The organism is Achromobacter sp. 18P8.1.1, from assembly GCF_057799415.1.
In genome coordinates, this window is the sequence record NZ_JBYOKH010000034.1 from 1 (window position 1) to 57,671 (window position 57,671).

At 66.9% G+C, this 57,671-nt stretch carries 47 protein-coding genes (1 of these 47 running past the window's edge); 19 read left to right on the forward strand and 28 right to left on the reverse strand.

Annotated elements, in window-relative coordinates; translation table 11 throughout:
- Positions 1 to 791 precede the first annotated feature (791 nt).
- The 10 genes from AC27VE_RS20285 to AC27VE_RS20330 all read right to left on the reverse strand — a co-directional run bounded on the left by AC27VE_RS20285 (position 792) and on the right by AC27VE_RS20330 (position 12,129).
- The gene (locus AC27VE_RS20285; protein WP_488704814.1) at positions 792 to 3,368 is read right to left on the reverse strand and encodes a sensor domain-containing protein; all 2,577 of its coding nucleotides are present in this window, start codon (positions 3,366 to 3,368) and stop codon (positions 792 to 794) included.
- Between the two features lie 39 nt (positions 3,369 to 3,407).
- Positions 3,408 to 4,205 carry a biofilm regulation diguanylate cyclase SiaD gene (gene siaD / locus AC27VE_RS20290; protein ID WP_488704815.1) on the reverse strand — a complete coding sequence of 266 codons (798 nt, stop codon included), beginning with the start codon at positions 4,203 to 4,205 and terminating at the stop codon, positions 3,408 to 3,410.
- The gene (gene siaC / locus AC27VE_RS20295; RefSeq protein WP_006228045.1) at positions 4,202 to 4,579 is read right to left on the reverse strand and encodes a biofilm regulation phosphoprotein SiaC; all 378 of its coding nucleotides are present in this window, start codon (positions 4,577 to 4,579) and stop codon (positions 4,202 to 4,204) included. The genes siaD and siaC overlap by 4 nt, the downstream gene beginning before the upstream one ends.
- A gap of 40 nt (positions 4,580 to 4,619) precedes the next feature.
- Positions 4,620 to 5,159: a biofilm regulation protein kinase SiaB gene (siaB, locus tag AC27VE_RS20300; protein ID WP_006228044.1), complete on the reverse strand. Its 540-nt coding sequence runs from the start codon at positions 5,157 to 5,159 to the stop codon at positions 4,620 to 4,622.
- A gap of 22 nt (positions 5,160 to 5,181) precedes the next feature.
- On the reverse strand, positions 5,182 to 7,170 hold the full coding sequence (siaA, locus tag AC27VE_RS20305; RefSeq protein ID WP_427960211.1) for a biofilm regulation protein phosphatase SiaA: 1,989 nt from the start codon (positions 7,168 to 7,170) through the stop codon (positions 5,182 to 5,184).
- A 230-nt stretch (positions 7,171 to 7,400) separates the two neighbouring features.
- Positions 7,401 to 8,105 (reverse strand): ABC transporter ATP-binding protein, encoded by a 705-nt coding sequence (locus AC27VE_RS20310; RefSeq protein ID WP_006228042.1) that lies wholly within the window; start codon positions 8,103 to 8,105, stop codon positions 7,401 to 7,403.
- The gene (locus tag AC27VE_RS20315; protein ID WP_006228040.1) at positions 8,105 to 8,881 is read right to left on the reverse strand and encodes an ABC transporter ATP-binding protein; all 777 of its coding nucleotides are present in this window, start codon (positions 8,879 to 8,881) and stop codon (positions 8,105 to 8,107) included. The genes AC27VE_RS20310 and AC27VE_RS20315 overlap by 1 nt, the downstream gene beginning before the upstream one ends.
- On the reverse strand, positions 8,878 to 9,840 hold the full coding sequence (locus AC27VE_RS20320; protein WP_006228039.1) for a branched-chain amino acid ABC transporter permease: 963 nt from the start codon (positions 9,838 to 9,840) through the stop codon (positions 8,878 to 8,880). The genes AC27VE_RS20315 and AC27VE_RS20320 overlap by 4 nt, the downstream gene beginning before the upstream one ends.
- A 2-nt stretch (positions 9,841 to 9,842) precedes the next feature.
- Positions 9,843 to 10,763: a branched-chain amino acid ABC transporter permease gene (locus AC27VE_RS20325; RefSeq protein ID WP_006228038.1), complete on the reverse strand. Its 921-nt coding sequence runs from the start codon at positions 10,761 to 10,763 to the stop codon at positions 9,843 to 9,845.
- 202 nt (positions 10,764 to 10,965) lie between these two features.
- Positions 10,966 to 12,129: an ABC transporter substrate-binding protein gene (locus tag AC27VE_RS20330; RefSeq protein WP_006228037.1), complete on the reverse strand. Its 1,164-nt coding sequence runs from the start codon at positions 12,127 to 12,129 to the stop codon at positions 10,966 to 10,968.
- A gap of 282 nt (positions 12,130 to 12,411) precedes the next feature.
- Between AC27VE_RS20330 and AC27VE_RS20335 the strand changes: the two genes are divergently transcribed.
- From AC27VE_RS20335 to AC27VE_RS20360, 6 genes are all read left to right on the forward strand, one after another.
- Complete coding sequence (locus AC27VE_RS20335; protein WP_315140624.1) at positions 12,412 to 13,332, forward strand: alpha/beta hydrolase; 921 nt, start codon at positions 12,412 to 12,414, stop codon at positions 13,330 to 13,332.
- Positions 13,325 to 13,819, forward strand: a complete 495-nt coding sequence (locus tag AC27VE_RS20340) for a MarR family winged helix-turn-helix transcriptional regulator (RefSeq protein WP_006228035.1) — start codon at positions 13,325 to 13,327, stop codon at positions 13,817 to 13,819. The genes AC27VE_RS20335 and AC27VE_RS20340 overlap by 8 nt, the downstream gene beginning before the upstream one ends.
- Before the next feature lie 54 nt (positions 13,820 to 13,873).
- The gene (locus AC27VE_RS20345) at positions 13,874 to 14,914 is read left to right on the forward strand and encodes a hypothetical protein (RefSeq protein ID WP_488704816.1); all 1,041 of its coding nucleotides are present in this window, start codon (positions 13,874 to 13,876) and stop codon (positions 14,912 to 14,914) included.
- A gap of 110 nt (positions 14,915 to 15,024) precedes the next feature.
- Complete coding sequence (gene argJ, locus AC27VE_RS20350; RefSeq protein ID WP_088591403.1) at positions 15,025 to 16,251, forward strand: bifunctional glutamate N-acetyltransferase/amino-acid acetyltransferase ArgJ; 1,227 nt, start codon at positions 15,025 to 15,027, stop codon at positions 16,249 to 16,251.
- 6 nt (positions 16,252 to 16,257) lie between these two features.
- Complete coding sequence (locus AC27VE_RS20355) at positions 16,258 to 17,124, forward strand: ATP-binding protein (RefSeq protein ID WP_488704817.1); 867 nt, start codon at positions 16,258 to 16,260, stop codon at positions 17,122 to 17,124.
- The gene (locus AC27VE_RS20360) at positions 17,117 to 18,079 is read left to right on the forward strand and encodes a Nudix family hydrolase (protein ID WP_488704818.1); all 963 of its coding nucleotides are present in this window, start codon (positions 17,117 to 17,119) and stop codon (positions 18,077 to 18,079) included. The genes AC27VE_RS20355 and AC27VE_RS20360 overlap by 8 nt, the downstream gene beginning before the upstream one ends.
- 57 nt (positions 18,080 to 18,136) lie before the next feature.
- Here the strand turns inward: AC27VE_RS20360 and AC27VE_RS20365 are convergent, their stop codons facing one another.
- The 5 genes from AC27VE_RS20365 to AC27VE_RS20385 form a co-directional block, all read right to left on the reverse strand.
- Positions 18,137 to 18,877, reverse strand: coding sequence for a branched-chain amino acid ABC transporter ATP-binding protein (locus AC27VE_RS20365; protein ID WP_006228030.1), 741 nt, complete (start codon positions 18,875 to 18,877; stop codon positions 18,137 to 18,139).
- Between the two features lies 1 nt (position 18,878).
- Entirely contained in the window at positions 18,879 to 19,586 is a 708-nt protein-coding gene (locus AC27VE_RS20370) for an ABC transporter ATP-binding protein (RefSeq protein WP_006228029.1), read from the reverse strand.
- Positions 19,587 to 19,606: 20 nt separating this feature from the next.
- Positions 19,607 to 20,488: a branched-chain amino acid ABC transporter permease gene (locus AC27VE_RS20375; protein ID WP_088591399.1), complete on the reverse strand. Its 882-nt coding sequence runs from the start codon at positions 20,486 to 20,488 to the stop codon at positions 19,607 to 19,609.
- Between the two features lie 9 nt (positions 20,489 to 20,497).
- Positions 20,498 to 21,490, reverse strand: coding sequence for a branched-chain amino acid ABC transporter permease (locus AC27VE_RS20380; protein WP_006228027.1), 993 nt, complete (start codon positions 21,488 to 21,490; stop codon positions 20,498 to 20,500).
- 89 nt (positions 21,491 to 21,579) lie between these two features.
- On the reverse strand, positions 21,580 to 22,464 hold the full coding sequence (locus tag AC27VE_RS20385; protein ID WP_315140695.1) for a LysR family transcriptional regulator: 885 nt from the start codon (positions 22,462 to 22,464) through the stop codon (positions 21,580 to 21,582).
- 160 nt (positions 22,465 to 22,624) lie between these two features.
- Between AC27VE_RS20385 and AC27VE_RS20390 the strand changes: the two genes are divergently transcribed.
- The 10 genes from AC27VE_RS20390 to AC27VE_RS20435 all read left to right on the forward strand — a co-directional run bounded on the left by AC27VE_RS20390 (position 22,625) and on the right by AC27VE_RS20435 (position 34,376).
- Entirely contained in the window at positions 22,625 to 23,857 is a 1,233-nt protein-coding gene (locus AC27VE_RS20390; protein WP_006228025.1) for an amino acid ABC transporter substrate-binding protein, read from the forward strand.
- A 62-nt stretch (positions 23,858 to 23,919) separates the two neighbouring features.
- A complete protein-coding gene (locus AC27VE_RS20395) occupies positions 23,920 to 25,338 on the forward strand; it encodes an amidase (protein ID WP_488704819.1) in 1,419 nt (472 codons plus the stop codon).
- 218 nt (positions 25,339 to 25,556) lie between these two features.
- Positions 25,557 to 26,978 (forward strand): ABC transporter substrate-binding protein, encoded by a 1,422-nt coding sequence (locus AC27VE_RS20400; protein WP_427960237.1) that lies wholly within the window; start codon positions 25,557 to 25,559, stop codon positions 26,976 to 26,978.
- A gap of 1 nt (position 26,979) precedes the next feature.
- Positions 26,980 to 28,101 carry an ABC transporter ATP-binding protein gene (locus AC27VE_RS20405; protein WP_427960240.1) on the forward strand — a complete coding sequence of 374 codons (1,122 nt, stop codon included), beginning with the start codon at positions 26,980 to 26,982 and terminating at the stop codon, positions 28,099 to 28,101.
- Entirely contained in the window at positions 28,098 to 29,042 is a 945-nt protein-coding gene (locus AC27VE_RS20410) for a carbohydrate ABC transporter permease (RefSeq protein WP_488704820.1), read from the forward strand. The genes AC27VE_RS20405 and AC27VE_RS20410 overlap by 4 nt, the downstream gene beginning before the upstream one ends.
- The gene (locus AC27VE_RS20415) at positions 29,032 to 29,931 is read left to right on the forward strand and encodes a carbohydrate ABC transporter permease (RefSeq protein WP_488704821.1); all 900 of its coding nucleotides are present in this window, start codon (positions 29,032 to 29,034) and stop codon (positions 29,929 to 29,931) included. Before AC27VE_RS20410 ends, AC27VE_RS20415 begins: the two co-directional genes overlap by 11 nt.
- 28 nt (positions 29,932 to 29,959) lie before the next feature.
- Complete coding sequence (locus tag AC27VE_RS20420; protein WP_488704822.1) at positions 29,960 to 30,871, forward strand: DUF6963 family protein; 912 nt, start codon at positions 29,960 to 29,962, stop codon at positions 30,869 to 30,871.
- A 4-nt stretch (positions 30,872 to 30,875) separates the two neighbouring features.
- Positions 30,876 to 31,535, forward strand: coding sequence for a TetR/AcrR family transcriptional regulator (locus AC27VE_RS20425; protein WP_006228018.1), 660 nt, complete (start codon positions 30,876 to 30,878; stop codon positions 31,533 to 31,535).
- A gap of 10 nt (positions 31,536 to 31,545) precedes the next feature.
- On the forward strand, positions 31,546 to 33,045 hold the full coding sequence (locus tag AC27VE_RS20430) for an N-acyl-D-amino-acid deacylase family protein (protein ID WP_488704823.1): 1,500 nt from the start codon (positions 31,546 to 31,548) through the stop codon (positions 33,043 to 33,045).
- 80 nt (positions 33,046 to 33,125) lie between these two features.
- Positions 33,126 to 34,376, forward strand: a complete 1,251-nt coding sequence (locus AC27VE_RS20435; RefSeq protein ID WP_488704824.1) for a D-amino acid dehydrogenase — start codon at positions 33,126 to 33,128, stop codon at positions 34,374 to 34,376.
- A 27-nt stretch (positions 34,377 to 34,403) separates the two neighbouring features.
- On the opposite strand, the gene AC27VE_RS20440 is transcribed toward AC27VE_RS20435, so the two are convergent.
- The 8 genes from AC27VE_RS20440 to AC27VE_RS20475 form a co-directional block, all read right to left on the reverse strand.
- Entirely contained in the window at positions 34,404 to 35,408 is a 1,005-nt protein-coding gene (locus AC27VE_RS20440) for a Bug family tripartite tricarboxylate transporter substrate binding protein (protein ID WP_427960252.1), read from the reverse strand.
- Positions 35,409 to 35,561: 153 nt separating this feature from the next.
- Complete coding sequence (locus AC27VE_RS20445) at positions 35,562 to 37,022, reverse strand: efflux transporter outer membrane subunit (RefSeq protein ID WP_488704825.1); 1,461 nt, start codon at positions 37,020 to 37,022, stop codon at positions 35,562 to 35,564.
- A complete protein-coding gene (locus tag AC27VE_RS20450) occupies positions 37,019 to 40,132 on the reverse strand; it encodes a multidrug efflux RND transporter permease subunit (RefSeq protein ID WP_280029922.1) in 3,114 nt (1,037 codons plus the stop codon). Before AC27VE_RS20450 ends, AC27VE_RS20445 begins: the two co-directional genes overlap by 4 nt.
- Positions 40,129 to 43,227 (reverse strand): MdtB/MuxB family multidrug efflux RND transporter permease subunit, encoded by a 3,099-nt coding sequence (locus AC27VE_RS20455; protein ID WP_006228012.1) that lies wholly within the window; start codon positions 43,225 to 43,227, stop codon positions 40,129 to 40,131. The genes AC27VE_RS20450 and AC27VE_RS20455 overlap by 4 nt, the downstream gene beginning before the upstream one ends.
- 12 nt (positions 43,228 to 43,239) lie before the next feature.
- Positions 43,240 to 44,517, reverse strand: a complete 1,278-nt coding sequence (locus AC27VE_RS20460; protein WP_035214302.1) for an MdtA/MuxA family multidrug efflux RND transporter periplasmic adaptor subunit — start codon at positions 44,515 to 44,517, stop codon at positions 43,240 to 43,242.
- A gap of 234 nt (positions 44,518 to 44,751) precedes the next feature.
- A complete protein-coding gene (gene zapD, locus AC27VE_RS20465; RefSeq protein ID WP_315140673.1) occupies positions 44,752 to 45,504 on the reverse strand; it encodes a cell division protein ZapD in 753 nt (250 codons plus the stop codon).
- A 71-nt stretch (positions 45,505 to 45,575) separates the two neighbouring features.
- Positions 45,576 to 46,202: a dephospho-CoA kinase gene (gene coaE / locus AC27VE_RS20470; RefSeq protein ID WP_088591385.1), complete on the reverse strand. Its 627-nt coding sequence runs from the start codon at positions 46,200 to 46,202 to the stop codon at positions 45,576 to 45,578.
- Positions 46,203 to 46,212: 10 nt separating this feature from the next.
- The gene (locus AC27VE_RS20475) at positions 46,213 to 47,070 is read right to left on the reverse strand and encodes a prepilin peptidase (RefSeq protein ID WP_006228008.1); all 858 of its coding nucleotides are present in this window, start codon (positions 47,068 to 47,070) and stop codon (positions 46,213 to 46,215) included.
- A gap of 193 nt (positions 47,071 to 47,263) precedes the next feature.
- Here AC27VE_RS20475 and AC27VE_RS20480 point away from each other — a divergent pair, with 193 nt between their 5' ends.
- Positions 47,264 to 48,028, forward strand: coding sequence for a copper resistance protein NlpE N-terminal domain-containing protein (locus AC27VE_RS20480; protein WP_488704826.1), 765 nt, complete (start codon positions 47,264 to 47,266; stop codon positions 48,026 to 48,028).
- A gap of 217 nt (positions 48,029 to 48,245) precedes the next feature.
- Here the strand turns inward: AC27VE_RS20480 and AC27VE_RS20485 are convergent, their stop codons facing one another.
- The 4 genes from AC27VE_RS20485 to AC27VE_RS20500 all read right to left on the reverse strand — a co-directional run bounded on the left by AC27VE_RS20485 (position 48,246) and on the right by AC27VE_RS20500 (position 50,733).
- A complete protein-coding gene (locus AC27VE_RS20485; protein WP_488704827.1) occupies positions 48,246 to 48,620 on the reverse strand; it encodes a response regulator transcription factor in 375 nt (124 codons plus the stop codon).
- A 126-nt stretch (positions 48,621 to 48,746) separates the two neighbouring features.
- Positions 48,747 to 49,601 (reverse strand): pantoate--beta-alanine ligase, encoded by an 855-nt coding sequence (panC, locus tag AC27VE_RS20490; RefSeq protein ID WP_088591381.1) that lies wholly within the window; start codon positions 49,599 to 49,601, stop codon positions 48,747 to 48,749.
- Positions 49,602 to 49,637: 36 nt separating this feature from the next.
- Entirely contained in the window at positions 49,638 to 50,528 is an 891-nt protein-coding gene (locus AC27VE_RS20495) for a segregation and condensation protein A (RefSeq protein ID WP_006228004.1), read from the reverse strand.
- A gap of 16 nt (positions 50,529 to 50,544) precedes the next feature.
- Positions 50,545 to 50,733 carry a DUF3460 family protein gene (locus tag AC27VE_RS20500; protein ID WP_488704828.1) on the reverse strand — a complete coding sequence of 63 codons (189 nt, stop codon included), beginning with the start codon at positions 50,731 to 50,733 and terminating at the stop codon, positions 50,545 to 50,547.
- A gap of 98 nt (positions 50,734 to 50,831) precedes the next feature.
- On the opposite strand from AC27VE_RS20500, the gene AC27VE_RS20505 reads away from it, so the two are divergent.
- Both AC27VE_RS20505 and glpK read left to right on the forward strand, forming a co-directional pair.
- Positions 50,832 to 52,286, forward strand: coding sequence for a DHA2 family efflux MFS transporter permease subunit (locus AC27VE_RS20505; RefSeq protein ID WP_088591380.1), 1,455 nt, complete (start codon positions 50,832 to 50,834; stop codon positions 52,284 to 52,286).
- On the forward strand, positions 52,273 to 53,799 hold the full coding sequence (glpK, locus tag AC27VE_RS20510; protein ID WP_488704829.1) for a glycerol kinase GlpK: 1,527 nt from the start codon (positions 52,273 to 52,275) through the stop codon (positions 53,797 to 53,799). The genes AC27VE_RS20505 and glpK overlap by 14 nt, the downstream gene beginning before the upstream one ends.
- A 1,386-nt stretch (positions 53,800 to 55,185) precedes the next feature.
- Here the strand turns inward: glpK and AC27VE_RS20515 are convergent.
- On the reverse strand, positions 55,186 to 57,671 hold the 3' portion of the coding sequence (locus tag AC27VE_RS20515; protein WP_488704830.1) for an indolepyruvate ferredoxin oxidoreductase family protein. 1,123 nt of this gene lie beyond the right edge of the window; 2,486 of the gene's 3,609 nt are visible here — the last part of the coding sequence; its start codon lies beyond the right edge, outside the window; it ends in the stop codon at positions 55,186 to 55,188.

Below are 57,671 nucleotides of genomic sequence, written 5' to 3' on the forward strand. Positions count from 1 at the left end.
TCCCTTCGGATTCCCTCGGGCGCATCAAGGTTGCGCGCCGTCACGCCGACAGCGCCGACGAGCTACGGAAGTCTTGGGTCGAGGCGCCGTTACGCCGCTGTTTACTGACGGGTGCTGCAGGGCCCGCCGAATTGCCGCCGCCCGGGCGGCGCCAATCGGCATACGCGTCTGGTGTCGTTGGGGTGGTGGTCGCTTGCGCGCGGGTGGGGAGGAGCGACGGGTGGCGTTCGTCATTCGTAGGATGGGTGGAGCGCGGCACATCCGACATTCGGATGATGACGCCTGTCGCGCGTAACCCATCGGGGTGGCATGCATGGATGATGGGTTACGTGCGGCATACGTTCGCGTGCCTATGCCGACCGGTACGCACTCCACCCATCCTACGGAGCACGGACAGACACATACGGGCCAAGCACCTCAAAACCCAAACCGCATCCTCACGACGCAAGACGACGCGTAAGCTCCCCGAGGCCGCCCGCGCGGCCGGCCGGGAGCGGGCCCCGCAAGATCCTCCACCACCCAAACACCGGTGGACAGAACCCTAAGCAAACCACCCTCCCCAGCTGACGCGAAATTTCAACTGACAGAGCGCGGGGCGTTGGTGGCCTGCGGGGCGCGGGGCGTCGATAAGCCCGAGGGAATCTGAAGGCAGTTGCCGCAGGCAACAACGAAGATGACAACGGGGAAGTCCGGAGCGAAGGCTCCGGACCGCAATCGTTGACCCGCGCCCCGCAGGCCACCGACGCCCCGGGCGTCTTAAGAACCGACGCCCGCGACAACACAAAACGCCGTCAAGCTCTCCCCCGAAGCCACTCCTCCAATTCCTTAGCCGGCAACGGCGGCGAAAACAGAAACCCCTGTCCCGCCGCACACCCCTGCTCGATCAAGAACCGCCGCTGCTCCTCATTCTCGACGCCTTCGGCTACCACCGGCAGGCTCAAGCTCTCTCCGATCCGAATGACGGCGCTCGTCAACGCCCGCGCCGCATCATCGCTTTCCAAACCCTGGACAAAGCTGCGATCCAGCTTCAATTCGTCCACGATCAGGCGCCGCAAATGCCCCAGGCTGGAATACCCCGTCCCGAAGTCGTCCATCGACAAACGCACGCCCAGGCGATGCAGTTCGGCAATGGTCCGCAACGTGCCGGCGGTAGCGTCCAGGACCACGCCTTCGGTTATCTCCAGCATCAGGTCGGCAGGCGCCAGGCCGAATTCGGCCAGCGTGGCTGCAATCATCCTGGGCAGGTTCAGGTTGTGGAAATTCGTGGCCGACAGGTTCACCGAAACCGACGGCACCTTCAATCCGTTGTTGCGCCACGTCGCCAACTGCGAGCACGCCTCGCGCAGCGCCCAGTCGCCCAGGTCGCCGATCAGCCCGCACTCTTCGGCCAGCGGCACGAAACGCACCGGCGAAATATCGCCGAGCGTCGGGTGGCGCCAGCGGGCCAGCGCTTCCACCCCGTACAGGCTGCCGTTCTTCAGGCCGACCTGCGGCTGGTAGTGCAGGCGCAGCGCCTTGGCTTCCAGCGCGTCGCGCAACGCGGCTTCCAGCGCCAGGCGTTCTTGCGCCTGGCGGTTCATTTCCGCGCTGAAGAAAGAGATCCGGTTACGGCCCGCCGTCTTGGCCTGGTACATCGCCATGTCGGCATGGCGCAGCAACGTATCCATGTCGCGGCCGTTTTCCGGGAATACGCTGATGCCGATGCTGACCGACGGGTTCAGGGTGATGCCGCCCACCGAGAACGGCTGGGCCAACGCCACCAGGATGTGTTCGGCGGCGGCCGTCAGCCGGCCGTGCTCGAAGTCCGGCATCATCATCACGAACTCGTCGCCGGACAGCCTGCCCACGATGTCGGTCGCCCGCGCCAGGCGGCGCAAGCGCTGGGCCACGTCGCGCAGCAAGGCGTCGCCGATGGGATGACCCAGGGTGTCGTTGACCTGCTTGAAGCGGTCCAGGTCCAGGAACAGCACCGCCACGCGCTTGCGTTCGGGTTCGGCGCGCGCCAGGGCCTGCTCGGCTTGGGCCAGCAGCAGGTTGCGGTTCGGCAGGCCCGTCAGCTCGTCGTAGAACGCCAGTTGGCGGATGCGGGCACGGGCTTCTTCGCGTTCCAGCGCCAGCGCGCACAGGTAGACGCACACATCCACCAGGCGATGGTGGAAGTCGTCGGGCAGGCGGCGTTCGCGGAAGTAGAAGCCGAACGTGCCGATCACCCGCCCGTCGCTGGATTTGATGGGCGAGGACCAGCAGGCCTTGATGTCGTCGGGCAGCGGCAGGTGGCGGTAGTCGTCCCACAGCGGGTCGGTGGCGATATCGGGCACGATGACGGGGCGGCCCAAAAACGCGGAAGTGCCGCAGGCGCCCGATTGCGGGCCGATCTTCACGCCGTCCAGCGCATCGCTATAGGCGGGCGGCATGCTCGGGGCCGCCAGCGGGCGCAGGTGGCCGGTGTCATCCACGCGCAGCACGGTGGCGGCCACTTCGGGCGCCAGGCGCTCGACTTCGCGGCACACCATATTCATGACCTCGACCACCGAGGCCTCGTTCACCATTGCCTGCAGCACGCGGCGCTGCAGCACTTCATGCACCTTGGTGGGGGTGATGTCGGTCAGCACGTCCACGATGTTGACGAGCGTGCCCCGGTCGTCGAAGACCGAGTTGGCCATGACCGACACCCATAGCGGCTTGCCGCAGCGGTCGTAGACCAGCACATCCTTGTGGTAGCCCTCGCGGCAGGCGATGCGGCGGTCCAGCTCTTCGCGGGTGCCGCCGTCGGGCCGGCCGCCGGCCAGCAGTTCGCCCAGTTCCTGTTGCACGGCATCGCCCCGGCCGAAGCCCAGCATGCGCTGGAAGCCGTCATTCACATAGACGATGCGGCCATCGCTGCCGGACACGGCAACGGCGTTGCCGGTTTCGTTGATGCCCAGCAGCAGCAGGCGGATCTCTTCCTGGCGCTCGGCATCGGCAATCGACTTGCGCGAGATGACCGAAATGCGCACGACCTCGCCATCATCGTCCTTCAACGGCAGATAAGTGGCCTCGATCCATAACGACCCGCCGTCCTTCTTGCGGTAGCGGCAGGTGCCCGAAAAATGGTCGCCCTGGAGCAGCCGGGCCCAGATGCGTTCTCCGCTGGCGATGCCCTTGCCTTCGTCCATGCTGTCGCACAGCATGTCGTGGCGCAGCGCCAGGGCCTCCTCCAGGGTGTACCCCGCGGCAGCCAGGAAATTGGCGTTGGCGTTCGACAGCGAGCCGCTCGCATCGAAATCGAACAGCAGCAGCGCCCGATCCATCGACGTCAGGTAATTGCCCGCATGCCACGCGGCGCCCTGGGGGCCCGCGCTCGAAACGCCTACATGAGTATCAAGCATAAGGGGCTCCATGCCGGAATACAGCTGTTCCGGTTTCATTCAGCGCTTTGGAAAACCAAGCGCGACGCGGTCTCGTCCGTCCTGCTTGGCCAGGTACAGCGCCTGGTCCGCACGACTGAGCGTTTCCGAGAAGGTCTCTCCCAACTGGTGATGCGCCATGCCGATACTGACCGTCAACCGCAATACCTCGTCGCCCGCCGCCACCGCCAGCCCGCGCACCGCGCCGACGAGCCGGTCCATGACGCCCTGGGCGGCTTCGGGCGGCGTGTGGGGCAGCAGCACCAGGAATTCCTCGCCGCCCCAACGTCCGCACAAATCGTATTCGCGCAGGCTCTCGCGCATCACACCAGCCAACTCGACCAGCGCGCGGTCGCCCGTCTCGTGCCCGTAGCGGTCGTTGACCGCCTTGAAATGGTCCACGTCCAGCATGGCGACGACAAAGCTTTCGCCGCTGCGCGAGGCGCGCTCGACTTCCTGCTTGATCATTTCCATCAGGGCGCGACGGTTCAGCAGGCTGGTCAGCGGATCGCGGCTGGAGGTTTCTTCCAGCGCCGCGTTCAGGTCGCGCATCATGTTCTGGTAATGGTCGGAAATCCGCGCGATACGGGTCAATCGGCGCAATTGCCGGTCGAACTGGTCGCACAGGCCCAGTTCGCGCTCGTGCGCCATGGACTGGTAGGCATCCGACAACTGGGTCACGCGTTCGATACGCGCCATCTGCTCGGCCGTATGCCGCCACAGCGCCTCGAGCGCTTCGCGCAGCGGATGGCCTTCATAGGCGGGGTCCGCCAGCAGTTCGTTGATGCGTCGATCCAGCTCGGCGGCGCCCGGTTTCATTCGCGGCCAACCACCGAGAACGGAAAAGTGCAGTCTTCCTTGAATTCCTCGGCCAGTTCACCGACGCGCTCATTGCGCTTGTCGTAGAACCAGGTCACGCTGACCTGACGGCCCTTGCCGTGGGCCGCTTCGAGGACGTCGAAGATGTCCATGACGGACTTGATGCTGCTGGTGTTCAGATACAGCAGTTCCAGTTCCAGGCTCAGCGGGGCGGTCGTGCCCAGCAGATACGCCTCGACCCACTCGATCACGGGGCCGAACAGTTCGAAGGAATTCTCGGGATAGGAGTCGCCGCGCATCGCCAGCACGCCGGCGGCGGCATCGGCGGTGATGGCGGGCGTGGACTGCGTCCCGGGAATGTTCAGATCTTTCATCAAATACTCCGAAAATAATTCTTGAATGCCTGCGGAGCCCTCAGATCACTACGCTCAGGCTGAAGAACGCCTGTCCTTCCTGCGCAGCGGGCGTCAGGCTGGCCTCCAGCGGGGCGCCGGCGCGCCGGGCGATATCGATCAGCCCCAGACCCGCGCCCGAGGCCACGCCTTGGGTGCGCGGCTTGTGCAGCTGCGTCTTGTATTCGGCCTTCAGGGCCGCCTTGTCCAGCGCGGCCAGTTCCTGGATCCGGGCGACCAGCGCATGGCCGTCATCGGACTTGACCAGATTGCCCGCCGACACCACGTAGCGGCTTTCATCGCGGCGGCCGATCACGACGGTGGCCGAGGCCTCGGCGTCTCCGTTGGCGGCAGCGTACTGGCGGATGTTCTGGATCATCTCGATGTACACCGAGAACACGTCCATTGCTTCGGCCGGGCGCACATGTTCGGCGTTCAGGTAATTCTTGAGCGCGTTGCCGATTTCCTCGATCAGGCTGCGGGAGATCGGCCCGTTGAAGCACAGCAGGGTGCGGTTCTGATTGAACCGTTCGCCCAGCGCGTAGAGATCGGAGGCATTCATAGCGGTACCGCCCTGATAACGTTTATTCGAAACGGAAAGACAGCAAGGTGATGTCGTCACGCTGGGGACGGCCACCCTGGTATTCGGCCAGCGCTTGCGTAAAGGCGGCGGCCTGTTCAGTTAACGGCTGCCGCGCGTGTCTCTTGAGCATATCCGCGAAACGCGTGTTGCCGAACCCGAATCCGTGCTCGCCGCCCGCCTGGTCCAGGAAGCCGTCGGTGGCCAGGTAATAGGTCCAGCCCGGCTCCATCTGCAGCTCGATATTCTCGTAGACCCCGGCGCGTTTGTCGCCCAGCGCACGCCGGCCGCCGGGGATCTCGCGCAAGGTATCGCCATCGCTGGCGTACAGGCTGATCTTCGCGCCCGCATACCGCAGCCGTCCGGTCTGGCGGTCAATATATACCAGGCCTGCATCGGTATTGGTGGCCAGCGCCCGGGGCAATTGCGCATCCGCAAGCATGGCGCGGATGGCGGCGTCGGTGCGGGTCAACACGCCTGCGGGATCGCCGGGTCCGACCTCGGTGATCGCCAGGTCGATGGCGGCGCGCGCCAGCATGGTCATCAGCGCACCCGGCACGCCGTGGCCCGCGCAGTCCATGATGCCCAAGAGGCAATTGACGCCGTCCGAGCGGAAGACATAGAAGTCGCCGCCCACCACGTCGCGCGGCTTCCACAGCACGAAGTGGTGCGCGCCCAGGGACTGCGTCAGTTGGCGGTCCGGCAGGATGGCGCGCTGGATCAGGCTGGCGTAGTCGATGGAGTCGCCGATCTTCTTATGCGCGGCGGCCATGGCGCGGTTGGCGTCTTCCAGTTCGGAGGTGCGTTCGCGCACCTTCGTTTCCAGTTCGGCCGTGTGCTGGCGGACCTTGTCGGCCATGACGCCGAAGGCGCGGCTCAGGTCGCCGATCTCGTCTTGGCCGCCCGGGGGCAGGCGCACGTCGTAGCTGCCGTCCGCGATGGCGCGGGCTGACTGCTGCAGGCGGCGCAAGGGGCGCAGCATCAAACGTTCGATGGCGTAGCCGAAGCACAGCAGCATGGCGGCAAACAGCACCGCCAGGCCGATGGCCGCCGGCCAGAGCCAGCCGGTGTCCAGCACGCGGGCCGCCCCAAGGTCTACGACCGTCAGCACATGCCAGTGCAGCTCGGGCATGTAGGCCACGGACATCAGCTGGCGCGTCCCGTCCATCTTCACCCAGGCGGACTGCACCGACTGCGGATCGGCCTGGGCCGCGTGCATGGCCGAGCGCAGCTCGTCCCGCCCCGGGCCGTCGTCCAGCAGATTGAACACCCTGCCCCGGCCGTCGGCCGCGCCGCTCGCGCCCGAGTTGTAGGCGATGAGGGTCGCGTCCATGTGCGCCTGGATGGCGCCTTCTTCGTCCACGATGATGGGCGTGACGCCGGGCTGGCCGCTGTTGACGAAGTCGCGCAGGAAGCCACCCACGTCCAGGCCGGCGCCGGTCAGGCCGACGACCTTGTCGCCATCGCGCACCTGCACGTTGATCCAGACCTTGGTGGTCTTGAGCTTTAAGTCGGGATTGACGTTGATGTTGTATTTGGCCGGCGACTTCAGCGTGGCGTAGAACCAGCCGTCGTCCGCCGCGCCGGGGCTGAGCGTGTAGCGCGGCGCTTCGGACAGCGGCTGATCGTCGTTGAAGTAGTAGTGCCCGCTGGCGGCGCTGGCGATGAAGTAGGCGCGGCCCAGCAGATCGCGGCGGTAGCCGTCGGCTTCGCGGAAGAAGAGCTCGCGGGCGGCCGGATCGCTTTCATTGCGCAGCCAACGGCGGGTGACTTCACTGTCGGCCAGGCGTTGCGACAGGGCCAGCTCGCGCGACACCGGCGCCAGGATGCGTTGCCGGTTCAGTTGCGTGAAGTTGTCGGCGAATGCACGCCCGAAGTGGTCCCTGACCCCATCCAGCACCAGCCAGCCGATCACGGCGGCGGACGCCAAGGCGATCACGCATGCCAACAGCAGCGCCATCAATGATTTTTTGCGCAAACCCCATTTCGCCATGCGAAGTCTTCCTGACAGCTTGATAAGACGTGACGTGCGTACCCGCCCTGAAGGCACGATAGGGGTCAGGCGCGCTAAGTGTAGAGAACAGCGGGGTCAAATGAAACAGGCGCAAACGTCTGGATGCGTTCCAGACACCTTAAGTTTCAGCTCAGCAATGTAAATACGGGTTTATTGCGTTTTATATCGTATTTTTTACGAGTGACCCCGCGGGCGATGCAGCTTTATTACTACACGCCCAGATAGCGTTCCCATAGGCCGCGGTCGGCATCCAGCGCCCGCGAGTCACCCGTCCACACGACTTTGCCGCGCTCCAGGATGACATGCTGGTCCGCCAGGCTCAGCAACCTTTCGACATATTTGTCGATGACGAGGATGGTCTGCCCCGCCTGGCGCAGGCGCGCCAGGCAGTTCCAGATCTCTTCGCGGATCTTGGGCGCCAGGCCTTCGGTGGCCTCGTCCAGGATCAGCAGCCGGGGATTGGTCACCAGCGCCCGGCCGATGGCCAGCATCTGCTGTTCGCCCCCCGAGAGCTGGTTGCCCATGTTGCGGGCACGTTCGGCCAGCCGGGGGAACAGTTCGAAGACGCGTTCGGGCGTCCAGGGTTCGCCGATATCGGGGTTGCGCGCGGCGACGAAGGCGGTCAGGTGCTCGCGCACCGTCAGGTTGGGAAAGCACTGCCGCCCTTCGGGGACGATGGCTACGCCGACGCGGGCAATGCGGTCCGGGCTCCAGCCGCTGATGTCCTGCCCCGCGAAATGGATCTTGCCGCCGCGCAGCGGCAATTGCCCGAACAGGGTGCGCAGCAGCGTGGTCTTGCCCATGCCGTTGCGGCCCAGCAAGGTCACGACCTGCCCCGCGCCGATCTGCAGGTCCACGCCGAACAGGACCTGGCTGGCGCCGTAGCCGCTCTGGGCCGATTCGATGGTGAGCATCATGCGGTCTCCTCGTCGCCCAGGTAGGCTTGCCGCACTTCCGGGTTGGCGCGGATCTCGTCGGGGGTGCCGGTCGCGATAACGCGGCCATACACCAGCACCGACAGGCGGTCGGCCAGGCGGAACACCGCCTGCATATCGTGTTCGACCAGCAGCATGGCGGCCCGGCCCCGCAGGGTTTCGATCAATTCGGTCAGTCGGACGGTTTCGTCCGGCCCCATGCCCGCCATGGGCTCGTCCAGCAGCAGGACGCTGGGCCGGGCGGCCAGCGCCAGCGCGAACTCCACCTTGCGCTGCTCGCCGTGCGGCAAGGTGCCCGCCGGGCGGTCCAGCAGGCTGGCGTCGATGGCGCATTCCCGGGCCAGTTCGCGCGCCTGTTCATATAGCGCGGATTCGGCCGCGCGCGGTTTCCAGAATCGGAAGCTGCTGCCCGCGTGCGCCTGCACCGCCAGCACCAGGTTGTCCAGCACGCTGGACTGCTTGAAGATATTGGTGATCTGGTAGGACCGCGACAGCCCGGCCGACACGCGTTGATGCGCATTCATGCCAGTGACGTCGCGCCCGCCCACGGTCAGCGTGCCGGAATCGGCCGCCAGCGTGCCGGACAGCAGGTGGATCAGCGTGGACTTGCCGGCGCCGTTGGGGCCGATCAAGGCGTGGATCTCGCCCGGATTCAAGGACAGCGACACATTGTCGGTGGCGACCAGCGCGCCGAAACGACGGACCAGCCCGGTCGCCTGCAACGCAGGCGCGGTGGCGTTGATAGACGGATTCATGATCCCACCTTGCCGGATTGGGCCGCGGCGCGTCCGCCGAACAACGGGCCGAACAGGCCCACCAGGCCGCGCGGCGCGCCGAACACCACGCACAGCAGCAGCACGCCCAGAGGCAGGTGCCAGTATTCGGTCCACAGGCGCAGCACTTCTTCCAGCGTCAGCATCACGACCGCGCCGGCAACACCGCCCCAGCGCAGGCCGATGCCACCCACCAGCACCATGATCAGCAAGTTGGCCGACTGCGTCCAATGCATCAGGCTGGGCGAGATGAACAGGTTGTGGTTGGCCAGCAGGGCGCCAGCCAGGCCGGCCGCCGCCCCGCTCAAGGTAAAGGCCGCCAGCTTGATGCGGTAGACCGGGTAGCCCATGGATTCCATGCGCGACTCGTTCTCGCGGATGCCTTGCAGGGCCGTGCCGAAGCGCGAGGACACCACGCGGCTGAACCCCCACATGAGCAGCGCGAACAACACCAGCACCAGGTAATAGAAGCTGACGTCATGGGACAGGTCGATGCCCGGCAGCGTGGAATAGCCCGGCAGGTTCAACCCGTCTTCGCCGCCGTATTGGCGCAGCGAGATAAAGATGTAGAACAGCATCTGCGCGAACGCCAGCGTAATCATGATGAAGTACACGCCGCGGGTGCGCAGCGAAATCGCCCCGGTGATGGCCGCCAGCACGCCTGCCAGCAGCATCGCCACCGGCCAGACAATCAGCGCCGACGTGATGCCCGACATCGCCAGGATGCCGACGGCGTAGGCGCCCGCGCCGAAGAACGCGGCATGCCCCAGCGCCACCATGCCGCCATAGCCCAGGATCAGGTTGAGACTGGTCGCGGCCAGCGCGTAGATCAGCACGCGCCGCACGAATGAAATGTAGAAGTCCAGGCCAAGCGCCGGCGCCACCAGCGGAAACACCGCCAGCGCCGCCAGAAGGACCACGGTCCAGATGGTGGTTCTCATCGTCAACCCCGCGCCGGAAACAGGCCGGAGGGCCGGAACACCAGCACAGCCGCCATCAATACGTAAATGGCGATGGCGGCCAACGTCGGACCGACGCTGGAGGCCACGGCCGGAGAAAAGACCTGGCGCAGCAGCATGGGCAGGAAGGCCCGCCCTGCCGTGTCCACCATGCCCACCAGCAGCGCGCCGACAAAGGCGCCGCGGATCGAGCCGATCCCGCCGATCACGATGCACACCAGCACCAGGATCAGGATTTCTTCTCCCATGCCCACCTGCACCGACGTGATCGGCCCCAGCAGGGCGCCGGCGACGGCTGCCAGCATGGCGCCCAGCACGAAGACCCCCAGGAACAGCAGCGGCACGCGCACGCCCATCAGCGTGGCCATCTGGCGGTTGGAGGCGCCGGCCCGCACCAGCACGCCCGCACGGGTGCGCGTCACGAACCAGTACAGGCCCGCGGCGGCGGCCACGCCGAACACGATGATCATCAGGCGGTAGGCGGGATAGAGCAGGTCCGGCAACAGGCGCACCGGGCCGGACAGCACGGCCGGCATGTTGAGCATGACGGGCGCCGGGCCCCAGATCATCTTGACGAGATCATTGGCGATCAGGATGACGGCGTAGGTGCCCAGCACCTGGGCCAGGTGATCGCGCAGCGCCAGGCGGCGGATCAGCGTCAGTTCCAGCGCCACGCCAACCACGCCGGTCGCCACGGCAGCCACCAGGACGGCGGCGGTGAATGAACCGGTGCGCTGCATGGTTTCAGCGGCAACATAGGCGCCGGCCATGTAGAGCGAGCCGTGAGCCAGATTCATGATGTCCATGATGCCGAACACCAGGGTCAGCCCGGCCGCGATCAAAAACAACATCAACCCAAACTGAAGACCGTTCAGCAATTGCTCGACGATCAGCGTAAACGTCATGAACACTACCCCCTGCCGCAAATCGCCGATGGCGTCGCTCGCGGCCAAATCACCAAACCACCTGGTTATGCCTCACGCGGCCCACCCTGCGCAGCCCACGAAACGTGCCCGCCCGAGCGGGGTCGCGCGGAGCCGGCTTCGCCGGTCCGCAGCGACGCCCCCTAGAGGGGGAAGCGCGCAGCGCGTCGGGGGTGGGCCCTACTTACAGCTTGCAGTCGCCTACGTAGACGTCCTGGTACTTGTCGAACACCTTGCCCACCAGCTTGTTGGTGATGCGGCCGCTGCCGTCCTTGTCGACGACGCGCAGGTAGTAGGCCTGGATCGGGTAGTGGTTCTTGCCGTAGGTGAAGCTGCCGCGCACCGACGGGTAGTCGGCTTTTTCCAGCGCGCGGATGACGGCCTCGCGGTCGGAGGCCTTGCCGCCGGCCTGCTTGACCGCGGCATCCATGGCCATGATGACGTCATAGGCCTGGGCGGCGTACACGGACGGGTAGCGGCCGTTGTATTCCTTGCGGAAGGCGTCCACGAAGATCTTGTTCTGCGGCACGTCCAGGTCATGCGCCCATTGCGCCGTGTTGTACATGCCCAGCATGGGGTCGCCCACGGCCTGGATCACGTCTTCGTCGGCCGAGAAACCCGGGCCGATCAGCTTGACGCTTTGCGACAGGCCGGCCGACACGAACTGCTTGACGAAGTTGATGCCCATGCCGCCCGGCAGGAAGATATAGACGGCGTCCGGCTTGGCGGCGCGAATCTGCGCGATCTCGGCGGCGTAGTCGATCTGGCCCAGCTTGGTGTAGACCTCGTCGCCCGGGGCGGTCTTGTAGCCGCGCTTGAAGCCGGTCAGCGCGTCTTTGCCCGCCGGGTAGTCCGGAGCCATGATGAACATCTTCTTGAAGCCACGGTCCGCCGCGACCTTGCCGGCCGCTTCGTGGAAGGCGTCGTTCTGGTAGGACGTGCCGAACCAGTAGTTGTTGCACTGGGCGCCGGCGAACTGGCTGGGGCCGGGGTTGTTCGACAGGTAGGGCACCTTGGCCGCGAACAGCGCGGGGCCAACCGCCAGCGCCACGTTCGAGCCGATGGGGCCGGTGAAGAAATCGATCTTGTCGCGCTGGATGTAGCGGGTGACGAGTTGGCGGGCCTGGTCGGGGTTGCCGCCCATGTCGGTCTGCACGAACTCGGCGGGCTGTCCGCCCAGCTTGCTGCCCAGTTGCTTGATGGCCAGGTTGAAGCCGTCGCGGGCTTCGGCGCCCAGCGCCGAGAATGGGCCGGAGATGTCGTTGGCGATGCCGACCTTGACGGTGTCTGCCATGGCCACGGCCGGCACCAGCGCGGCGACGGCGATAAGGGAAGTGATCAAACGCATGGTGGTGTGCTCCGTGCGCGAGCCCGCGCAGAGGGTGTTCTTATAGAGGGTGCGATTCGAATGACTTCTGTGCCTGGCCTGCCGGCGCCATTGCGCCGCCGTCAAACTGGCTTGCAAAGATATTGCTTGCTACGCCACGATCCCGTTGTGAGAGCATAGGGAAAACTGGCGTGGTTCATAGTTTAGGTTTAAAGTATTCTCCAAAACAAGACTAGGGTTTTTACCAAAGGGTTTTTACTAGGCCTGTCAATACCCGGCCTGATAACACTGAAATCTACCGCCATGGTTACCCTCTACCGCCACTATGACCGCGCAGGCTTGGACGTCCAGTACAACGCTCGCGCGACAGTACCCGACATCGGTCCGATACTCAAGAAATACGCCGAAGACAGCGCCACGGCGCGCGAGTCGCTCGCATGCAGCCTGGACGTGCCGTTCGGCGACCACGCCGACGAAGTGCTGGACATCTTCCGTCCGGCGCCGCAGGCCTCCAACGGCGCGGGCGCGCCGGTATTCGTCTTCATCCACGGCGGCTACTGGCGCCTCTTGTCCAAGAACGAATCCAGCGGCATGGCGCCGGCCTTCACGCAAGCCGGCGCGGTGGTCGTGTCGGTGAACTATTCGCTGGCGCCTGCCGTGACGCTGGACCGCATCGTCGACCAGAACCGGCGCGCGCTGGCGTGGATCCACCGCCACATCGCCGACTACGGCGGCGACCCCCGGCGCATCCACGTCTGCGGCAGTTCCGCGGGCGGGCATCTGGTGGGCGCGCTGCTGGCCGGCGGCTGGCATGCCAGCTATGAGGTGCCCCACGACGTGATCCGCGGGGCGGCGCCTCTGTCCGGCCTGTTCGACCTGCGTCCGCTGGTGCACACCCACGTCAACGAATGGATGCACATGAGCGAGGCCGACGCCATCCGCAACAGCCCCGCCCTGCATCTGCCGCCCACCGGCTGCCCGCTGGTGGTCAGCTACGGCGAATCCGAAACCGACGAGTTCAAGCGCCAAAGCGACGACTATCTGGCCGCCTGGCAGGAACGCGGCTTTCCCGGGCACTACGTGCCGATGCCCGGCACCAACCATTACGACATCGTGCTGACGCTCAACGATCCCTCCAGCCCGCTGACCCGCGCCATCTTCGAGCAGATGGGTCTGGCGCCCGCTTCCTCACGCATTCCCGGTATCCTCCCTAGCCATGACTGACGCTCCCGACCTGGAATCCCGCGCCGCGCCCGACGACCACCACGCGTTGCGCCTGTGGCTGCGTATGCTGACCTGCGCCAATCTCATCGAAGGCGAGATCCGCAGCCGCCTGCGCAACGACTTCGACACGACGCTGCCCCGCTTCGACCTGATGGCGCAATTGCAGCGCGCCCCCAAGGGCATGAAGATGGGTGACCTGTCGCGCCACATGATGGTCACCAACGGCAATATCACCGGCATCACCGACCAGTTGGAAAAGGAAGGACTGGTCGTGCGCACCAAGGTGGAATCCGACCGCCGCAGTTCGCTGATCAAACTGACGCCGCAGGGCAAGAAGACGTTCGCCCGCATGGCGCGCGCCCACGAGTCCTGGGTCAAGTCCATGTTCGGCGACCTGCCCGAATCCACCCGCAACGCGCTGTTCCAGGCCCTGGGCGAGCTCAAGCTGCAGGTGGTGGCCACCCGTTCCGAATCCGCCAAGAGCTAGACGCTGCGCCGAGGGCGCTGAAATCCGCGCCCGGTTTGGCGCATAATTGCCGCCATGATTCCGGTTTCTCTTCCTGGCGGTAATTTCTATGTGCTGATGGCGGCCTCGCTGGCCTGCCTCGCCACGTTGCTGACCTGGCTGGCCGTCCTGGCCACCACGCGCAACGCCCGGCTCTGGCTGGGCGAGCACCGGCGCACCGGCACCGCGCTGATGGCCTTCCTGGCGCTGATCGGTGCCATCTTCCCCTATCAGCAGTTCAGCCTGTGGTTCGCCGCCCAGCGCGACGCCCAGGCAGACGCCGGCCGCAAGACGACGCTGGCCCACGCCGCCCGCCTGGCCGGCGTGGACATGCCGGCAGGCACCGTGCTCAGCCTGACCCGGCCGGGCGAACTGGCCTCGTTCGACCGCGCCGTGTTTCCCCAGACCCAGCCCGCCCCCATCCTGGGCGTCGCCGCCACCCAACTGTTCCGCTACCCCGCCACGCCCAAGCAGCCCGAGACCCTGTCGGCAGAGATTGCCCGCGACCAGGCGCAGGAAGGCTGGCTGTGCGCGCACGGCCACCGGATCGAATTCGTGATGCAGGGCGGCCAGCCCCGATTCGCCAGTTGCCACCTTGCCATCGGCAACACGCTGGACCAGCAGCCCGTGCCCCCGGGGGCCTGGCTGAAGGTCGACGAGGCGGCGCGCGGCACGGCGCCGGATGCGGCCGGCGCCACGGCGCGCTGGCTGCTGCGCACCGAAGGCAGCGAAGCCCTGACCCTGCGCCAGATGCCGTTGCTGAAGGTGGACATGCACCTGGACGGCCAACGCCGCATCCTGGATTTCGAAGGCCTGCTGGCGCGCGAGACCGTGCTGGGCGCCATGACCTACCCGCCCGGCACCCGCGTGCTGGCCGCGAACCCGCGCCTGCCCGGCGCCCAGCCGGGCGACCTGCTGTTTTCGCCGTCGCGCGGCCGTTCGGCGCGGCGCACCGGCGGCGAAGACGTCGCGGCCGGCCAGTCAGTGCTGCAAGCCCCGGACGGCACCGTGCGCAGCGTGCTCAGCAACCGCGACGCCGGGGTGCTGGACGTGGCCGCCATGCGGATGGCCCCCTGACCGGCGCCTGACAAACCCCTGCCGCAAACCGGTGGGATAATACGAAACTTTCCCCCGCGCGCCGCCTTGCCTGGCGGCGATTCCGTCCTGCCCATTCAAGAGACGAAGTCATGGCCGTTAATTTGCAGATCCCCTCCGAGTCCGAAATTTTTCCTGTTGCCGGCATTGAAATCGGCGTCACCGAGGCCGGCATCCGCAAAGCCAACCGGCGCGACCTGACCGTCTTCCGCCTGGCTGAAGGCACGAGCGTGGCAGGCGTGTTCACGCGCAACCGCTTCTGCGCCGCGCCCGTGCAGGTCTGCCAGGCCCACCTGGCCGCCGGCGGCCCGATCAGCGCACTGGTCATCAACACCGGCAACGCCAACGCCGGCACCGGCGAAGAAGGCCTGAAGAAAGCCAACGACACCTGCGCCGCGCTGGGCAAGCTGCTGGGCGTGCCGGCCACCGAGATCCTGCCGTTCTCCACCGGCGTCATCCTCGAGCCGCTGCCGCTGGACCGCCTGGTCGCCGGCCTGCCGGGCGCCATCGCCGACCTGGCGGCCGACCACTGGTCCAGCGCCGCCCACGGCATCATGACGACCGACACGCTGCCGAAGATCTCGTCGGCCAAGGTGCAGATCGACGGCAAGACCGTGACCTTCACCGGCATCAGCAAGGGCGCGGGCATGATCCGCCCCAACATGGCCACGATGCTCAGCTTCCTGGCGACCGACGCCGGCATCGCCCAGCCGCTGCTGCGCCGCCTGGCCGTGGAAATCGCCGACGCCTCGTTCAACCGCATCACGGTCGACGGCGACACGTCCACCAACGATTCCTTCATCATCGCCGCCACTGGCAAGTCGGGCGTGAACGTCAATAGCGAGTCCGACGCCGCGTACGCCGCCGTGCGCCAGGCCCTGACCGCCGCCGCGCTGGAGCTGGCTACGAAGATCGTGCGCGACGCCGAAGGCGCCACCAAGTTCATGACCATCCGCGTCGAAGAGGCCGGCACCACCGAGGAAGCGCTGAAGGTCGCCTACGCGGTCGCGCATTCGCCGCTGGTCAAGACCGCCTTCTTCGCGTCGGACCCCAACCTGGGTCGCATCCTGGCCGCGATCGGCTACGCCGGCATCGACGACCTGGACGTGTCCAACATCCGCCTGTGGCTGGACGACGTGCTGGTGGCCAAGAACGGCGGCCGCAACCCGGACTACCAGGAAGCCGACGGCCAGCGCGTGATGAAGCAGGCCGAGATCTCGGTGCGCATCGCGCTGGGCCGCGGCGACGTCAGCGACACGGTCTACACCTGCGACTTCTCGCACGAGTACGTGACCATCAACGCCGACTACCGTTCCTGATCCATCATGAGCGCAAGCGAATTCACCACCCTCATCCAGCGCGCCGAGCGCGTGTTGGCGCAGCTTGAAGCCTTCCTGCCTCCGGCCACGCCGGAAATCGACTGGAGCGCGCACGCCTTCCGCTGGCGCAAGCGCGGCTCGCGCGGCTGGCTGGATGCGGTACGCCACGTTGCCCGCATCGACATGGAGGACCTTCAGCACATCGAGCGCCAGAAGGCCACCATCGACCGCAACACCGTCCAGTTCCTCGCGCACAAGCCGGCCAACAACGTGCTGATGACCGGCGCCCGCGGCACCGGCAAGAGCTCGCTGGTCAAAGCCATGCTGGCCGCCTACGGCGACCGCGGGCTGCGCCTGATCGAAGTGGACAAGTCCGACCTGGGCGACCTGGCCGACATCGTCGAACTCGTCGCCTCGCGCCCCGAACGCTTCATCGTGTTCTGCGACGACCTGTCGTTCGAGGAAGGCGAACCCGGCTACAAGGCGCTGAAGTCCGTGCTGGACGGCTCGGTGTCTGCCTCGGGCGACAACGTGCTGATCTACGCCACGTCCAACCGGCGCCACCTGATGCCGGAATACATGAGCGAGAACCTGCAGGCCAAGCACCAGCCCGATGGCGAAATCCATCCGGGCGAAACGGTCGAAGAAAAGATCTCGCTGTCCGAGCGCTTCGGCCTGTGGCTGTCGTTCTACCCCTTCAAGCAGGACGACTATCTGGACATCGTCTACCACTGGCTGCGCGAGCTGGGCTGCCCGGAGGCGCACATCGAGCCTTCGCGCACCGAAGCGCTGCAATGGACGATCGAACGCGGTTCGCGTTCGGGCCGCGTGGCCTACCAGTTTGCGCGCGATTGGGCGGCCCGCCATGTCTGAGAAGATCGTCGACGTCGCCGCCGGCCTGATCCTGCGCGCCGACGGCATGCTGCTGCTGGGCCAGCGGCCCGAAGGCAAGCCATGGTCGGGCTGGTGGGAACTGCCGGGCGGCAAGCTCGAGCCGGGTGAAACCGTGCTGCAAGCGCTGGCCCGTGAATTGCAGGAAGAAATCGGCATCCGCGTCACGCAGTCGCGCCAGTGGGTCACCTACGTGCACGTCTACCCGCACACGACGGTCCGCCTGGCCTTCTGCCATGTCACCGGCTGGGAAGGCGAACCGCAAAGCCTGGAGAACCAGCGCCTGGAATGGGTGGATCCGGCCAACGCGGCTTCGGTGGGCGATCTGCTGCCCGCCACCCTGCCCCCGCTGCGCTGGCTGCAGCTGCCCACCACCTATGGCATCAGTTCGATCGGTTCGCGCGCAGGCGTGGCCGCCTTCCTGGGCCGCCTGGAAGCCGCGCTGGCGCGCGGCGTGAAGCTCGTGCAGTTTCGGGAACCGCAGTGGCCGGATGGCGCGGGCGCAAGCTCGCTGCATGAGGTGCTGCAACAGGTGGTCAAGCGCTGCCGCGCGGCCGGCGCCCGCGTGCTGGTCAACAGCGCGCACCCTGCCGCCTGGTGGAAGGAAGCTGACGGCGTACATCTGCGCACGGCGGACGCGGCGCGCCTGACCGCCCGCCCCGAATTGCCCAAGAACGCGCTGGTCGGCGTGTCGGCGCACGACAATGCCCAGGTCGTCCATGCCCGCGACCTTGGCGCTGACTTCGCGGTGCTGGGTCCCGTACTTGACACGCCCAGCCATCCCGGCGCGCCGACGCTGGGCTGGGAAGGCTTCGTGCAAGGCAATCGCGATGCCGGCATCCCGGTCTTCGCGCTGGGCGGGCAATCCACCCAGACCGTATCGCAGGCGCTGCGCCATGGCGCGCACGGCATTGCCGGGATACGCGGCGTCCTCTGACGCCGGCCCCGCCGGGGTGCGCCCCGGCGGGCTCCTGTCGACGCGTCAGTCGACGCCTCAATCGATCTTGTAGTCCATCCACGAGGCGACCATCTCGCGCAGGCCGCCCTCTTCCTCGAACGCCTCGCGCGAGCCTTCCGCCTTGTTGCGTCCCAGTTCCAGGATGTACATGTAGTCGGACACCTCGGCGCAGCGCCGCACGTTCTGGTCCACCAGCACCACCGTCATGCCCTCGTCCGCGAAGCCCCGGATCAGCGCGTAGATTTCCTTGGAGATCTTGGGCGCCAGCATCGCCGTGGGCTCGTCCAGCAGGATCACCGACGGCTCGATCAGCAGGGCGCGTCCGAATTCCACGAACCGCTGCTGTCCGCCGCTCATGCTGGAGACGGGGTCGTTGCGCTTTTGCGCCAGGATGGGGAAACGGTCATAGACCGAGTCGATCCGCTGGCGCACCCGTGCCTTGTCGCCGCGGAACGGCCAGCAGCCCAGCAGCAGGTTGTCGTGCACGGACAGGTCGCCGAACAGGCTGCGGTGCTGCGGCACGAACGCCACGCCGTGGCTGGCGCGCTCATGCGAGGGCTGCGCGCTGATGTCCTTGCCCCGCAGCGTGATGCGCCCGGTGCGCGGCGGCAGAAAGCCGAACAGGGTCTTGAGCACCGTGGACTTGCCGGCGCCGTTGGGGCCGATCACACCGGTGACCTTGCCTGCGCGCGCCTGGACGTTGATGCGGTTCAGGATCGTGATGTCGCCGTGATAGGCCACGGTCACGTCTTCCAGCGCAAGGATGGCGGTGCTCATGTCAGGCTCCCAGATAGGCTTCGACCACCCGCGGGTCGGCGCGCACGTGATCGGCGTTGCCCTGGCTCAGGATGGCGCCTTCGTTCATGACGATGATGTGGTGGGACAGCTGGTAGATGGAGGTCAGGTCGTGCGAGACCAGCACCACCGAACAATCGTGCTCGGTGGGCAGTTCGCGGATCACCGAGATCAGCAGCTGCGCCAGCGCGGGATTCACCCCGGCGAACGGTTCGTCCAGCAGCACGACTTTCGGCCGCGCGACCATGATGCGCGCCAGTTCCACGAGCTTTTGCTGTCCGCCCGACAATTCTTCGGCGTAGTTGTGCCGCAGTCGGTGCAGCTCGACCTTATGCAGCCAGTATTCGGATTGCGCGTAGCGCTCGTCGGCGCTGCGGCCCGCTTGCTGCTGCGCCACGTCCAGGTTGTCCAGCAGGCTGAGCTGGCGGAAGATGCGCGGCACCTGGAAGGTGCGGCCCACGCCCAACCGGGCCACTTCATGGACCTGCCGCCCGCCGATCTCGCGGCCGTCCAGTTCGATGCGGCCTTCGTCCGGCGTGTAGATGCCGTTGATGCAGTTGAGCATCGTGGTCTTGCCTGAGCCGTTCATGCCGATGATGCCCAGGATGGATCCCTTGGGCACCTCCAGATCCACGCCCTGCAACGCCACCAGGCCGCCAAAGCGCTTCTTGAGATTCGTGACTTTCAACATGCGTCCGTCTCCCGGGGCTGTTAACGCAGCGCCTGGCGGCCGAACAAGCCGCTGGGCCGGATGAAGATCGTGGCGACCATCAGCGCAAAACCGCAGATGGTGGCGATGGAGGGGCTGAAGAACACCACGGACACCTGTTCGGTGATGCCGAACAGCAGCGCCCCGACCAGCGCCCCCACCGGATGGCCCAAGCCGCCCAGCACGATGACGATGAAGCCGATCAGCGTGTAGTCGTTGCCCATGAACGGCGAGAACGCCGGGAACACCATGGCCACCAGCACGCCGCTGGCGGCAGCCAGGCCCACGCCCAGCCCGAACGCCACGGCCGACAGCCGCTCGGCATTGATACCCACGATGCGGACCGCGTCGCGGTTCATGATGATGGCGCGCAGCGCCTTGCCCAGCTGCGTGCGGTACAGGAACACCGTCAGCGCGGCGATGATCGCCAGCGCGATGGCAAGCGCCAGCAGCCGCACGGTCGGGATCAGGACCGGGCCGAACTTCAGGAAGACGGGTTCGATCTCGTAGGGCAGCGAGCGCGCGTCGGCATCGAACGCCAGCAGCATGAGCGCACCCAGCATGATGGACACGCCGAACATCAGCAGCAACGAACTGATCTCGGGATCGTCCGCCTTGGACAGCCGCGGGATCAGGACGAAGTACAGCAGGTAGCCGGCCAGGAAGAACGCCACGAACGCCAGCGGCAGCGCCACCAGCGGGTTGATGCCCGCGTATTCCATCAGGTAGAAGGCGAAATACGCGCCCAGCACCAGGAATTCGCCGTGCGCGAAATTCACCACCCGCAGCACGCCGAAGACGACGTTCAGGCCCACGCCGATCAGGCCGTAGATGGCGCCGAGGATCAGGCCGTTGATCAGGCCTTGGATAAGCAGTCCGGTCATGGCGGGTCCTCAGGCGATGTAGCGGCGCAGTTGCGGCTTGCGTTTGATCAGGCTGCCGATGATGCCGCGGGGCAGGAACAACATCAGCAGGACGATGATGAGGCCCAGCAGCAGCAAGTTCACCACCGGGAATTTCTGCCAGATCATGTGGTCGATGCCCACCAGCGCCAGCGTTCCGACCACGGGGCCGAGGATGGTGCCGAAGCCCCCCGCCATCGCGTAGATGATGCTCTTGGCGGTGATCAGCACGTTGAAGGCGTATTCCGGGTCGACGACGTTCGTGTACCAGGCCTCGATGCCGCCGGCCAGCGCAGGAAACAAGGCGGCCAGCAGCCAGGCCTTCAGGCGGGTGTTGGGGACGTGGATGCCCACGCAGGCGGCCGCGCCGTCATCGTCACGGATGGCCTTGAGCGCGCGGCCCAGCCGCGATACCGACAGCCAGGTGACGGTTGCCAGCGTGGCGCCCATGACGATCAGCATGGCGTAGTAGCTGTGCGTGGGATTGTTGGCGCGCGACAGGATGATGCCCATGCTGCCGCCGGTGAACGACTGGGGCAGGTCGGAAATGACCAGCTTGACGATGGTGGCCAGCGCCAGGCTCACGATGCCGAAATACACGCCGCGCAGGCGCAGCGTGGGCGCCAGCAGCAGCGCGATCGCCAGACCCACGCCGCCGGCGGCCAATAGCGACGGCAGGATGGGCCAGCCCATGATCTTGTAGCAGATGCCGGTAGCGTAGGAGCCCACGCCATAGAACACCACATAGCCGAACGGCAGATAGCCCGTGAAGCCCACGCAGATGTTCATGGCGCTGGCCATGGTGATCCACAGCATCAGGTAGAACGCGAACGAGATGTTCGAGGTCGCCATCGGGATCACGGCCAGGCCGGCGGCCAGCGCGGCGAAGAGGGTCACTGCGATGCGGGTGCGCAACTGCACGGCGCGCAGATCCTGCGCGCGATGCGAAGCCGCGCCCGCCGCCAGGGCGGGACTGCTGCTCATGATGTCTTCCTCCGGGCCGTCTCGGGTTGGATGGCCGCTCTATTTGGAGGCGATTATGAACAGTTCAAACCATAACTGCAAGTTAAGGACTAACCCTTATCGGGGTCCGGAAACGCCTCGACCAGCACCCCGCGCAGCTCGTCGATGAAGCGCAAGGCGATCTGCGACGGCTCCCGGTTGCTGGCGTAGACGGCCGAGATATTCAGGGGAATGCGCTCTTGCAGCGGCACGATCACCACGTCCGGCATGGTGTTCTGCATGACCGTGAATTCATCCACGATGGCGATCCCCACCCCAGCATTGACGAGCGCGCACGCAAGCTGGCTCCAGGGCACGTCGGCACACATGCGGCACGGCAGCCCGGCCTGCTCGAACGCGCCCAGCACGAGCATGCCGAAGGGCATGCGGGTGCCCACCACGATATGCGGATGCGGGGAAAGATCCGCCAGACTGACGGACGCCTGCCCCGCCAGCGGATGCCCCTTGGGGATGGCCGCCACCATGCGCCCCACATGCAGCGGCTGCGAGGTCAGGAAGGGATGGTCCGCCTGCATGACCACCAGCCCCAGCTCGGCCTCGCCCTGCAGCACGTCGGAAATCAGGCTGGGCAGGACCGAGGTATTCAGCCGCAGCAGCAGCTCCGGATGGCGCTGCTGGAAACGGGCCACCGCGCGCGGCACCAGGAATTGCGCAAGACTGGGAATGGAAGCCAGGCGCAGCACGCCCGTGCCATGCTCGGAAAGCGCATCGGCCAGATCATTGACCCGCTGCATCATGCGCTGCGTCTTTTCGATTTCCTCAAACAGGCTGTGCACTTGCGAGGTAGGGCGCAGCCGCCCGCGCACCCGCTCGAACAGCGTCACGCCCATGCTCTTCTCGGTCTGGGCCAGCATCCGGCTGACGGCCGGCTGCGAAATGTTCAGCAAGCGGGCCGCGCCGCTGATCGACCCGGCCATGACGATGGCCCACAGCATTTCCGTCTGCCGGTAATTCAATTTATTCAAGGCGTGCGCTCCATGCCTATTTGTTATACGCTTTGTCGCGTATTGGGCAATTATTGCCCAATACCGGGTTCTGGGTCCCTGCTTCGCGGCGGGGCGAGGCCCCCAAATCTATAACGATTGGAGACATCCCATGTTCGCTAAATCCTGGTTGTTCCGCTTACCGGCGCTGGCCATGGCCATCGCCGCCTTGACGCCCGCTACCGGCACCGCCCAAACCTCGGACAAGATCCGGGTGGGCATGACGGTCTCGTCCACGGGCAGCTTCGCCCTGGCCTCGCAATCCGGCGTCCGGGGCGTGGAACTGTGGGTGGAAGACGTCAATCGCCGTGGCGGTATCGAGGTGAAGGGCAAGAAATACCCTGTCGAGCTGGTCAAGCTGGATGACCGCAGCGACAAGCAGATGGTCACGCGTGTCTACGAACGCCTGATTGTCGATGAAAAAGTGGATCTGGTGTTTGCGCCTTTTGGCTCCACGCTGACGGCCGCGGCCGCCACCGTCACCGAGCGGCTGGGCAAATACATGATGGTCTGGTCCGCCGCCAGCGATGACCTGTACAAGCAGGGATTCAAGAACATGGTGTCGGGCACCCAGATGCCGGTGTCCGCGATGCTGCGCGCCAACATGGAGCTGGCGGCCAACCAGGGCGTGAAAAAGGTGGCGTTGCTGTACTCCGACGAACCGTTCCCGGCCGGCCTGGCTGAAGGCGGACGCGAACAGGCAACGAAGAACGGCATGCAGGTCGTGATGTTCGAGAAGTACCCCAAGGGCCAGAAGGACTTCAGCACCATCTTGCAGAAGGCGCGCGCGGCAGGCGCCGAAGCGCTGGTGCCGACGTCCTATGAGGGCGACCTGATCAGCATGACGCGCCAGATGAAGCAGCTGGACATCAACTTCCCGTACGTGTTCATGGTGTATGCGTCGACCCCGCAATTCCAGGCCATCGGCGCGGACGCGAACTACATTTACAGCCATACCAACTACCACCCCGCGATCAACTGGAACGTCAACGCCGGCATGAGCCGCGAACAGTTCGCGGCCGCCTACGACCAGCGCTTTCCCAAGGCCGAGTTCCCGCCCGATTTCCAGACGGCGCTGGCCTACGGCGCGGGCGCGGTCACGGAAGAGGTCGTGAAGAAGGCCGGCTCCACGGACGCCGCGGCGCTCAAGCAGGCGTCGATGGACCTGTCCGGCAAGATCACGGTCATGGCCGGCCCCTACGCCATCGACGACACGGGCAAGCAGCTGCTGATGCCCTTCCCGGTGGTGCAGTTGCTGCCGGGCAAGGGCATGGTGCCCGTGTGGCCGGCAGACGTGGCGACGGCGAAACCCGTTTACCCCGCCCCTGACTGGACCAAACGCTAGTCGCGCTTTGCGCAGCCGGCCGTGCGCGCCCCGCACGGCCGGCACCCCAACCTGAGGAAAACATGTCTGAAATTGCATTTGCCACGCTCGGCGAGCTGGCCGACGGCCTGGCCAAAGGCCGCTACAGCTCGGTGGAATTGACGCAGCACTTCCTGGACCGCATCGCCCAGGCCAATCCGGCGCTGGGCGCGTATGTCAGCGTGGACAGCGCCGGCGCCTTGCGCCTGGCCGAAGCCGCCGATGCGCGCCGCCGCGCCGGCTATGGCCTGCTCAGCCCGCTGGACGGGGTGCCGGTGGCCGCCAAGGACCTGTGCGACATCCAGGGCCAGGTCACCACCGCAGGCTCCGAGGCCTGGCGCGAGCGCCGCAGCAGCGTCACGGCCACCGCGGTGACGCGCCTGCTGGACGCCGGCATGGTGATGCTGGGCAAGACCCACATGGTCGAATTCGCGTTCGGCGGCTGGGGCACGAACCCCGTCATGGGGACGCCGCGCAACCCCTGGGACTTGCAGGCCCCGCGCATTCCCGGCGGCTCGTCCAGCGGATCGGGCGTGGCGGTGGCGGCCGGCCTGGCGCCTGCCGCGCTGGGGTCGGACACGGGCGGCTCGGTGCGGATTCCCGCCGCGTTGAACGGCATCACGGGCTTGAAGACCACGCGCGGGCTGATCAGCCTTCATGGCGCGGTAGCGCTGTCGACCACGCTGGACTCCATCGGCCCGCTTACGCGCGACACCCGCGATGCAATGCTGCTGACCGCGCTGATGGCCGGGCCCGATGCCCAGGATCCGTTGACGCAAGGCCTGCCCGCCTTCCAGTTCCGCGAGCCCGCCACCGGCGCGCAACCGTTGCGCGGCATCCGCATCGCGCTGATGCCGCCGTCGCAGCATCCCATCGCCGCCGATGCCGACGCCCTGTCTGCCCTGGATGACGCGCGCCGTGTGCTCGTCGACCTCGGTGCCGAGGTAGCCGAAACGCCCTTCCCCTTCGACTTCCGCGAGATGATGCTGCGCAACGGCCAGATCATCGCCGCCGAGGCCTACGCCATGCACCGCGAATACATCGAAGACGCGACGCAGCCCATCGGCCAATATGTGCGCGCCCGCGTGCTGTCCGGCAAGGGCGTGTCCGCCGCCGACTACATCGCCGCGTTGCAGGCGCACGCACAGGCACGCCAGGCATGGCTGGCATGGATGCGCGACATCGATGCCGTGCTGACGCCCTGCGCGCCGTTTGGCGCCCGCCTGCTGGCCGACGTAGACGAGGCCGCCACGCCGCTGGCCGCCTTCACCCGCGCGGGCAACTACGTCAACGCATCCGGACTGGCGCTGCCGGCCGGCTTCACCGCCGGCGGCCTGCCGCTGGGCGTGCAACTGCTGGGCAAGCCGAACGCCGAAGGCACGCTCGGCAAGATCGGCATGGCCTTCCAGGCCGTGACCGACTGGCATCGCCGCCACCCCGACCTGAAGGCCATCGGGCTGTAAGTCGACTGGCTGGCTGACGACACGCCGGCGGCGCACGCCGTCGGCGCACGCACTCCCGCCCTCCTAGGGAAACTCCCCCCTTGCTGCCGATCCCCCCGAAGCAATATCTTGAACGCGGAATGTGACCACATGGTCACAACAGCGGCCGCACCCACACCGGCCACACCGCTTCGCTGCACCCTCTCTTTGTTGTCTTCTCAACCGCAAGGAAGTCCAGCATGCCCCAGCGTTCACCCTTTGAAGGCCAGGCGGATCCCGCCCGCCGCGACTTCCTGTTGCGCAGCGCCGCAGGCCTGGCCGGCGCCGCCGGTCTGGCGGCAGGCGCCTGGCCCCTGCAGGCCCTGGCCCAGGCGCCCTCGCCGCTGACCTTCGCCTTCTGGCCGTGGGGCAGTGAAATCGTGCAGCAAGGCGCGGCGCGCTTCACGCAGGAAAGCGGCGTGCCGGTGAACCTGTCGCCCATTCCCGGCGACTACGCCGCAGTGCTGGAAACCCAGTTGGCCGCCAAGGCGCCGCTGGACATGTTCTACGCGCAACGCGGCCAGGCGTCGCGCTGGTACGCGGCAGGCTGGATCCGGGCAATCGACGACATGCCCGGCCTGGCCGACATCCAGAAGCAGATGTTCCCCGGCATCGTGGATGATGCCCGCGCCACGGACGGCCGCTACCTGGGCCTGACGTATTACAACGGCGGCCCGTTCGCGCTGTTCCGCAACGAGAAGATGCTGGGCGAAGCCGGATTCGGCGGCACCGCCAACGCGGCGGACTATCCGCAGGATTGGGCCACGGTCGAGAAGCAGGCCCGCGAGATCAAGAAAAAGGGCTTGTCCGAGCACCCCATGTTGATGCCCTGGTACAACGCCTGGACCGGCCTGCCCTGGGCCCTGATCGCGCAGTGCTTTGCCGAAGGCGAACGCTTCGTCGACGACGACCTGCGCGCCACTTTCGGCGGCGACACGCCGCTGGTGAAAGTCCTGACGGACTGGAAGCGCTGGTGGGACGACGAGCTGGTGCAGCGCGCCGTGCTGACTTGGTCTGGCACCGAGACGTCCAGTTCATGGATGAAGGGCCAGCACGCCTTCCACCTGAACATCGACTACTACAGCTTCAACTACAACGATCCGGCCAAGAGCCAGATCGCCGCGTACTCCAGCTATAACCCCGTCGTGCCGGGCGCCACCCACGATACGGTGCTGGTGGGCCATGCGCTGCTGTGCATGTCGACCCGCAAGCGCACGGACGCCGAGCAGGCCGCGCTGTGGGAACTGGTGAAGTACTTCGGCTACCGCGACAAGGCGGGCCAGCTGACCACGCACAAGAACTGGATCGCCAAGGCCAATCTGGAAGTGCCGTTCCCCGAGCTGTACCGCGACGCGGACAGCAAGGCGGCCATCATGAAGTGGATGTACCCGCCCCAGGCCGAACAGGTCTACCAGTGGCTCTTCCAAGGCCGCGAGAAAGCCGTCGCCGCCCACATCCTGAAAGCGCCCTGGTACCAGGAATGGGATACCGGCATGCACGAGATGATCGCCCAGGACATGCTCATCAAGGGGTCCAGGACGCCGGCGCAGGTCGCCACCGAACTGCGCGCCCGCTGGGATGCGCTCTACAAGAAGTACGCCAAGATCCTGAAGCGGAGCTGATATGGCCAGCGTATCCCTGCAAGGCATCCAGAAGGCCTATACCCACTTCCAGGCCGTGCGCTCGCTGGACCTGGACATCCGCGACGGCGAATTCGTGGTGCTGCTCGGGCCGTCCGGCTGCGGCAAGACCACCACGCTGAACATGATCGCCGGGCTGGACACGCCCACGGGCGGTGAGATCCGCATCGCCGACCGGCGCGTGGACCAGGTGCCGCCCCACCGGCGCAACGTGGCCATGGTCTTCCAGAGCATCGCGCTGTATCCGCACATGACCGTGCGCGAGAACATCGGATTTCCGCTGCGCATGCAGAAGATGCCGGCGGCCGAGGTGCGCGCGCGCGTGGACCGCGCCGCCAGCCTGCTGCGCGTGGAATCAATGCTGGACCGCAAGCCCTATCAGTTGTCGGGCGGACAGCGCCAGCGCGTGGCCATCGGCCGCGCCGTGGTGCGCAACCCCGACCTGTTCCTGTTCGACGAACCGCTGTCCAGCCTGGACGCAAAGCTGCGCACGGACATGCGGGTGGAGCTCAAGCGCCTGCACCGCACGCTGCAGGCCACCTTCATCTACGTCACGCACGATCAGGTCGAGGCGATGACACTCGCCGACCGCATCGCGGTGATGTCGGGCGGCAACCTGCTGCAGTTCGCCGACCCCGACACCATCTACCGCCGGCCCGCCAACATGGAAGTGGCCGACTTCATCGGCAACCCCGGCATGAACTTCCTGCGCGGCACGCTGCATGCGCACGATGGCGTCCCCGCGCTGCAGACCGCGGGCGGACGCCATGTATTGCCGGCCGCCCTGCACCCCGCCGCGCGCGCCTTGCCCGAAGGCAGCCAGGCCACGCTGGGCATCCGCCCCGAAGCCATGGCGCCTGCGCCGCTGGCAGGCGACGGCCTGCTGCTGCAAGGCAGCGTCTGGGCCGTCGAGCCGGTCGGGCCCGACCAGTTCGTGGACGTGGCGGTCGGCGCGGAAGACGGCCCGCGCCTGCGTGCGCGCCTGCCGCCCGAGCGCCGCTATGAAGTCGGCGCCCCCATCGCGCTAGCGCTGCCCGCGGCACGCCTGTACCTGTTCGACGCGCAGGGATTGCGCGTGCACGGCGGCGAGGAGCCGCGGTCATGAGCGCCGCCAGCCTGTCGCCCGCCCGACCCGCGCCGGCGCGCCAAGGTGGCCGCGAAATGTCCGACCTGGGTTTCGCGCTGACCGTGATCGTGGCGGTGTACGCGCTGAACACGCTGATCATCGGCGTGCCGCTGGGCTATTCGTTCTGGCTCAGCCTGCACGACACCAACGCCATCCTGCGCACGGAAGAGTTCGTCGGCGCCGACCTCTACGGCGAAGTGCTGTCCGACCCCGCCGTCATCGACGCGATCTGGCGCAGCCTGGGCTTTGTCGCCATGTGCGTGGCGGGATCATTCGCCGCGGCGCTGGGCATCGCGCTGGTGCTGAACGAAGAGATGCCGGTGCGCGGCCTGGTGCGCGGGCTGGCGCTCTTGCCCTGGGCGATGTCCCAGGTCGTGACCGCCACGGTGTTCTCGTTCCTGCTGAACCCCAGCTTCGGCGCCCTGACCGGGTTGCTGGCGCCGCTGGGCCTGGCCAACGCGGCCACGGTCTGGCTGGCCAGCGACTGGGCGCTGTTCTGGGTCGCGCTGGCGTTCGTCTGGCATATCGCGCCGCTGGGAAGCTTTTTCTACCTGGCCGCATTGCAGACGATTCCGCGCGACCTGTACCGGGCGGCACGCGTGGATGGCGCGGGCCCGCTGTCGCGCTTTCGGCACATCACGCTGCCGCATTTGAAGCACACGACGCTGATCGTGCTGGTTGTGATGACGGTGGAAGCGGTGCGGCAGTTCGACCTGCTGTTCTCGCTGACGCGCGGCGGGCCCGGCACGTCCACGCAGATCCTGCCGCTGCTGATCTTCCGCTACAACTTCGAATTCTCGAAGTACGGCCTGGCCTCGGCCGCCGCCTTCCTGCTGACGGTGCTGTCGCTGCTGTTGGCCACCGCCTACTTCATGCTGATCCGCAAGAAACGCCCCCAGGGAGACGCCCATGAGCAGTGATGCCGCGAAAGTCACCGGCGAAGGCTGGCGCCCCTGGCTGGTGGGCGCAGGCGTGGCGCTCGTCGCGTTCTGGTGCCTGTTCCCGTTGTACTGGACGCTGAAGGCGTCGTTCATGGACGAATCGGCCATCATCATGGGGGTTGCGCACAACGCGGGCGGGTTCACCTTCGACAACTACCTGCGAGTACTGGGCCTGTCCACGTCGGACTCGATCTTCGGCGGGCAGACCAAGGCCATCATGACGGGCTTCGTGAACAGCGCGCTGGTGGCGCTGCCGGCCGCCGCCGTCGGCACGGCCATCGCCACACTTGCGGGCTATGTGCTGGGGCGGTTCGAATTCCCCTTCAAGGGGCCGCTGCTGTACGTGCTGCTGGCCTCGCGCACCTTGCCGCCCATTGCGCTGCTGATCCCGTACTACGTGTTCTTCGCCGCCATCGGGCTGGCGGGCAGCCTGTTCGGCCTGTGGATCGTGTACCTGACCGCGGTGATCCCGCTGCTGTCGTGGGTGCTGATGGGCTACTTCGCATCGCTGCCCGTGGAAATCGAGCGCGCCGCGCGCATGGACGGCTGCACGCGCTGGCAGATGCTGCGCCACGTGACGCTGCCCATGGCGCTGCCGGGCATCGCCGCGGCCTTCATCATCGCGTTCCTGGTGGGCTGGAACGACCTGCTGTTCGCCATCGTGCTCACCGGCGGCACGTCCGCGCAGACCTTGTCGGCCTCGTTGCTGGGCCTGTCTCCGCTGATGCCGGGTTTCCGCGCCGACCTGGGACTTTTCGCCGCGGCCAGCATGCTTGCCGCCCTGCCCCCGCTGGCGCTGGCCATGCTGTTCCAGCGCTTCATCACCAACCTGAACATCGTCGATCCCGTGACGAGCAACACGGACTAGGACCGGTGAACGCCAAGAGGAGCCTCGCATGACGATCGGCGTCGCGGCATCCGGCCCGCAGGCGGGCGCGGCAGTGCAGGCGGCGGCGCTGGCCGCCGAGGCGATGGGCCACGGCGCCATCGGCGGCTTTGCCGTGTTCGCCGTCATGGACGACGCCGGCCGCGTACGGCACAGGTGGTGCCAGCGCGGCGGCGTCACCGCCTTGAACCTGCCGCCGGACTGGTTGCAGGCGCCCCGCGCGGCCTTGATCGAAAGCGGCCCGGACCGCCCCGAACCGCTGGTGCAGTTTCTGCCCGGCGCCGATGGCGTGGGGCTGGTGACCGGGCATCGGCTGCCCAACCGGCCGGGCGCCGACGGCATCGCGCTGAACCAGGCCGCGCTCGCCCTCATGGCCGCGGGCGCCCCGCCGGGCGACGCCGTCGGCCAGGTGCTGCAGGCGCATCCGGAAATCGACGCGGGCCTGATCGCACTGTCGGCCGCGGGCGAACTTGCCTGGGGCAATACGCGGCGCGTCGCCCGCCGCCCCGACCAGGGGCTTGCCCATCGCGACAACGGCCTGTGCCGCGTCGCCGTGCTGCATAACTCCATCCACCCCTGCCCGCCGCTGGCCGACGCGATGGCGGACCTGGCCTGGTATGCCTTGACCGGTGAATCCGCGTCCTATCGCGCCTTGACCCTCGGCGTCCCCGTCGCCATCACCGCCGCGGCCCGCGACCGCGTGCTGGTGGATGCGCAAGGGCGCATCCTGGCCATCGAACAGGCCGACCCGTCGCTACCCTCGGCGCCGCGCCGCGCCAATGCGGTCTACCTGGGCAGCGAAGTCTGGCAAGATGGCAGGCATATCGGCCACACCGTCAGCGAACTCACCGCCGACATGGCCGACGGCCGGGTGTACGGCGTGCCGGACCCCGCCCGCTCCCTCATCATCATGAAGGAATAGGCCTATGTCGCGACGCGAGAATACCGAAAGGCAGATCCTGCAAGCGCTGGAAGCCCAGATCCTGGAAACCGGAATGGGCGGCGTCGGCATCAACGCGATCGCCAAGCGCGCCGGCGTCAGCAAGGAACTCATCTACCGCTATTTCGACGGCATGCCCGGCCTGATGCTGGCCTGGATGCAGGAACAGGATTTCTGGACCCGCAACCCCGGGCTGCTGGCCGCGGACGAATCCAGCCAGCGCACGCCCGGCGAACTCGTGCTGTCCATGCTGCGCGCGCAGATCGACGCACTGGCCGGCAATGAGACGCTGCGCGAAGTGCGGCGCTGGGAACTCATTGAACGCAACGAGGTGTCCGCGCCTTTGGCCGAACGGCGCGAACGCGCCGCGCGCGGCTTCATCGACCGCATCGACGGCCTGGCGCCGGAAGCCGACATGCCGGCGATGGTCAGCGTGATGCTGGCCGGCGTGCTCTACCTGATGCTGCGCGCCAAGACCGAATCCCACTTCCTGGGCGTGCCCTTGCGCACGCCGGAAGGCTGGGACCGCATCGGCGGCGCGCTGGAACACCTGGTAGCCCATGGTTTTCCTGACGCCCTGAATACCGAATCCCTTGCCAACCTGGAGGCGCGCCGCGGCACGCAGGCCGCCGACCCAGAAACCTGAGCCCCAACCCATGCCCGCGCATCCCGACCAGCAGGACTACGACATCATCATCACCGGCGGCCAAGTCGCCGACGGCCTGGGCGGACCTGCCCGCCGCGCCGACATCGCGATCCGCGGCGAACGCATCGCTGCCATCGGCGATGGCGCGGCGTGGCGCGCGCCGCGCCGCATCGACGCGACGGGCAAGGTGGTGTCGCCGGGTTTCATCGACTGCCATACCCACGATGACCGCGCGCTGCTGGGCACGCCGCTGATGCGGCCCAAGGTCAGCCAGGGCATCACCACCGTCGTCACCGGCAATTGCGGCATCAGCCTGGCGCCCGTGCGCACGCCGGGCGACGTGGTGCCGCCGCCGCTGAACCTGCTGGCCAAGCACACGGGCGAGCTCTACGCCCGCATGCAGGATTACGCCGACGCGCTGCAAGCCGCACCCGCCGCCGTCAACAGCCTGGCGCTGGTGGGCCATTCCAGCCTGCGCGTATCCGCCATGGACCGGCTGGACCGCCCGGCCGACAAGAAAGAGATCGCGGCCATGCGGCAGGCGCTGGACCAGGCCATGGCCGCCGGCGCGGCGGGGCTGTCGACAGGCCTGTATTACCCGACCGCCATGCACGCCAGCACCGAGGAAGTGATTGGCGTGGCTGAACCGCTGGCCACCTGGCGCGGCCTGTACACGACGCATTTGCGCGACGAGGCCGATCACGTCTGCGACGCGATGGAAGAAGCCTTCCTGATCGGCCGGGCGGCAGACGTGCCGGCCATCCTGTCGCACCACAAGGTCACGGGCAAGCACAACCACGGCCGCACGGCCGAAACGCTGGCGCTGTACGACCGCATGCGCGCCGAGCAGCCGCTGGGCATGGACGTCTATCCCTATGCGGCGTCTTCCACCATCCTGGAGCCGCGCCGCGTGGCCGCCGGCGAGAAGATCATCGTTACGTGGTCGCAGACGCGTCCCGAGATCCAGGGCGTGGACCTGCGCGAACTGGCCGCGCGCGAAGGCCGCGATCCCACCCGCCTGGCCGAAGAACTGTCGCCCGGCGGCGCGATCTATTTCTCGATGGACGAAGCCGACGTGAAGCGCGTCATCAGCCACGGCAGCGTCATGATCGGGTCCGACGGGTTGCCGCACGACCAGCGCCCCCATCCCCGCCTTTGGGGCGCGTTCTCACGCGTGCTGGCGCGCTATGTGCGCGAGATGCGGGTGCTGGGCATGGAAGAGGCCGTCCGCCGCATGACGAGCCTGACGGCCGCGCAGTTCGGCCTGAAGGACCGCGGCGTGCTGCGCCCCGGCTGCTATGCGGACGTGGTGGTCTTTGACCCGTCCACGGTGGCCGACCTGGCCAGTTTCGCCGAGCCCACCCTGCCGTCCACGGGCATCCAGGCGGTGCTGGTCAACGGCCAGCTGGTCGAGGAAGACGGCGCTCCAACCGGCGCCCGCCCTGGCCGCTTGCTGCGCGGCGACGACCGCGCGGCCCCCGGCTTCGAAACACCCGCCTGGGCAGCCTGACACCTTATCGCCGCACGCCCGCCTGGCCGGGCGCCAACCCTTGAACGCCGCGCCCGCGCGCGGCGCCTCCCTGGAGCATCATGCACATTGTTGTCATCGGCGCGGGGGTGGTCGGCATGACCACCGCCTATTTCCTGCACCGCGCAGGCCATCGGGTCACGGTCGTCGACGCGGGCTCGGGCCCCGGGCAGGCCACCAGCATGGCCAACGGCGCGCAACTGAGCTACAGCTTCGTCGCTCCGCTGGCCGACCCCGCCGTCTTGCCCAAACTGCCCTCGTGGCTGCTGGCCCAGGACGCGCCGCTGCGCTTCCGGCCGCGCCTGGATCCGGACCAGTGGCGCTGGAGCCTCGCCTTCCTGCGCGCCTGCACGCGCGCCAAAAGCCGCTCCACCACGCGCGAACTGCTGTCACTGGGCATGTACAGCCGCTTGTGCGTGCATGAGCTCGTGCGCCAGGAGAATCCCGATTTCGATTTTTCGTCGTCCGGCAAACTGCTGGTCTATCAGGATGCCGGCGCCTACGCGCAAGCGCTGGCGCAGCGCGACTACCTGGCGGATCTGGGCAGCGAGCAGCGCGTGATGGACACGCGCGCCTGCCTGGAGATGGAACCCGCGCTGGCCGGCATCGGGACCAGCATCCAGGGCGCGCTCTACACCCCGACCGAAGACGCGGGCGACTGCCAGCGCCTATGCACGGAGCTTGAACGCATCCTGCGCGCCGCGGCGGACCCGGTGCGCTTTCATTTCAATACCCGGGTGACGGCGTTGCGATCGGAACGCGGGCGCGTCGTGGGCGCCTCCACCGCCGCGGGCGATCTGGATGCCGACCACTACGTGCTGGCAAGCGGCATGGGCGCGCAGCCGCTGGCGCGGCAACTGGGGCTGAACCTGCGGATCTATCCGCTCAAGGGGTACAGCCTGACGTATGCGCTGACGCCGGACAGCGTCGCCCCCAACGCCAGCATCAGCGATATCCGGCGCAAGGTGGTGTATGCAAGGCTGGGCCAGCGGCTGCGGGTGGCGGGCATGGTCGATATCGGCACGGGCGGCGGCGGCGTGGATCCGCGGCGCGTGCGCAGCCTGGAGCGCGACGTGGCGCAGTTCTTCCCGGACCTGAACCCGGCAGGCCCGCCCGAGCCCTGGGCCGGCCTGCGCCCCGCACGGCCCGACGGCAAGCCGCTGATCGGCGCCACGCCCTACCGCAACCTGTGGTTGAACACCGGCCACGGCGGCCTGGGCTTCACGCTGGCTGCCGGCAGCGCGCGCATGCTGACGGACCTGATGCAGGGCCGCAACCCGGCCGTGGACGCGGCCGCCTTCGCCCTGGCGTAACGCGCGAGGCAGGCGTCCGCGCCGCGCTCAGTCCGCCTTGATGCCGCGGCTACGGATCAGTGTGCCCCACTTATCGCGTTCCTTCACTTCAAACGCGGCCAGGTCCGCGCCGAACAGATTGCCCGGCGTGGCGCCGCCTTGCGCCAGCGACTGCTGCAGCTCGGGCGATTTCAAGGCCTGCTTCATCGCCGCGATCAGCTTGTCGACGACCGGCGCGGGCGTGCCGCGCGGCGCATACAGGCCGGACCAGGCGGTGACCTCGAAACCGGGCAGGCCGGCCTCGGCCATCGTGGGCAGGTCGGGCGCGGCAGGGCTGCGTTCGGCCGACGTCACCGCGATGCCGCGCAAGCGGCCGCCCGGCTTTAACGCCGCCATGGAACTGGGCAGGTTGTCCATCAGGATGTCGACCTGTCCGCCGATCACGGCGGGTATCGCGGCCGACGACCCCTTGAACGGCACGTGCAGCATCTGCAGCCCGGCCAGCGATTCGAAATAGGCGCCCGTCAGGTGCACGGACGAACCGATGCCCGGCGACGCGTAGGAGTACTTGCCGGGATCCTTCTTCACCGCCTTCATCACATCGTCCAGATTGCGCCAGGGCGATCCGGCCGCCACCGCCATGACGTTGGGCGTGGAAGCGATCATGCCCAACGGCACCAGGTCGGTGGCGGGATTGAATCCGATGTTGCCGTACAGGAACTGATTGACGGTCTGCGTGCCGACGGAGCCCAGCACGATGGTGTAGCCGTCGGGCTGGGCGCGCGCGGCAGCGGCCACGCCCAGGTTGCCCGCCGCGCCCGGCTTGTTCTCGACCACGATGGACTCGCCCAGCGCCGGCCGCATGTGTTGGGCGATGGTGCGCGCGAAGATGTCGGTGGTGCCGCCGGGCGGAAACGGCACGATCAGGGTGATTGGCCGCGCCGGCCATTCCTGCGCGGACGCCGCCGCGCTCAACGCCAGCGTGGCGGCCGCCGCCACGCTTGTCCAGCGCCCTGCCCTGGCGGCCGTCCGCCAATGAGTTGACCAGCCCATCCTCTTTCCCCTTCGCTGACGCGTGTTCGATTGATCAAACGGAATTCGGTGTCGGTACTGCGCGACGAACGTGACCGAATGGTCACTTTCGTCGCATTAGGAACCGGCGCCAAAAACTTGTCAACGAAAGCGTAGGGGATTTAAGCGTTATCCCTAGGAGCCGTCCCAACCGCCGCCCAGCGCGACGATCAGGTTCACGCTGGCGACCAGGCGCGTGCCCAGCAGGCTCAGCGCGTTGCGCTCGCTATTGAGCGCCGTGGCGTCCACGACCGCCACGCTCAGGTAGTCCACCAGACCGGCCTTGTACTGGTTCTGGATCAAGCGCAATGATTCGCGCGCGGACTCCAGCGCGCGCCGCTGGACGACCTGCTCGTTCTCCATCACGCGCAACTGGATCAGGTAGTCCTCGACTTCGCGCAAGCCCACCAGCGCGGCCTGGCGGTAGGCCGCCGCTTGCGAGTCGTACGCCGCACGGGCCTGTTCGACTTGCGCCGCGCGCGCGCCGCCGTCAAAGATCGTCAACGCCAACGCTGGCCCCAGCGACCAGAAGCGCGCAGGCGCCGTCAGCAGGTCGGCGAACTGGCCATTGCGAAAGCCCCCGTCGGCGGACAAGGTCAGCGACGGGAACCACGCGGCTTGCGCCACGCCGATCTGCGCATTGGCGGCCGCCGCGCGGCGCTCGGCCGCGGCGATATCGGGGCGGCGCTCCAGCAGCTCGGACGGCAGGCCCACCGGGATCTCGGGTAACTGCAGCGTGAACACGGCCGGCGCCAATCCGAACTTGGACGGCGCCTGGCCCATCAGCACGGCGATGGCGTGCTCGTACTGGCCGCGCTGCCAATCCAGGTCGATCGATTGGGCGCGCGTGCTTTCCACTTGCGTGCGCGCCACGGCCACATCGGCCTGCCCGGCCACGCCAACGTCATACCGGTTTTGCGTCAGCTGCAGCGATTTTTCGTAGGCCGCCACGGTGGCGTCCAGCAGGCGCTTCTGCTCGTCCAGCACCCGCAGTTGCAGATAGGTCTGCACCAACGCCGCCTGCGCGCTCAGCCGCGTCGCGGCCAGGTCGGCCAGGCTGGCCGCTGCGCTGGCTTCGGACGATTCGGTACTGCGGCGCACGCGGCCCCACACGTCCAGTTCCCAGCTGACGCTACCGGTCACCGAATACTGGTTCGACACATTGCTGCCCGACGACGAAGACGACGAGCCGTTCTGGCCGTTGCCGCTGCCCGCGCGCGACATGCCCGCGCTTGCGCCCACCGTCGGATAGAAGCCGGCACGCGCGGCGCGCACCAGGCCCAGCGCCTGGCGGTAGTTGGCCTCGGCCTGCGCGATCGTCTGGTTCGACGTGTTCAGGCGATCGACCAGGCCGTTGAGCGTGGCGTCGCCATAGACGCGCCACCACTGCCCGCGGTCCGCGTCGTCGCGCGGCTCGGCAGGCTTCCAGCCTTCGACCTGATCCTGGCCCTGGCCCTCCTTGTAGGAGGCGCCCACGTCCAATTCAGGGCGCTGGTAGTCGGGACCGACCGCGCATGCGCCCAGCAGCGCGCACAGCGCCAGCGTAACCGCGCTGCGAGGAAGGAAGGCGTTCGAAAGCGGCTTGATACGGATCATGTTTGTTCTATGGAAGCAGGAGCGCCCTTCCGGGGACCGCGCCCGCGCGCGGCCCACAGACGGAAGCGGTCCAGGTAGAGATAGACCACGGGCGTGGTGTACAGCGTGAGGATCTGGCTGAGCACCAGGCCGCCCACGATGGTAATGCCTAGCGGCTGGCGCATCTCGACGCCGGCTCCGGTCGCCACCACCAGCGGCAGCGCGCCGAAGATGGCGGCCATCGTCGTCATCATGATCGGGCGGAACCGCGTCAGGCAGGCCTGGAAGATCGCGTCGCGCGGCGTCATGCCCTGGTTGCGCTCGGCGTCCAGGGCGAAGTCCACCATCATGATGGCGTTCTTCTTCACGATGCCGATCAAGAGGAACACCCCGATCAGCGCGATCAGTGTGAAGTCGTAGCGCAGCAGCAGCAAGGCCAGCAGCGCGCCCAGGCCGGCCGACGGCAGCGTCGACAGGATGGTCAGCGGATGCACGAAGCTTTCATACAGAATGCCCAGCACGATGTACATCGTGACCAGCGCCGCCAGGATCAGCCAGGGCTGCTGCGCCAGCGTCTGCTGCAAGGCGGCCGCCGTGCCCTGGAAGCCCGCCTGGATCTGGTCCGAGGGCAAGCCGATGCGGGCCACGGCCGCGTCGATGGCGGCGGTGGCCTGCCCCAGCGACACGCCGGGCGCCAGGCTGAAGGACACGGTGTCCGCCACGAACAGCCCTTGATGCTGCACGCTGAGCGGCGCGTTGGCGTTCTCCAGCCGCGCGAAAGCCAGCAGCGGCACGCGCGCGCCGGTCGAGGTGATCACTTCGACCTGCTTGAGCGATTCGATGTCTTCGGCGAATTTGGGCTCCAGTCCCAGCACCACGTGGTACTGGTTCAGCGGCCCGTACATCACCGATACCTGGCGCTGGCTGAACGAATTGTTCAGCACCGTCGAAATGGTGGACATGCTGACGCCCAGTCGCGTGGCGGCCTCGCGGTCGATCACCAGGTTGATCTGGCGGCCCTTGTCTTCAACGTCGGTGTCCACGTCCGTGATCTCGGGGATCTTCGCCATCGCCTGCTGCACCTTGGGCATCCACGTGCGCAGCAATTGCAGGTCACCCGACATCAGCGTGTAGTCATAGGAACCCTGGCTTTGGCGCCCGCCGATCCGGATGTCCTGCTGCGACACCAGGAACATGCGCGCGCCCGGCATGTTCTGCAGCTTGCCGCGCAAGCGGTTGATGACCACGTCGGCCGATACGTCGCGTTCGCCCAGCGGCTTCAGCTGGATCTGCATGAAGCTGCTGTTGCTGCCCCCGCGCCCGCCGGCATAACCCGTCATGCTCTGCACCGCCGGGTCCGCCAGCACCACCTTGCGCAGCGCCTCCAGCTTGGGCAGCGTCGCCTGGAACGAGGTGCCCTGGTCCACGCGGAAAAAGCCCAGCAGTTGCCCCGTGTCCTGCTGCGGGAAAAAGCCCTTGGGCACCGCGGTGTACAGATAGATATTCAGGCCCACGGCAACCGCCAGGATCAGCATCATCAGCCGGCCATGCGCCAGCGCCCAGCGCAGGCTGCGCCGGTAGCCGTCCAGCATGGACTCGAAGCCGCGTTCGGACCAGCGCGCCAGCCGCCCCGGCGGCTTCTGCTCTTTCGGTTCATGGCGCAGCAGGCGCGCGCACATCATCGGCGTCAGCGTCAGCGACACGATCAGCGACACCATGATCGCGGCCGACAAGGTCACGGCGAATTCGCGGAACAACCGCCCGACCACGCCACCCATCAGTAGGATCGGGATGAACACCGCCACCAGCGACAGGCTCATCGACAGCACCGTGAAGCCGACTTCGCGCGAGCCGCGCAACGCCGCCCGCATCGGCGACATGCCGTTTTCCACGTGCCGCATGATGTTCTCGAGCACCACGATGGCGTCGTCCACCACGAAGCCGGTGGCCACGATCAGCGCCATCAGCGAAATCGTATTCAGCGTGAAGCCGCACAGGTACATGATGCAGAACGTGCCGATCAGCGACACCGGCACGGCCACGCTGGGGATGATCGCCGCCCGCCAGCGCCTGAGGAACAGCAGCACCACCAGCACCACCAGGCCCACCGCGATGATCAGCGTCAGCTCGGCTTCGTGCAGCGACGCCCGGATGCTGGGCGTGCGGTCCTGCGCCACCGTCATGTTCACGTCGGCCGGCATCAGCGCCTGCAGCACGGGCAGTTGCGCGCGCACGGCATCCACGGCCTCGATGATGTTGGCGTCGGCCTGCCGGCGCACGATCATCAGGATCGCCTTGCGTTCGTTGAAGAACCCGGTCTGATACAGGTCTTCGACCGAGTCCTCGACTTTGGCCACATCCGACACGCGCACCGGCGCGCCATCGTTCCACGCGACGATCAGCGGCCGGTATTGTTCAGCGCGGCTCAGCTGGTCGCTGACCATGATCTGCCAGTGGTAGCGGTCGTTCTCCAGCACACCCTTGGGGCGGTTGGCGTTGGCGTTGGCCAGCGTGGCGCGCAACTGGTCCAGCGACACGCCGCGGTTGGCCAGCGCGCCCGGCAGCACGGTGACGCGCACCGCCGGCAAGGAACTGCCGCCTACGGTGACTTCGCCCACGCCGTCCACCTGCGCCAGCTTCTGCGCCACGATGGTCGAGGCGATGTCGTACAGCTGGCCCTGGCTGAGCGTGTCGGAGGTCAGCGCCAGCGTCATGATGGGCGCGTCCGACGGGTTGGACTTGTGGTACGTGGGGTTGCTGCGCAGGCTGGTGGGCAATAGCGAGCGCGCCGCGTTAATGGCGGCCTGCACATCGCGCGCCGCGCCGTTGATGTCGCGCGACAGATCGAACTGCAAGGTGACGCGGGTGGACCCCTGCGAGCTGCTGGAGGTCATCTCGGTCACGCCGGCGATGCTGCCCAGCGAGCGCTCAAGCGGCGTGGCCACGCTGGAGGCCATCGTCTCGGGGCTGGCGCCCGGCAGGCTGGCCGACACCGAGATGGTCGGAATGTCCACCTGCGGCAAGGGCGCCACCGGCAACAGGAAGAACGACAACAGGCCTGCCAGCACGACCGCCAGGCTCAGCAGCGTGGTCGCCACCGGCCGGACGATGAAGGGTGCCGACAGGATCATGACGCGTCCCCGGCCGCCGGTTCGCGTACGCCGCGCCAGCGGCGCGACATGCGGTCGAACATCAGGTAGATGACCGGCGTGGTGAACAGCGTGAGCACCTGGCTCAACAAGAGGCCGCCCACCATCACCAGGCCCAGCGGCTGGCGCAGTTCAGCGCCCGTGCCGGTCGACAGCATCAGCGGCAAGGCGCCGAACAGGGCGGCCAGCGTGGTCATCAGGATGGGGCGGAAACGCAGCAGCGCGGCCTCGTGGATGGCTGCGCGCGGCGTCAGCCCCCGCTTGCGTTCAGCATCCAGCGCGAAGTCGATCATCATGATGGCGTTCTTCTTCACGATGCCGATCAGCAGGATGATCCCGATGATGCCGATCATGTCCAGCTCGGTGCCGCTGATCAACAACGCCAGCAAGGCCCCCACGCCGGCGGACGGCAAGGTGGACAGGATCGTGATGGGGTGGATGTAGCTTTCGTACAGGATGCCCAGCACGATGTACATGGTGACCACCGCGGCCAGGATCAGCCACAGCGTGCTGGTCAGCGAATTCTGGAACGCCAGCGCCGCGCCCTGGAATCGCGTCTCCACGCCGGCCGGCAAGCCGATTTCGGCTTCGGCGGCGATGATGGCTTCGACCGCGTTGGACAGCGACGCCCCCGGCGCCAGGTTGAACGACACCGTCACCATCGGGAACTGGTCCAGCCGGTTCACGGCCAGCACGGTCCGGCCTTCGGAGATGTGCGCCACCGACGACAACGGCACCTGCGCGCCGGTCGAGGTCGGCACGTGGATCTGGCCCAGCGCAGCCGGGTTCATCTGGAACTGCGGCTGCACCTCCAGCACCACGCGGTACTGGTTGGACTGGGTGAAGATGGTGGAGATCAGCCGCTGGCCGAAGGCGTCGTACAGCGCCTCGTCGATCACCGCGGCGGTAATACCCAGGCGCGATGCCGCATCGCGGTCGATCTCGACCCACGTCTGCAGGCCGTCGTCCTGCAAGTCGTCGGTCACGTCCTTCAACCCCGGCACCTGGCGCAAGCGGTCCACCAGCTTGGGCGTCCATTCGCTCAGCACCTTCAAGTCGGGGTTAGACAGCGTCATCTGGTATTGCGTGCGGCTGACGCGGTCTTCGATCGTCAGATCCTGCACGGGCTGCATGTAGACGGTCAGCCCGTCCTGCTTGCCCAGGGATTCCTGCAGGCGCGCCATCACGGTGCGCAGGTCGCCGTTGCGTTCGGCCTGGGGCTTGAGCGCAATCTGCATGCGCCCGGCGCTTAGCGTGGCATTGCTGCCGTCCACGCCGATGAAGGACGACACCGCCTGCACGTCCGGATCTTCCAGCACCAGCCGCGCGGCGGCCTGCTGGCGTTCGGCCATCGCCGGGAACGAAATGGATTGCGGCGCCTGGGTGATGGCCTGGATCAGGCCGGTGTCCTGCTGCGGGAAGAAGCCCTTGGGCACCACCATGTACAGCACCACCGTCAGCGCGAACGTGCCCAGCGCCACCAGCAGCGTCAGCGGCTGATGGCGCAGCACCACCTGCAGCATGCGGTCGTAGCCGGCAATGACGCGGTCAATGAAGTTGCCCGTGGCCGTGTGGAAACGGCCGTGCTTCTGCTCCGATTCGGCGCGCAACAGGCGCGCGCACATCATCGGCGTCAGGGTCAGCGACACCACCAGCGAGATCAGGATGGATACCGCCAGCGTGATCGCAAATTCCCGGAACAGCCGCCCCACCACTTCCGTCATGAACAGCAGCGGGATCAGCACGGCGATCAGCGAAAAGGTCAGCGAGATCAGCGTGAAGCCGATCTGCGAGGCGCCCTTCAAGGCGGCCTGCAAGGGCGTTTCGCCTTCTTCGATATGGCGGGCGATGTTCTCGATCATGACGATGGCGTCGTCCACCACGAAGCCGGTGGCGATTGTCAGCGCCATCAAGGTCAGGTTGTTGATCGAGAAACCCGCCAGGTACATGATGCCGAAGGTGCCCACCAGGGACAGCGGCACCACGACGCTGGGGATCAGCGTGGCCGTCAGGCTGCGCAGGAAGACGAAGGTCACCATGACCACCAGCCCCACAGCCAGCAGCATTTCGAACTTCACGTCTTCCACCGAGTCGCGGATGGTCTGCGTGCGGTCCGACACTACGCTCACGTCCAGCGTGGCGGGCAAGGCCGCGCGCAGTTGCGGCAGCAGCGTCTGGATCCGATTGACCACGTCGATCACGTTGGCGCCCGGCTGGCGCTGGATGTTCAGCAGGATGGCGGGCTTGTCGCCGGCCCAGGCGGCCTGGCGCGTGTCTTCGGCGCCTTCGACCGCGCGCGCCACGTCCGACAGCCGCAGCGGCGCGTTGTTCTTGTAGGCGATGATCAGGTCGTTGTAGTCGGTGGGCGACTTCAGCTGGTCATTGGCGTTGATCGTGGTGGACCGCAACGGCCCGTCCAGGTTGCCCTTGGGCTGGTTGACGTTGGCCCCTACGATCGCGGTGCGCAGGTCAGACAGCGCCAGGCCGTTGGCCGCCAGCGCCTGCGGATTGACCTGCACCCGCACCGCCGGCCGCTGGCCGCCCGCCACGCTGACCAGGCCCACGCCGGGAATCTGCGACAACTTCTGCGCCACCCGCGTATCCACCAGATCTCGCACCTGCGGCAAGGGCATGGTGGGCGATGTGATGGCCAGCGTCAGCACGGCCGCGTCCGCCGGGTTCACCTTGTTGTAGGTCGGCGGCACCGGCAAGTCGCTGGGCAGCAGGTTCGACGCGGCGTTGATCGCCGCCTGCACCTGCTGCTCGGCCACGTCCAGCGGCAGCGTCAGGTTGAACTGCATCGTGATGACCGAGGCGCCGCCCGAACTGGTGGACGACATCTGGTTCAAGCCCGGCATCTGCCCGAACTGCCGTTCCAGGGGAGACGTGACCAGCGAGGTCATGACGTCCGGACTGGCCCCGGGGTACAACGTCACCACCTGGATCGTCGGGTAGTCCACCTCGGGCAGCGCCGACACCGGCAGCATCCGGTAGGCGATGAAACCGGCGATCAGGATCGCCACCATCGCCAGCGTGGTGGCGACGGGGCGGAGGATGAACAGGCGCGACGGGCTCACGATGGTCTCGGCTTACTTGGACGCGGGCGTGGTGCCGGCAGGCGCCCCTGCCCCGAGCGTCTTGTCGCGGGTGGCGGGTATCACTTCCGCCCCGCCCACCACTTCCACCTTGGCGCCCGCACGCAGGCGGTCGGTGCCTTCCGTGACGACGCGGTCGCCCGGCTGCAGGCCTTCATTCACAGCCACCATGCCGTTATTGATGGCGCCCAGCTTCACCTGGCGCACCAGCACCGTGTTGTCCGGCTGCACCAGGAAAACGAAGGCGCCGGCCGACCCCTGCTGGATCGCGGCGGTGGGGATGGCAGTCACGTCCTTGCGCGTCAGCACGTGCAGGCGCACGTTGACGAACTGGTTGGGAAAGAGCGCGTCATCCGCGTTGTCGAATTTGGCCTTCAGCTTCAGCGTGCCGGTAGTGACGTCGATCTGGTTGTCCAGGGTCTCCAGCACGCCAGTGGCGATGCGGCGGGTGTCGGCACGGTCATAGGCATCCACCGTCAGCGTCTTGCCGGCCGCGATTTCGCCGCGCACTTCGGGCAACTGGGTCTCGGGCAACGTGAACACCACGGAAATCGGCTGGGTCTGGGTAATCACGACCAGCCCGTTGGTGTCGGAGCTGGACACCAGGTTGCCGCGGTCGACCTGGCGCAGCCCCAGCCGGCCGCTGATGGGCGCGGTGATGCGGGCGTAATCCAGTTGCAGCTTGGCGTTGTCCACATTGGCCTGGTCGCTCTTGACGGTGCCCTCGTACTGGCGCACCAGCGCCGCCTGGGTGTCCACTTGCTGCTTGGCAATGGAATCCTGCTTGAACAGGGCCTGATAGCGCTGCAAGTCGCGCCGCGCGTTCTCCAGCTGGGCCAGATTCTGCATCTGGGTGCCGCGCGCCTGGTCCAGGGCCACCTGGAAGGCCCGGGGGTCCACCTGGGCCAGCAGGTCGCCCGCCTTCACGCGCTGGCCTTCCTGGAAGGCCACGTCCACCAGCTCGCCACTGACGCGGCTGCGCACAGTGACCGTGTTGTAGGCCGTGACGGTACCCAGGGACTTCAGGTAGATATCGATATCCTGCGTGGCGGCGGTGGCGATGCGCACCGGCACGGCCAAGTTGGCCATGGCGGCCATCGGGGGCCGTCCCCCACCCGCCCGGCCACCGGGCCCGCCGGCCGCGCCCTGTTTGGCCGACGGCCGCAGCGCAAGCCAGGCAATGACGGCCACGGCAAGCAACAACACCACCAATCCAATGATGCGGCGGCGGGTCCAGCGGGAAGGCGGGGAAACAGGACGACTATCGGACATGGAAACGGTTCCGGCACTGACGGAGAAAGCCGTATTGTCTACTAGTCGGTCGCCTTTTCTACTATTGCGAGCCCGAGTTGAAACTGGCCGCAACAAGAATCGGTCTCAAGAACGCCCGCTTCGATGGCCGCCGGAAGACCGTCGGATGGGTGAAGCGCGAGCAAACGACGACAAGGACGAGGCCACCCAGCGCGCGCAACCATCAAGCCCCGGACGCGCCTCCGCTAACCCACACTACGAGCTGCAGAGCGTCATCTGGAACGCCACGTCGCGCGCCACCTGCTGGGGCTTGAATTCGCCGTCTTGCGTGGAAAAACGTATCCAGATCATGTACTTATTGGCACTGATCTCGGGAAATGCGCCCTGGGTCGGGTCCACCCAGACGCGCAGCAGCTGGAATTGCTTGCCGCCCAGCATCTGCTGGTAGGCGCCCTGCTCGGCCACGATATCGGTCTTGCGGCCGGACTCGCGCAACAGGCGCAGGGCCAGCGTCAGGCCATCGTACAAAGGCAGGAAGGGCGACACCCAGGCCTGCAAGTCCGCACAACGGGCGGCTTCGGTCTTGTTCTGCCAGGCGAAATAGGAAGGCATGTCCACTTGCGTGGCGCTGCCCGGCACGGACAGCCGGCCGCGCAGGCTGGTCAACCATTCGTTTTCGCGCAGCGACTGCCCGGTCTTGCCGGGCGCGGCCAGCGCGGTGGCCACTTTTTCCAGTTCGCGCAGCATGGCTTCCAGCGCGTCTTGCGCCACGCCGGGGTGGTCGCGCAAGCCTACCAGCGCCATGCGCTGACGCTCCAGGTCTTGCAGCACGGCGCCTTTCACGTCGGTGCGTTCGCACGCGTCGAGCAGATCGAAAAGAGAGGTGACGGCAACCTGATGCTGGCGTGAGTCCCCCTCGCGAGCAAAGAAGAACAACCTGTCGAACAGGTATTCCAATCGCAGATAAGCGCGGATGCGCTCATTGAAGGGATATTCGTAAACAATCACGCTATTTGACAGGCCCATCAGTGGTCGGCCAAGTGGCCGAGGGATTCAGGGGTGCCGGCCAAGCTTGTCGCTTACCGGCCCGTTGTGGTCGCCAGCGTCAGCCAGCGGTCATGCAGGGTCTTCGCCTGCGCGCGCAATTGCTCCGGCGATGTCGCGCCGTCGTTCACGATGACGTCGTCCGCAACCTCCAACCGGCTTGCCCGCGCAGCCTGTGCCGCCATAATACGCCTGATGGCGGGCTCCGTCAGCCCGCTGCGCGACTGCACGCGCGCCACCTGCGTTTCCGGGTCGCAGTCCACCACGCAGATACGATCCACGCGCGTGCGCCAACGCGCCAGGGACTCCACCAGAAGGGGCACCACAAAGACCAGGTACAGCCCGGTCGCGGCCGCTGCCTGGCGTTCGGTCTCTTCGGTAATGGCGGGGTGCAGCACGCCTTCCAGGCGCTGCCGCGCTTGCGGATCCGAGAACGCGCGTTCGCGCATCCATTGTCGGTTCAACGCGCCTTCGGGCGTCAGCGCCTGCGGCCCGAATTCGCGTTCGATGGCCGGCATGGCTGCACCGTCGGCCGCCGTCAGCGCGTGCGCGATCTGGTCGGTGTCCACCAACGTCGCGCCCCATTCGCCCAGCATGTCCGCCACACGGGACTTGCCCGAACCGATGCCGCCCGTCAGACCGATCTTGAACATGATGCCCATCCTTTCTTGCCTAGCGCATGAACTGCCATAAACCCTGCTCGCCGCCCAGCAGCAGCATGACGATGCCGGCCAGGGCCAGATAGGGGCCGAAGGGCAGCGGCTGCCCGCGGCCGGCGCGGCCCGATAGCGTCAGCAGGCCGCCGATCAACACCCCCACCAGCGAGGCCGCCAGCAGAACCATGGGAAGGGATTCGATGCCGAACCACGCACCCAATGCGGCCAGCAGCTTGAAGTCGCCATACCCCATGCCCTCGCGCCCGGTCAGCAGGCGGAACACATGGAAGATAACCCACAGGAAAACGTAGCCGGCCACCGCCCCCACCACCGCCAGCGGCAAGGTCGTGAACGCGTCAAACAGATTGACCAGCAGCCCCGCCCACACGAGCGGCTGCGTCAGCGCGTCGGGCAGCAGGGTGGATTCGAAGTCGATCCAGGCCAACGCCACCAGCATCGCCGACAAACCCATCGCGAACAACGCGACGGGCGTCGCGCCGTAGCGCCACGCGCAGGCGGCAAACAGCGCACAGGTCAGGAGTTCGATTGCGGGGTAGCGCCAACTGATCGGAGCATCGCATGCGGCGCAGCGGCCGCGCAGCAACAGCCAGCCCAGCACGGGCAGCCGGCGCCAGCCAGTCACCGGCGCATGGCACGCGGGGCATTGCGAGGCCGGACGCAACAGGCCGTCGGGGCTGGCCGGCCGCGCCTTGCCCACCGCATCCAGGCACTGCGCCTGCCATTCGCGTTCCATCATGCGCGGCAGCCGATACGTCAGCAGGGTCAACCAGTTGCCGATGAACAAGCCCGCCAGCGCAGCCAGTCCGATGAAGGCGCCCAATGGGATGTCGAAGACGTGACGAACGCTGCTCATGCGCCCATCCGATGGGCGCGATGGCCGGGGTTCATCGCAGCACAGATGGCGGGAAATCGGACAGCCCAACTGCGGCCGTGTCGTAATTTGTGCATAAAGTGCTGACAACACCCAAGAGTGGCTAAGGGAACGTATCGAATCTTCGCATAAGTGCGTAAAATCGGAGACAGACTCAATTCACGGATAAGCTGCCATGACCGCCCGCGTCGACATCGTTTCCCGATCCCGCAAACTTAGCGTCATGGGGCTGCTGCTGGCCGGTACGGCACTGGGTGCTGCTGGGTGCGCCCAGCAGAAAACCGAAGGCTATTACGATCCCCCGGTTGAAAGCACCGTGACCGACGCCCAATACCAGGGTTCGGGCGCGGGTTACCGCAGCGTCATCCGCGCGCCGTCGCAGGTGCAGATCGCCCTGAAACCCGACGCCCGCAAGCCGCAGAACCAAGCCTCGCAAGCCACGCCGGCCGGCCAGACCACCGAAGACGGCCAAGCCGTGCCGGAAGGCGCCGACAATGCGGCTACAGCCTCGGCCCCCGCACCTGCGCCCGCGGCCCCGAACGCCGCTGCGCACAGTCTGGTGCCGCAACCGCAAACGTATATGGGCACGCTGCCGTGTTTCTCGCCCGCCATGCAATGCACGGCGCAGCGCGTCACGCTGACCCTGGCGCCCAACGGCCGCTGGCGCGGCCGCACGGCCTATCTGGAAAACGACCCCCAAAAGGGCCCGGCTGTGACGGAGCAAGGCTGCTGGGACGCCACCGACGAGCGCCCGCCGCGCGTCATCCTGATGGATGGCAAGGGCAATGCCCGGGCGGAATTCGTGGTGGCCGCCAACAACGTGCTGCGCGTGCGTTCCGTCGCCGGCCAGACGCCCAACCTGAACTACAACCTGACCCGCCAGCCGGACCTGGATCCGATTGACGAGCTGGCCAAGGCCCAAGCGCCCCAGTGCCCGTGATGGCCTCGAGGGTTCACGGCCAGCCCCAAGGCAAGCCCTGAACCCTCTGCCCAATGAAATGCCCCGCCGGGCCTGGCGAACACCCCGTTCGCCAGGCCCGGTTTGCCATTGGCGAGGCGTCACGGGCGGAGCCGGATTGGGAAGGCAGCAACGGGAAGGCAGCAATGGGAAGCCCCTCTTCGGCCGGCGTCCGGCAGGCACGCAGCGACGGCACCCATCAAGGGTCTGACGGTTTACCGTCCGGCGGGCCCGGCCCGTAGGACGGCGGCGCCGGGGCATGCAGCACATGGCGCGGCGCCCGGGCGGGGTCGCCACGGTCGGGCGGTTCATCGTAGCGGGCCGCGCCGTGAAGCAGGGGCGAAGCGCCCGAGCGGCCATGGGCGCATAGCTGGCAGGCCAGCTGCATGGCATTGCGGGCATCGAGCTTGGCGAAAATGCGGGCGCGATGGGCCTCGGCCGTGCGTAGCGAAATGCCCAGATCGATGGCAATGACCTTGTTGGGGCGACCGGCCGCCACATAGCCGACGATCTGCCGTTCGCGGGGCGTCAATGCGGAAAGCACCGCTTCAAGATCGGGACGGGGAGCTTGCATGGGCGACTCTTTTTGCAATGTAGGATTACATCGAGTCTGCCCGGCCGCCCAAGGCGGCGGAAGCTGGCAAATCTGACAGGGGTCGGGGCGGCGCGGTGTCCGCGCGCCCCGTCCTGCCCGCCAGGATCAGGCCGTGTAGGCCAGTTCCAGGTTGTCGATCAGGCGGGTCGCGCCCAGCTTGGCGGCGGCCAGCACCACGACGGGTACGCCCGCCTGCAGGTCGGCGGCGTCGGGGCGCTTCAGGTCTTGCTGGCGGCGCAGGGCCACGTAGTCCACCTTCCATCCGCGCTGCGTCAGACGGTCGGCGGCCTCGCGTTCCAGGGCCAGCGCATCGCGCTCGCCTTGCGCCAGCCGCTGGCCGATGTGCTGCAGTTCGGCATACAACGCCGGCGCCTCGGCGCGTTCGCCTTCAGTCAGATAGCGGTTGCGCGAGGATAGCGCCAGGCCGTCGTCGGCGCGCACCGTCTCGTGCGCCAGCACTTCCACCGGCAGCTGGAACTGGCGGCACATGTTGCGCACCACCATCAGCTGCTGATAGTCCTTCTTGCCGAACACGGCCACGCGCGGCTGCACGCAAGAGAACAGCTTCAGCACCACCGTGCTGACGCCCTCGAAGAAGCCCGGGCGGAACTCGCCTTCCAGGATGTCGCCCAGATCGTCCGGGGGTTGCACGCGGTAGTTCTGCGGCTCAGGGTACATCTCGCGCTCATTCGGCGCGAACAGCACATAGACGTCGCGCGCCTGTTCCAGCTTTTCGATGTCGGCCGCCAGCGTGCGCGGATACTGGTCGAAATCTTCATTGGGGCCGAATTGCAGGCGGTTCACGAAGATGCTGGCCACCACGGGGTCGCCGTGCTGGCGCGCCAGCTTCATCAGCGACAGGTGGCCTTCGTGCAGATTGCCCATGGTGGGCACGAACGACACGCGATTCTGGCCGCGCAGGTGATCGCGCAATTCCTGGATGGTGTGTACGACTTTCAAGGGGACTCTCCGGGGTTGGGGGCAGCCCGGTCAGGATCAGGCCGCGACCGCCGCCACGCTGGTGTAGGCCAGGCGCACGTAAATGGGTGCATAGGGCTCCGCCTGCGTGATCTCCAGCAGGGATTCGCGGGCCAGCTCCAGCATGGCGATGAAATGCACGACGACAACCGCCGCGGGCGCGCCTTCGCGGACGCGCTCCATGAACAGGTCACCGAATTCCATGAAGCGCACGTCATTCAAGCGCCGCAGGATATGCGTCATGTGATCGCGCACGGACAGCTGTTCGCGCGTGATGTGGTGATGCTGGTTCAGCTTGGCCCGCTTCATGATGTCGGCCCAGGCCTGGCGCAGGTCGTCCACGCTGACTTCGGGCATCATGCGTTCGACGCTGAGGTCAGCCACGGCCTGGCTGCTGACGAAGTCGCGGCCCAGTTGCGGCAGCTTGTCCAGCTTCTGGGCGGCCAGCTTCATCTGTTCGTATTCGAGCAGGCGGCGGACCAGTTCGGCGCGCGGATCTTCGGGCTCTTCGCCGGTGTCGGTCTTCCTGACCGGCAGCAGCATGCGCGACTTGATCTCGATCAGCATGGCCGCCATCAGCAGGTACTCGGCGGCCAGCTCCAGGTTGGTGATGCGGATCTGGTCCACATACGACAGGTACTGCCGCGTGACATCCGCCATCGGGATGTCCAGCACATTGAAGTTCTGCTTGCGGATCAGGTACAGCAGCAGGTCCAGCGGCCCTTCAAACGCTTCGAGGAACACTTCCAGCGCGTCCGGCGGAATGTACAGATCCGTCGGCATCTGGAACAGCGGCTCGCCGTACAGGCGCGCGAAGGCGACGCTATCGACGGTATCGGGCGTGCTGTCCACGGGAGGCGCCACTAGCTTGGCCAGTGCCTCGCCCGGGACTGAAGGGTTTTGGGACATGTCTGCCGCAATGGGATCAGTCTGCCGAATAGACGTACGGGCGCTGCGGCACGCGGGCCGCGCGGAAGCCTTCCAGCAGCTCCGAGTCCTGCGGTTTGTCCCAAAGACGGGCGCGGCCTTCGCGCTGGCGTTCTTCGGTGCCAGGGTGCGACCGCTTGAAGTCTTTCAGGAAAAGGGTGATCTCGGATTCGTAGTTGGTCGCCATGACACCAATTTCAGTGGGTTTCGGATCCCCGGAGTTTACTTCACGCCGGGCGAACCCCCAGCGTTACAATCGTCAGGCTCCCAACGCCCTCTCCCGCCATGTCAGCAGAATCCGCAGCAGCAGCCAACCCCGCTCCGCCCTCGAACCCGGACGCGCTGCGCGCGGCGCGCATGATCCCCTTCATTGTGGGCTGTGCGCTGTTCATGCAGATGCTGGACGCCACCGTCGTGGCCACCGCGCTGCCGGCCATGGCCCGGGCCCTTGGGTCCACGCCCGTCCGGCTGAATGTGGCCATTACGTCCTACCTGCTGTCCGTGGCCGTCTTCGTGCCGGTCAGCGGCTGGGCGGCCGACCGTTACGGCGCCCGCCGGGTGTTCGTGGCCGCCATCGGCCTGTTCACCCTCAGTTCGGTCGCCTGCGCGGTCTCGCAGGACCTGCCCCAGCTGGTCGCGGCCCGGATCATCCAGGGGATGGCCGGGGCGATGATGGTGCCGGTGGGCCGGATCATCCTGCTGCGCACCGTGCCTAAGCAGGATCTGCTGAAAGCCATGTCGTTCCTGTCCATCCCGGCGCTGCTGGGCCCGGTGATCGGGCCGCCGCTGGGCGGCTTCATGGTCACCTACATGTCGTGGCACTGGATTTTCCTGATCAACATCCCGATCGGCGTCCTGGGCATCGCGCTGGTGCTGCGCTACGTGGCCGAGATCAAGGAAGAGACCGCGCCGCGCCTGGACTGGCTGGGTTTCCTGCTTAGCGCCGTCTGCCTGGCCACGCTGGTCAGCGGCTTTGAAGCCATCGGTCGCGACGTCATGCCGCTGCCCATGCTGCTGGGCATGATCGCCGTGGGCGCGGCCTGCGGCTTCCTGTACGCCTGGCACGCCCGGCGCGTCGAACACCCCATCATCGACCTGTCGCTGATGCGCATCCCCACGTTCGCCATTTCCACGCTGGGCGGCAACCTGTGCCGCTTCGCTGTGGGCGCGACGCCCTTCCTGCTGGCCATGCTGCTGCAGGTGGGTTTCGGCCTGTCGCCGTTTTCGGCCGGCCTGATCACGTTCGCCAGCGCCGCTGGCGCGCTGCTGATGAAGTTCGTGGCGACACCCATCGTCCGGCACTTCGGCTTTCGCCGCGTACTGACCGTGAACGCGCTCTTGACCGGCGTTTTTATCATGGTCTGCGCCACCTTCACCCCGGCCACGCCGGTCTGGCTGATGATCGCCATCCTGTTGGTCGGCGGCTTCTTCCGGTCCTTGCAGTTCACCGGGGTAAATACGCTAACCTATGCCGATATCCCCCCGGCCAAGATGAGCCGCGCCAGCAGCTTCGCGGCGATGGCCCAGCAACTGGGCATCAGCCTGGGCGTGGGGGTGGCCGCAGTCACGCTGAACGTCAGCATGGCCCTGCGCGGCGCCGAGACGCTTGCAGTCAGCGATGTCGTCGCCGGCTTCATCGTCATCGGCCTGATGTGCATGGCCTCGACCTTCTCCTTTAGACGCCTCGAGCCGCAAGCCGGGGCACACCTGAACGGCGCCAAACAAAGTGACGACGAATGAATTTGTCCTAGCCCTGGACCAGGGCACGACCAGCTCCCGAGCCATCGTATTCGACCGCGACGGCGTGGTACGCGGCGTCGGCCAGCGTGAATTCCGCCAGCACTACCCGCGTCCGGGCTGGGTCGAGCACGACGCCAGCGAAATCTGGCACACCCAGCTGGACGTGGCGCGCGAAGCGCTGCGCAACGCGGCCGCGACCGCGGCCGACGTGGCCGCCATCGGCATCACCAACCAGCGCGAAACCACGCTGATCTGGGAACGCGCCACGGGCCGTCCGCTTGCCCGCGCGATCGTCTGGCAAGACCGCCGCACCGCGCCGATGTGTGATCAGCTGCGCAGCGACGGTCACGCCGACTTCCTGCAATCGCGGACCGGCCTGGTGCTGGACGCGTACTTTTCGGGCACCAAGCTGGCCTGGCTGCTGGACCACGTGCCGGGCGCACGCCAGATGGCAGAACGCGGCGAACTGGCGTTCGGCACGGTGGACACCTGGCTGATCTGGCAACTGACGGGCGGCGCCGTACACAGCACGGACCCCAGCAATGCGTCGCGCACGATGCTGTTCGACCTGCACACGCAGGACTGGAACGACGAAATCCTGGCGCTCTTGAAGATCCCCCGCGCCGTGCTGCCGCAGATCGCGCCCAGCAGCGCGGTCGTGGGCAATGCGCTGCCCGAATGGCTGGGCGGCTCCATCCCGATCGCGGGCGTGGCCGGCGACCAGCAAGCCGCCACTTTCGGGCAGGCCTGCTTCAAGCCGGGCATGGCGAAAAACACCTACGGCACCGGCTGCTTCATGCTGATGAACGTGGGCGAAAAACCCGTGCAGTCGAAGAACCATCTGCTGTCGACGGTGGGCTGGGGCCTGCCCCAGTCCGGCCAGGACAGCTGGACCCCCACGTACATGCTGGAAGGCGGCGTGTTCGTGGCCGGCGCGGCGGTGCAATGGCTGCGCGACGGCTTGGGAATCATCCAGCGCTCGGAAGAAGTCGAATCCCTGGCCGCCAGCGTGTCGGACACGGACGACGTCTTCATGGTGCCGGCCTTCGCCGGCCTGGGCGCGCCGCATTGGGATCCCTACGCCCGCGGCATGCTGGTCGGCCTGACGCGCGGCACCACCCGCGCCCACATCGCCCGTGCGACGCTGGAATCGATCGCGCTGCAAAGCGCGGAACTGCTGACCTGCATGAACGGCGACAGCGGCATCGCGCTGACCGAACTGCGCGTGGACGGCGGCGCCGCCCGCAACGACCTGCTGATGCAGATGCAGGCCGATCTGCTGGGCGTACCGGTCGTGCGCCCAAGAGTGCCGGAGTCGACGGCGCTGGGAGCCGCGGGATTGGCGGGACTGGCGGTAGGGTTCTGGTCCGGGTTGGATGAGTTTGCGTCGAAGTGGCAGGCGGAACGGACGTTCGAGCCGGGATGGCCGGAGTCGGTTCGTGCGGCGCGGATGGGGAGGTGGAGGCAGGCAGTGGAATTGTCTAAAGGGTGGGCGGCGGGGGGATCGAAGTAGCTGTTTTTTGGCTGTCTTCGGTCTTCGTCGGTTGCTCGTTGGTTCAGCTTCGTTCGTCGTTTGAGCTTCGTGGGTCGCCCGCCGATTGAGCTTCGTCGGTCGCCCATCGTCGCTGTCGGCGTGGCGGCGCGCGCCCACGATTGCGGTCCGGAGCGTTCGCTCCGGACTTCCCCGTTGTCATCTTCGTTGCGGCCTGCGGCCGCTGCCTTCAGATTCCCTCGGGCGCATCAAGGTTGCGCGCCTTCACGCCGACAACGCCGACGGGCTACGCGTGTCTTGGGTCGGGGCGCTGCTAGGGCTTTTTTTACTGACGAGTGCTGCGGGGCCCGCCGAATTGCAGCCGCCCGGGCGGCTGCAATCGGCATACGCATTGTGTGTCGGTGGTGCGGTGGGCGCTTGCGCGTGGGCGGGGAGGGGTTTGCTAGTGCCCCGCAGTCACGGGGTGGGGGTGGAGCGACGGGTGGCGCGCGAGGCGCACTTGCTTGCTGATCAAGACCCGTACGCGCGCCACCCGTCTAATAGGGAGACTGTCGTGTGGGCTGGCACTGACTTTCATCTGAGGCGCCGTCAATGTTCAAGGGGCGGTCGTTGGTCGTTGGTCGCTGATCATCTTCGTGCGCAACCCATAGGGTGGTGACATGCATCGATGATGGGTTACGTGCGGCATACATCCGTGTGCTCAGGCCTATCGGGACGCACTCCACCCATCCTACGAAGACGAACACCCCCACCCGCCTCAATCGTCAACCGCCACCCGCCAACCGGCAACCGGCAACCGGCAACCGCCGACCGCCGACCGGCAATCGTAGGATGGGTGAAGCGCGGCAAATCCGGCATTAGAACGGACACGTGCATCGCGCGTAACCCATCGTAGAGGCATACATCGAAAGGGTTCACGTGCGCAACGCGCCCAGAATCCCACCAGCATCCTCACGCCGCAAGACACCGACAAGGGACAACCCCGCAAGTCATCCCCAAACCCAAACCACCCCAACCGAAAAACACCCACAACGCCCCCACACGCGAATCGCAAAAAGCCACGACGCAAGACAACGCGTACGCTCCCAAAGGCCGCCCGCGCGGCCGGCCGGGAGCGGGCCCCGCAAGACCTTCCACCCCTCCCCGCCGTGGAGAAGAACCCTAAGCACACCGCCCTCCCCAGCGACCGAGAAATTGCGCTCAACGGAGTCCGGCGGGTTGGTGGCCGGTGGGGCGCGGGGCGTCGATAAGCCCGAGGGAATCTGAAGGCAGCCGCCGTAGGCGGCAACGAAGATGACGACGGGGCAGTCCGGAGCGAAGGCTCCGGACCGCAATCGTTGACCCGCGCCCCACCGGCCACCAACCCGCCGGGCGTCTAAAGAACCCACACTCAAATCAACAACACGCTCAAGCCGCCCGCACCCCAATCGCCACCACCCTCGCACTGAACTCCCTCAGTAACTCCTCCCGCTTCCCAGCAACCTTCTCCATCGCCGCCTCCTTGATATGTCCGTAGCCCCGGATCTCCTCCGGCAACCCCGCTAACGTCACCGCCTTTTCCAGATTCCCGCGGTTCAATTTCGACAAGATCGCCGTCATCGTCTCCCGGTACTCGCGGATCAGTTCGCGTTCCGCGCGCCGTTCCGCCGTGTAGCCGAACACATCCAGCCGCGTCCCCCGCAACCGCCGCAACTTCGCCAGCACGCCGAACACCTTCAGCATTCCCGGTCCGTAGCTGCGCTTGATCAGATGGCCTTGCTTGTCGCGTCGGGAGAACAGCGGCGGGGCCAGGTGAAAGCGCAGTTTCCAATCGCCCTCGAACTGCTCGCCGACCTTCTTCACGAACTCGCCGTCCGAATACAGCCGCGCCACCTCGTATTCGTCCTTGTAGGCCATCAGCTTGAAGGCGTTGCGCGCCACGGCCATCGCCAGGCGGTTCGTTCCCGTGGCTTCCTGTTCCGCTCGGGCCACCTTGTCCACCAGGTCCGTGTACTGCTTCGCGTAGGCCTCGTTCTGGTATTGCGTCAGGAACGCTTTGCGCACCGCCACCAGTTGCGCCAATTCGCCGGCGGGTTTCTTCAGTTCGGTCACGGGTGCGGCGCGCGGGCGTTTGATTTCGATGATGTCTTCGGGCGGGGCGATCGGCATGCCGCCGTTGGCCAAGATCCGCATCACATCGGCCATGTCGTGCGCGGCGCGGCGGCCCCAGGCGAAGGCGGCCTGGTTGTTCGCCACTTGCTGGCCGTTGAGCTCGATCGCGCGCAGCAGCGCCTCTTGCGACAGCGGGATCCAGCCCTTCTGGTACGCGTAGCCCATCATCAGCGGGTTGGCGTAGATGGCGTCGCCCAGCAGCACCACCGCCATCGCGGCCGCGTCCACGGTGTGCAGGTTCTCCTTGCCGCAGGCCGCCTGCAGGTCGGCGGTCAGGTTGGCGCCGGGCAGCATCCAATCAGGATTCGAGACGAAAGCGGCAGTGGGCGCGTTGTCGCGGTTCAGCAGCGCGCGGGTGCGGCCCGGGCGCAGGCGCGCCATGCTGTCCGCGCTGGTGGCAACCACCAGGTCGCCCGCCAGCAGCAGGTCGGCCTCGCCCATGGCGACCCGCGTATTCATCAGGTGCTCGGGCGACTGCGCCAGCACCACGTGCGAATACACGGCGCCGCCCTTTTGCGCCAGGCCGGCCATGTCCAGCACCGAACAGCCCTTGCCTTCCAGGTGCGCCGCCATGCCCAGCAATTGGCCGATGGTGACGACGCCCGTGCCCCCCACGCCAGCGATGAAGACGCCGTAGGGCTGATCCAGCGCGGGCGCGCGCGGGGCGGGCACGGCTTCGTCGATGACCCCTTCCTGCGACAAGGCCTTGGGCTTTCTCAGCTTGCCGCCTTCCACCGTCACGAAGCTGGGGCAGAAGCCCTTCAGACAGGAGAAGTCCTTGTTGCAGCTGGATTGGTTGATGGCACGCTTGCGGCCGAATTCGGTTTCCAGCGGCTCCACCGACAGGCAATGCGACTTCTGCGAACAATCGCCGCAGCCTTCGCAGACGCGTTCGTTGATGACGACGCGGCGCGCCGGGTCGGGATAGGCGTTGCGCTTGCGGCGGCGGCGCTTTTCGGTGGCACAGGTCTGGTCGTAGATCAGCACCGACACGCCAGGATGCTCGCGCAGTTCACGCATCACCGCGTCCAGTTCGTCGCGGTGCATCACCGGCACGCCCGGCGCCAGGTCGGTGACGTCGTTGTACTTGTCGGGGTCGTCTGTCACGACGACGATCTTGTCGATGCCTTCGGCGGCCATCTGGCGGCTGATCATCGGCACGCTGATCGGGCCATCGACGGGCTGCCCGCCCGTCATGGCGACGGCGTCGTTGAACAGGATCTTGTAGGTGATCGGCACCTTGGCTGCCACGGCGGCGCGGATGGCCAGCAGCCCGGAATGGAAGTACGTGCCGTCGCCCAGGTTGGCGAAGACGTGCTTTTCCTCGGTGAACGGCGCCTGGCCCACCCAGGGCACGCCCTCGCCGCCCATCTGGGTATAGACCTCGGTGTTGCGGTCCATCCACCGCACCATGTAGTGGCAGCCGATGCCGGCCATGCCGCGCGAGCCTTCGGGCAGGCGGGTCGATGTGTTGTGCGGACAGCCCGAACAGAACCAGGGCTTGCGCTCTTCGACGACGCGCGGACGCGCCAGGGCCTGTTCGCGGCCGCTGATGAAATCCAGCCGGGCGAGGATGCCGGCGCGCACGTCCTCGGGCAATTCAAACCGCAACAGGCGCGCGGCGATCGCCTTGGCGACCATTGCCGGCGAAAACTCGTAGTGCGCGGGCAGCAGCCAATTGCCTTGCGGCACCGACCATTCACCGCCGTCCTTGTCGTCGAACTTGCCGGCCACGCGCGGAA

Coding starts and splice junctions, on each gene's coding strand:
- AC27VE_RS20285 (WP_488704814.1), bottom strand. CDS start 3,368: ATGCTTGATACTCATGTAGGCGTTTCGAGCGCGGGCCCCCAGGGCGCC.
- siaD (WP_488704815.1), bottom strand. CDS start 4,205: ATGAAACCGGGCGCCGCCGAGCTGGATCGACGCATCAACGAACTGCTG.
- siaC (WP_006228045.1), bottom strand. CDS start 4,579: ATGAAAGATCTGAACATTCCCGGGACGCAGTCCACGCCCGCCATCACC.
- siaB (WP_006228044.1), bottom strand. CDS start 5,159: ATGAATGCCTCCGATCTCTACGCGCTGGGCGAACGGTTCAATCAGAAC.
- siaA (WP_427960211.1), bottom strand. CDS start 7,170: ATGGCGAAATGGGGTTTGCGCAAAAAATCATTGATGGCGCTGCTGTTG.
- AC27VE_RS20310 (WP_006228042.1), bottom strand. CDS start 8,105: ATGCTCACCATCGAATCGGCCCAGAGCGGCTACGGCGCCAGCCAGGTC.
- AC27VE_RS20315 (WP_006228040.1), bottom strand. CDS start 8,881: ATGAATCCGTCTATCAACGCCACCGCGCCTGCGTTGCAGGCGACCGGG.
- AC27VE_RS20320 (WP_006228039.1), bottom strand. CDS start 9,840: ATGAGAACCACCATCTGGACCGTGGTCCTTCTGGCGGCGCTGGCGGTG.
- AC27VE_RS20325 (WP_006228038.1), bottom strand. CDS start 10,763: ATGACGTTTACGCTGATCGTCGAGCAATTGCTGAACGGTCTTCAGTTT.
- AC27VE_RS20330 (WP_006228037.1), bottom strand. CDS start 12,129: ATGCGTTTGATCACTTCCCTTATCGCCGTCGCCGCGCTGGTGCCGGCC.
- AC27VE_RS20335 (WP_315140624.1), top strand. CDS start 12,412: ATGGTTACCCTCTACCGCCACTATGACCGCGCAGGCTTGGACGTCCAG.
- AC27VE_RS20340 (WP_006228035.1), top strand. CDS start 13,325: ATGACTGACGCTCCCGACCTGGAATCCCGCGCCGCGCCCGACGACCAC.
- AC27VE_RS20345 (WP_488704816.1), top strand. CDS start 13,874: ATGATTCCGGTTTCTCTTCCTGGCGGTAATTTCTATGTGCTGATGGCG.
- argJ (WP_088591403.1), top strand. CDS start 15,025: ATGGCCGTTAATTTGCAGATCCCCTCCGAGTCCGAAATTTTTCCTGTT.
- AC27VE_RS20355 (WP_488704817.1), top strand. CDS start 16,258: ATGAGCGCAAGCGAATTCACCACCCTCATCCAGCGCGCCGAGCGCGTG.
- AC27VE_RS20360 (WP_488704818.1), top strand. CDS start 17,117: ATGTCTGAGAAGATCGTCGACGTCGCCGCCGGCCTGATCCTGCGCGCC.
- AC27VE_RS20365 (WP_006228030.1), bottom strand. CDS start 18,877: ATGAGCACCGCCATCCTTGCGCTGGAAGACGTGACCGTGGCCTATCAC.
- AC27VE_RS20370 (WP_006228029.1), bottom strand. CDS start 19,586: ATGTTGAAAGTCACGAATCTCAAGAAGCGCTTTGGCGGCCTGGTGGCG.
- AC27VE_RS20375 (WP_088591399.1), bottom strand. CDS start 20,488: ATGACCGGACTGCTTATCCAAGGCCTGATCAACGGCCTGATCCTCGGC.
- AC27VE_RS20380 (WP_006228027.1), bottom strand. CDS start 21,490: ATGAGCAGCAGTCCCGCCCTGGCGGCGGGCGCGGCTTCGCATCGCGCG.
- AC27VE_RS20385 (WP_315140695.1), bottom strand. CDS start 22,464: ATGCTGTGGGCCATCGTCATGGCCGGGTCGATCAGCGGCGCGGCCCGC.
- AC27VE_RS20390 (WP_006228025.1), top strand. CDS start 22,625: ATGTTCGCTAAATCCTGGTTGTTCCGCTTACCGGCGCTGGCCATGGCC.
- AC27VE_RS20395 (WP_488704819.1), top strand. CDS start 23,920: ATGTCTGAAATTGCATTTGCCACGCTCGGCGAGCTGGCCGACGGCCTG.
- AC27VE_RS20400 (WP_427960237.1), top strand. CDS start 25,557: ATGCCCCAGCGTTCACCCTTTGAAGGCCAGGCGGATCCCGCCCGCCGC.
- AC27VE_RS20405 (WP_427960240.1), top strand. CDS start 26,980: ATGGCCAGCGTATCCCTGCAAGGCATCCAGAAGGCCTATACCCACTTC.
- AC27VE_RS20410 (WP_488704820.1), top strand. CDS start 28,098: ATGAGCGCCGCCAGCCTGTCGCCCGCCCGACCCGCGCCGGCGCGCCAA.
- AC27VE_RS20415 (WP_488704821.1), top strand. CDS start 29,032: ATGAGCAGTGATGCCGCGAAAGTCACCGGCGAAGGCTGGCGCCCCTGG.
- AC27VE_RS20420 (WP_488704822.1), top strand. CDS start 29,960: ATGACGATCGGCGTCGCGGCATCCGGCCCGCAGGCGGGCGCGGCAGTG.
- AC27VE_RS20425 (WP_006228018.1), top strand. CDS start 30,876: ATGTCGCGACGCGAGAATACCGAAAGGCAGATCCTGCAAGCGCTGGAA.
- AC27VE_RS20430 (WP_488704823.1), top strand. CDS start 31,546: ATGCCCGCGCATCCCGACCAGCAGGACTACGACATCATCATCACCGGC.
- AC27VE_RS20435 (WP_488704824.1), top strand. CDS start 33,126: ATGCACATTGTTGTCATCGGCGCGGGGGTGGTCGGCATGACCACCGCC.
- AC27VE_RS20440 (WP_427960252.1), bottom strand. CDS start 35,408: ATGGGCTGGTCAACTCATTGGCGGACGGCCGCCAGGGCAGGGCGCTGG.
- AC27VE_RS20445 (WP_488704825.1), bottom strand. CDS start 37,022: ATGATCCGTATCAAGCCGCTTTCGAACGCCTTCCTTCCTCGCAGCGCG.
- AC27VE_RS20450 (WP_280029922.1), bottom strand. CDS start 40,132: ATGATCCTGTCGGCACCCTTCATCGTCCGGCCGGTGGCGACCACGCTG.
- AC27VE_RS20460 (WP_035214302.1), bottom strand. CDS start 44,517: ATGTCCGATAGTCGTCCTGTTTCCCCGCCTTCCCGCTGGACCCGCCGC.
- coaE (WP_088591385.1), bottom strand. CDS start 46,202: ATGGGCATCATGTTCAAGATCGGTCTGACGGGCGGCATCGGTTCGGGC.
- AC27VE_RS20475 (WP_006228008.1), bottom strand. CDS start 47,070: ATGAGCAGCGTTCGTCACGTCTTCGACATCCCATTGGGCGCCTTCATC.
- AC27VE_RS20480 (WP_488704826.1), top strand. CDS start 47,264: ATGACCGCCCGCGTCGACATCGTTTCCCGATCCCGCAAACTTAGCGTC.
- AC27VE_RS20485 (WP_488704827.1), bottom strand. CDS start 48,620: ATGCAAGCTCCCCGTCCCGATCTTGAAGCGGTGCTTTCCGCATTGACG.
- AC27VE_RS20495 (WP_006228004.1), bottom strand. CDS start 50,528: ATGTCCCAAAACCCTTCAGTCCCGGGCGAGGCACTGGCCAAGCTAGTG.
- AC27VE_RS20500 (WP_488704828.1), bottom strand. CDS start 50,733: ATGGCGACCAACTACGAATCCGAGATCACCCTTTTCCTGAAAGACTTC.
- AC27VE_RS20505 (WP_088591380.1), top strand. CDS start 50,832: ATGTCAGCAGAATCCGCAGCAGCAGCCAACCCCGCTCCGCCCTCGAAC.